The following is a 57,671-nucleotide window of genomic DNA, read 5'->3' on the forward strand; positions in this document are numbered from 1 at the left end:
GGCCGTACCACCCGCAGAATCACCCTCAACAAGAAACACTTCACATTGCGCAGGATCTTGCTCAGAACAATCGGAAAGTTTACCAGGTAAACCACCAATACTCATTACAGTTTTACGCTGTACCATTTCACGAGCTTTAGTAGCTGCGTGACGTGCTTGAGCTGCAAGTATTACTTTTTGTACTATTATCTTAGCATCATCTGGATGCTCTTCTAAATAATTAGATAACATTTCTGAAACAGCCTGCGAAACTGCAGATGAAACTTCACGGTTACCTAACTTAGTTTTTGTTTGACCTTCAAATTGAGGTTCCGCAACTTTAACGGAAACAATAGCAGTAAGACCTTCTCTAAAGTCATCTCCTTGAACCTCAAATTTCAACTTCTCGAGCATTCCCGAAGCATCTGCGTACTTTTTTAAAGTAGTCGTAAGACCTCTTCTAAACCCTGAAAGGTGTGTACCACCTTCATGTGTATTAATGTTATTTACGTACGAGTGTAAATTTTCTGTGTAACTCGTATTATAAATCATAGCAACCTCAACTGGAATATCGTTTTTCTCGCCCTCCATTGAGATTACGTTCTTAATCAACGACTCTCGGTTACTATCAAGGAACTTAACAAATTCTTTTAGTCCTTCATCTGAGTAAAAGACCTCAGAAAGAAATTCTCCTTCTTCATCTTTTTGTCTCTTATCCGTAATGGTAATAGTAACTCCTTTGTTCAAGAACGAAAGCTCACGCATTCTGTTCGACAAAGTTTCATAACTATACTCTATTGTTTGCTGAAAAATTTGGTCATCCGGATGAAAAGTAACCATTGTACCTCTCTCATCTGTCTCACCAACACTTTTTACAGGGTACATTGCTTTACCGCGCTCGTATTCCTGCTCCCAAATTTTACCATCTCTATAAACGGTTGCTTTTAGATTATCAGAAAGTGCGTTCACAACGGATACACCAACACCGTGAAGTCCACCAGAAACCTTATAGGAATCCTTATCAAACTTACCACCGGCACCAATTTTGGTCATTACCACCTCTAAAGCGGATATACCTTCTTTTTTATGTAAATCTACCGGAATACCCCTACCATTATCACGAGTAGTAATGGAGTTGTCTTCGTTTATTACGACACTAATTGTATCACAATGACCACCCATAGCTTCATCTATGGAGTTATCAACCACCTCGTATACCAAGTGATGAAGACCTCTAACGCCCACATCTCCAATATACATGGATGGACGCATACGTACATGTTCCATACCCTCTAGGGCCTGAATACTGTCCGCGGAATATTGATTCTTTTTTTCTTCTTTATTAGCTTCTTCGCTCATAAAATTAACTAGTTTTAGACTTAATTTTTGGCAATCTCACAAATATACGCAAAACCCCATAAAATATGGGGTTCTGAGAGGAGTCATAACCTCTAAGTTATCAACAAAAATTGTGGAAAAATGCGATTATAGCATTCTATCTATATTAGCCTAGGTTTAAAGCTTAAGTTTCTTAAAATCAACCTATAAAAACCGAGTATTCTCTTAAGACTCATCTTTGAGTCTTTTGATCTCCAAATAATCTTGCAATAACCCAGACTACAATTGGTAGTCACAGGTACAAAAGAAAAGACCTGCTGGCTTTTATCACGCAACAGGTCAATTCCTAGCTAATTATATAAATAACCTTCAAAAATGGTTCTAATATGCATCATCGTGTACGTTAGCCACTGCTCTACCGGACGGATCGTTCATGTTCTTGAACGCTTCATCCCAATCCAACGCTATTTGCGTGCTACATGCTACAGATGCTTCTTGAGGCACACATAGTGCTGCTGCATCTGACGGGAAATGAGATTCAAAAATAGAACGGTAATAGAATTCTTCTTTTGAAGTCGGCGTCTGAATAGGGAAACGGAATTTGGCGTTTGCCAATTGCTCATCTGAAACTTCATCGTTAACAACAACCTTCAATGTATCAATCCAGCTGTATCCTACTCCATCAGAGAATTGTTCTTTTTGTCTCCATGCTACGCTTTCTGGCAACATTTCTTCAAAAGCTTTTCTAACAACCCATTTCTCCATGCGCTCGCCATTGATCATCTTATCTTTTGGATTGATGCGCATAGCTACGTCCATAAATTCTTTATCCAAGAACGGCACACGACCTTCAATACCCCAAGCGGCTAAAGACTTGTTGGCACGTAAACAATCGTACATGTGCAACTTGCTCAGTTTACGAACAGTTTCTTCATGAAATTCTTTATCGTTTGGTGCCTTATGAAAATAAAGGTAACCTCCAAAAAGCTCATCTGCGCCTTCTCCCGAAAGAACCATTTTAATACCCATAGACTTAATTACCCTTGCCATAAGATACATGGGCGTTGAAGCTCTAATAGTTGTTATATCATACGTCTCCAAGTTATAAACAACATCTTTGATTGCGTCTAAACCTTCCTGAATAGTAAATTTAATTTCATGGTGTACCGTACCAATATGGTCAGCTACTACTTGCGCAGCCGCTAAATCTGGCGAACCATCAAGACCTACTGAAAAAGAGTGCAACTGAGGCCACCAAGCATCTGTAGTGTCACCAGACTCCACACGTTTTTGTGCGTATTTTTTAGCTATTGCCGATGTAACAGAAGAATCTAGTCCTCCTGAAAGCAATACGCCATAAGGTACATCTGACATTAACTGACGGTGTACGGCAGCTTCCAAAGCTTCTTTAATTTCTTTAATGCTCGTTTCGTTATCCTTAACGGCATCATATTCCATCCAATCTCTTGTATACCATTTTTTGAATTCACCATCTTCACTACTCATGTAGTGTCCTGGAGGAAATAGTTGAATTTTTGAACATGTCCCTTCTAAAGCTTTCAATTCTGAAGCTACATAGAATGTACCGTTTTGATCCCAACCAATATAAAGTGGAATAATACCCATATGGTCACGTGCAACGAAATAAGAATCGTTTTCTACATCATATATTGCAAAACCGAAAATACCGTTCATTTCATCTAAGAAATCAGCTCCTTTTTCTTGGTAAAGAGCTAAGATAACCTCACAATCAGATTCTGTTTGGAAATTATATTTTCCGTCAAACTGCTTACGCAATTCTCTATGATTATAGATTTCGCCGTTAGCGGCCAAAACCAATTTTTTATCTTCACTGAACAACGGCTGTGTACCGGAAGCTGGATCAACAATTGCCAAACGCTCATGCGCTAAGATTGCTTTATCATTGGCATAGATACCACTCCAATCCGGACCACGGTGACGTATTTTTTTAGACATCTCCAATAACTGGGGTCTTAAAACATCTGAACTTTCTTTTAAATCAAATGCACATACAATTCCACACATAACAATTTGTTTATTTCTAATTTGAAGTCAAAAATGCGACTAAACTTCCAATTATAAAACATATATGCAATAAATGATTTCATATTGTAAGTTTAAAATGTTATTCGACATCAATACGTCACTATATCCAATTTTTTAGATTAAAAATCATTCGTTCTGTAAGTAGTATAAAATTTAACGACTTTTTAGTTGAATTTATATTGAATACTAACTAGTTTTATCTCAAAACAAATCCAATTATGAAAAAAGTACTTTTTATTGCTTTAATGGCATTTGCCATGACCGTTTCAACTGATGCATTAGCTCAAAAATTTAGTGGACTAGATAAAAGCCCTATGGATATGGCGGCTTTCCCTACAGATTACAAAGTATCTACAAAAACTGCTCGTATAATTTATAGTCGCCCACAGTTAAAAGGTCGTTCTCTATCAGAACTTGCTCCTGCTGGAAAAGTATGGCGTACCGGCGCTAATGAAGCTGCCGAGGTAACTTTTTACGCTGATGTAAATTTTGGTGGTAAAGAAATTAAAGCTGGAACCTATTCTATCTTTACTATTCCTGGACAAGGCGATTGGACAGTTGTTCTTAACAAAAACTTGAACCAATGGGGTGCATATTCTTATGACGAAAGTGCAGATGTTGCTCGCGTTAACGTACCTAGTTCAGAAGACTCTAACTCTTTAGAAGAATTTTCAATTGCTTTTAAAGAAGACGGAGCTGGTTTTAAAATGATAATGGGATGGGACAAAACAAGAGTTGCAGTTCCTATTACTGTTGCAAAAATGTAAAGTATCCTGAAATCTATAATTAGAAAAACCGAAGCCTTAAGAGCTTCGGTTTTTTTTATGCGTTAACTTCTGCCAACTATCTTGTTTTACCATTTATAAAGGTTTGCTCTGCCATAATCGTAGGAATTTCAGCAACAGGAACAGTCATCATATCTTTATCATAGATTACAAAATCTGCAAACTTTCCAGACTCTATACTTCCTTTCTCCTCTTCTTCAAAATTAGAATAGGCTGCCCAAATTGTCATTCCACGCAATGCTTCTTCCCTTGTAAGCACATCTTGCATTTGGAACCCACCTTCTGGATAACCTTCCACATCCTTTCTAGTTATTGCTGCATAAAAAGTTAGAAACGGACTCACATGCTCTACCGGAAAATCTGTACCTAAAGCAAGTATTCCCGCTTTATCTAAAAGTTTCTTATAGGCATAAGCTCCTTTCATTCGTTCCTCACCTAAACGGTCTTCTGCCCAATACATATCACTCGTAGCATGTGTAGGCTGTACGGAAGGTATTACTCCATTACCAAAATAGTCAAAATCTAATGAGTCAATAATCTGAGCATGCTCTACTCTCCAACGGCGATTGGGTTTATCTTTCAAGACTTCTTGATATGTTCTAAGCACCACTGCATTGGCAGAATCACCAATCGCGTGAGTATTCATCTGATATTCTGAAACTGCTAAACGGCGTGCTAAATCTTCAATTTCATCTACAGGTGTTACCATGGCTCCATAATGACCCCATTTATCGGCATATGGTATTTTTAATGCTGCTCCACGGGAACCGAGTGCCCCATCTCCGTATACTTTTATCGAACGCACATTTAGCCTATCTGTTTTTATGGGTCCTTTATAGATAAAATAGTCTACGTCTTCTGGAATATTGCTAACCATAGCATACACCTTAATCGAAAGCTCTCCTGTTTGTTGCAAACTATCTATAAGTTCAATAGTAGCGCGATTTAATCCTGCGTCATCAACGGTAGTTAATCCGTTATTCAAACAAATCCTTTCAGCATCTTTTAATGCTTTCACTTGAGCATCCAAGTCTGGCATCGGAATTTTAGCATACACCAAATCCATTGGATTATCTACCAGCACCCCGGTAATACCCATTGCCCCTTTTACAATTTCTCCTCCCTCTACTTTGGTTCGCCAATCAATACCGGCCAAATCTAATGCAGCCTTATTTACCAACAAAGCATGGCCATCTACGCGACTTAAAGCCACTGGAGTATCAGGAAAAATTTTATCTAATTCTTTACGGGTTGGATATTCTTTAACTTCCCAATCATTCTGATCCCAACCTTCACCTAGCACAAAATCTTTGGGATTTTCATTTTGAAAAGCTTGAACACGCTCCAGAACCTCTTCAAAACTTTTGGTTCCGACAAGATCAACCACTTGCTGCTTAAGACCTAAACCAAAAAAGTGACAGTGGGCATCTATAAGACCTGGGGTAATGGTACGACCGTCCGCATCTACCAATTGGTCTGAAGTGTATTTATCCCTAATTTCTTCGGTAGTACCTACGGCTATAAATTTTCCGTCATGAACAGCAAAAGCTTCTGCTTTAGAAAACTCTTCATCAACCGTGTATACATTGGCATTCACGATAACCAAGTCCACATTTTCTTTCAGATATTCACAACCTGTAAGGAACAATAATAATAAAGGAAGTATTTTTTTCATAGTAAGAGAATTTGGAGGATACCAAAAATACATAAATAATGTACTACTCTCTCACTACTTACTATTGTGAAAAAAAGTCTTTTTCCACATTATTTAAATTACATGATTTTTACTCTAGCTCCTTTTATTTCAAAAGTACCTTCGGCATAAGTATACGTACCAGAAAGGACTTCTCCTTTTGCAGTTAGTTTTACGTTAAAAACAGTGCCTTCTAACTTTACTTCAAAACTAATAGTATTACCTACTAAATTAACTTTTTTACCAAAAACCTCCTTTTCATCAAGCTGAACAAATACATTATTCTCTCCGTTCTCATGAAAAATAGAAAGCGCCCCTAACCTATATTGCTCGGGTGCATTTTCTGCAGAATATTCCCAACTTCCAAGTAGTTCACTCTCTCTAGCCTTTACTTCTTTACACTCCTTATCACCAGTATTCAAAACATTTGCGCTCAGAGCGCTACCAAAAGTCATGCTAGTTAAAAAAGCGGCCAATACTGCGAGGGAATTTTTCTTAAAAGTTCTCATTTCTTCAACAAATTAATTCGTACTAATTTCAGGCACATTTCTTATTTAAAAACGAAACCATCTATATAAAACGAACATAAGACCCTTATTATTTTGTTGAGCGCGATTTAGGCTTGTCTGCCATTTTAACGTAAACTAGTTTTTTACGTCCTTTTGAATCTTCGCGACGATCTACTTCTATTGATTTAATGGAACTGATGAGCGGTGTAAGTTTTTGAAAACCGTAGTTACGAGAATCAAAATTGGGCTGTTTTTTCTGTAAAAGACTTCCCACATCACCCAAAAAGGCCCATCCGTCATCATCGGCCACATCATCTATTGTAGAGGCTATTAATCTAATATCTTTAGCTGTAATTCTATCTACATTACTCTTGGCCGCCTTTGGCGTCTTAGTACTAACAGAACTATCTTCTTCCTCGTCTTCCTTCTTAAGAATTTCTATATAAATGAATTTATCGCAAGCCACTATAAAAGGGTTGGGCGTTTTCTTTTCACCAATCCCAAATACCTGCATACCGGCTTCACGCAAACGCGTTGCCAAACGGGTAAAATCACTATCACTACTCACAATACAAAATCCGTTGACCTTTCCTGCATAGAGAACATCCATAGCGTCTATGATCATAGCAGAATCCGTTGCATTCTTACCTTGGGTATAACCATATTGCTGTATTGGGGTTATAGCATTCTCTAAAAGAACATTTTTCCATTTCCCAAGACGTGGATTGGTCCAGTCGCCATAAATACGTTTTATGGTAGGATTACCGTATTTGGCAATTTCTTCCATCATTTCCTTTACGTAAGCCGAAGGAATGTTGTCACCATCTATAAGTACCGCAAGATTTAAATCCATCATGATTATATTTTCTTTACTGCAAGTTACGTTGATTCTTCCAAAAAAAAGAAGCGATTTTTACATAAAACGTGACAATCCATCCATTTCTGGCCTCACTGCTTTTTATTAGGTTTTAAGAATGTTCTTCACTAAGTTTGAGTTTCCAAACCCTATATTTTTATGAAAAATTCTATCCAAAGTTCTTTTATAGCTTTCATTTTAATTTTTGCTGTAACCCTTTCTGCAAACGCACAAAATCTAGACAAACAGTTTTATCAATTAAAAACTTATTTACTAAAGGATGGAAATCAAGAAAAGGTTGTAGATACTTATTTAAAAGATGCCTATCTACCAGCTTTAAAGAGAGCGGGAATAGAGAATGTTGGTGTTTTTAAATTAATTCCTTCAGAAGACATAAACGACCTCAAAATTTATGTACTGATACCTTTTAGCTCTCTTGACCAATTTTTGACATTGGATAATATGTTAGCTCAGGATAAAAGCTATATTTCCGCTGGTGATAGCTATATCCATGCAAAACATGATAACGCCCCTTATGAGCGTATCAATTCTACTTTAATGAAAGCTTTTCCAGAAATGCCTATGATGGAAGCATCTAAAATAGAAGGGCCAAGAAAAGAACGTGTGTACGAACTTCGTAGTTATGAATCTGCCACCGAAGCCATTTACCAGAACAAAGTAGATATGTTCAATGCAGGAGGTGAAGTAGCACTCTTTGATTCCTTAGGTTTTAATGCCGTTTTTTATGCTGAAGTATTATCCGGTGACCGTATGCCCAACCTAATGTATATGACCACTTTTGAAAATATGGAATCAAGAGATGCGCATTGGAAAGCCTTTGGAACTGCTGAAAAATGGCTTGAATTAAAGGCTAATCCAAATTATCAGAACAATGTAAGCAAGGCTGATAAAATATTGCTTTACCCTACTGAATATTCGGATTACTAAAAAAATGAAAATTTAGGGTTTTGGTTTACTGATAATAAACTCTACTCTTCTATTTTGCTTTCTACCTTCAGAAGTAGCATTATTAGCTATTGGCTTGTCTCCTCCATGACCTTGCCATACTACGCGATTTTTATTCAGACCCAAATGCACAAGGTATTCGGCGACAGCCTTTGCCCGTTTCTTAGATAAAGAACGATTATACTTATTACTCCCAATAGAATCCGTAAAACCGTTTATTGAAATATGTAATGTCTTATTCTTTAACAAATAGAAATAGATACCACCAAGCTCTTTCTTAGCAGTTTCTAGCAAAGTAGCTTCATCAAAAGCGAAAAGCACGTCTTTAAAGACGTGGATTTTATCTAGTTCAAATGTGCGTGTCCCCACATTTGCAAGAACAACTTCTTGTTTCGTTATATTAGTTTCGGCTTCCGATACCTCAACCATATCTACATAATAGTACGCACCTTGCTTGGCATTGCGCTTGGTCTTAAAAAGCCGGGTTCGGGCATTGCTTTTGAAGTTACCAATCATTAGATATTTTTCCGAGCCTTTAGCTACGAATTCTGTATGCACCAATATCCAATCTTGGGTATCCGAATAGAAATTGGAATAGCCTATTTCTAAATAATTATAAGCGTTTTCTTTCTGCTGATAGAGGAGCTTTTTTGACAGTTCCTTTTTTATAGGAATACGCAGTTTATCCTTAGAAAATAGAACTCCAAATTCTTTAATAGCGAAATCTGAACGTTCAGCTAAACTCACATAAAAAGACACCCTATACTTTACTCCTTCTTTTAAAGGTTCTAGTAATTTAGTTTGAAAATATTCTCTGTAATCATCTGGTGCAAAAAGATAAAGCCCAGCGTAACCCTGACCAAAATTTGCAGGTTGCGATCCATTAAAATTCTTTGGCGTACCCATTTCCGTACTGCATCCATTAAAGTAATCTGTAGAACCGTCCGTAGGAGTTGACCAACCTTTAACATCTGTACTAAAATTACCCAAGCGTTTAGGGCAATTTACGTAAGCTTCAAAACTAGGGTTTTCAACTAAGTTCTGTGAATTCAGCGTTTGCAAAAAGCACATCCCGAATAAAAGAAACATCATATTTCCGAGTGGAAATTTGGTCATCATGAGCGTTTAAGTCGGCTCTAAAATAGACAAATAAAAACATACTCAGATTTACCCTATCTCAGCAGGGTAGTCTTTTTAAGGTATAAAGGACTATTGAATAGGTTAGTTTAAAGAATCAATATAAGCTTGAATCAAGTCTACACCTTCCGTGTGTAATTCTGTAATACCTATGAGCGGCATAGAAGGCCCGTAAGCAGGATCTGTATCAACTCTTGCTCTAATATCTGCTTTAAATTCTTCTACATTGCTATCTGCATACAAAGTTTCGTATCTAAAATCTGGACGAATACCTTCGTTTGAATTATGTAGTCCACCAGGTTGGTGACAATGGGCACAATTCACATCCATATAAGCTTTGGCACGTTCCGCAAGCGTAAAAGAATCATCTAACCAATCAGGAAGTCTTTCGATTTCTGCCGTGGCAGGTGCTCCGGAAAGCAAACCTTTATCAATGAAATTTTGAAGTTGATTTTTACCCTTGTACACAAAGTTTAAGTTTCGTGCTTTAGGACCAATTGGAATAGTTGTATTGTTTACATCATGACACTGAGTACAATTAATTGTAAACGGCACTCTATAACCAACGGATTGATTACTACCCGAACCATCTATCCAGCTTACCTGTACAGTGGGTGCATCATTACTAAAGCTAGCTTCTGTCTGATTTTCGTTCCAAAGATAATTGCCCATACTCCATGTACCATTAGATTTAATCATCACACGGGTTTCTATTAGTTTTTTGCCAAGAGATTCATCTCTTTCATCATTAAAATAGAAGAAGGTTTTACTGATTATGGTATTATCTGGAAACTGCAAAAGTCCCTGATCATTGTAAGTCATCTGAGCACCTTCAGGAAGAGATATCGTTCTAAATTTCTGGGCATAATCACTATACAAAGGCGTGCTTAAACTATACTCATATGATGTGGTATTGGGAACCAAATCGCTTGGGTTTCCTCTAAATATTTTTAAATCGGATAATTTTGGAAGAAACTCAGCAACTGCATAAACAGTATCATCTAAATACGGATTGCTACCGCCTGTTACCTCATCACTATTATTTACACCATCTGCATCACAATCGGCATTTTTCCAAACATTATTTTCCGCGTTGTAACCTGTATAATTTTCATCTTGAATAGGATCGCAAGGATTGTCTTTATCAGTTCCATCCGCATCTTCTTGAAAATCGGGAATACCATCACCATCCGTATCTTTGGCTTCATCTACATATGGATCTGTACCATTAGCAAGTTCTTCCGCATTCGTTACACCATCAATATCACAATCGGCACCTAGCCAAATGGTATTATCCGCATCGTAACCTGTATAACCAGAATTGGGTTTTGGATCGCAAGGATTGGTTTTACTTGTACCATCCAAAATTTCCTTCGAATCAAGAATTCCATCGCCATCTGTATCTACATCAACAGAAACCGGAGCCTCAGAATCATCAGACCCACAAGCAGCAAAAAGAATCATTGATGCTACAAGCACAGTACCAGCGATTTTTCTTCCCGAAAGAAACCTAAAACTTCTATGATTGGCCTGGGCGTTTTTATTATTCTGAAACATGATGTATTTTCTTATTAGCAACTAAAACAAAAATAAGTATTCTACCACAAATCTTACGACAGCATAGATAAGACCCTAAAAAATCAGGTAAACACACTTTACCTATTTTTATAAAGAAACTATAGATCGAATTTATAGGTCAAACCACCCATAACTTGCAATCCCTGAACAGGATAGTTAGAAAAACGTTGGTAATTGTTATTGGCAATATTTGCCATTTTCACGAAGAAAGAAAGCTGATCATTCCAGCGATATCCTACATGGAAATTGGCATCAAAATAACCATCCAACACTACCCGAGTAGCAAAAAATTCTGCAGGAATTCCACTAGCAGAAGCAATGGTTGCTACATCATCTCGTTCACCTACATAAAACAGATTTGCACCTGCATACCATTTCTCTCCTATTTGATAATCCATAAACAATGAACCTTTAAGATCTGGTAAGTTCCAAGCTGGGTTATCGGTTTCGGTATTATAGTTGAAATATTCTACATTCACTCCTAAACTAAAGTTACGGTTCACATCTACATTTAATTCTCCAAAAGCTCCAATAGTCTTCACATCATCATAAAACACCTCAAAAGAATTACCATAGTAATACCCTTTTTCATCAGTTCTAGAATCATTTATAGCATTCAGTTTATAAAGTGCCTTTCTGTCTTCTGTAGTGTAACTTACTTTAACGTTATAACTCAAGTTAGGTAAAATCTGTCCTTTTAAACCCACATAAGCATCATACTTCTTATCCGTAGGAACAATGTCCAAAGTTGGGGAAACGTATGGGTTGTCTTCAACAAAACCATAGTAAGAGTTCTGCATTAAATCACCCTCTACTCCACCGTAGACTATAGCCATATCATCTAACAATCTGTAAGATGCGGTAACCGCAGGGTAGATATAGAAATTACTATCGCTATTTTCAGAATCAAGACCGTACACAAGATTTACACCTAAATTCAACGAAAAATCTTCGTTTAACAAAGCTAAGCTTGGGTTAATACCTACTTGCAGATTGCTATAATTTATTTCTGGTGTATTGGTTGGATTGTTAAGGCTAGAATTTTTGAAACTACCGCTTACATAGTCCACTTTAGCTTTAACCCTAAAATTCTCGTCCGCCACCGGGAATGAAAAACCTGTTTTAAAAACAGCTCTATTCTCTCCAGATTTAACAGCATCCCAAAATCTTCTGTATTCTAGTTTTGCATTTTCAAAATAGGAATCTTCCACATTAATATGTCCAGATGCTTCGGCCATATAATAATTTTGACGCTCGTCAATACCATCTACCTCTTCTTCTGTAAAAGTGGCATCTGGGATACCATACCAGTTATATAACTGGTGCTGCGCACCTACATCTACACCCCAATCAAAATCACTATCTCTTTTGGTGTAGCTAGCATCTAATTTAGAGTTTGAGTAAATATTATCTAACGCAACGCCATCAATATCGCCACGAGAAGAATTATGTTCCAAACCAAGCGTATAACCAGATTCACGGTCAATAGTTCTACTGGTGTAAAACTTACCCATTAAATTGGCAGGATTACCAACTCCTGCAGAAGCATATGAGTTGTACAATACCGGTGGTGGCGTTTTCTTTACGGCAGAAGCCTTGCCCTTGGCCGGTGTAAACGTAGAGGCCACAGGAACAGAAAATATACTGTAGTTTATCTTTTTCTTTTGCAAGACAATAGAATCGTTAAGATTGGGTATGGTCTTGATTTTAAAAGCATCGTTAATCGTTGGCGTATAGGCCTTGGTAACGGTAACGGTTTCCGTACCTATATCGTCTTTTTCTTCTTCTTGCGCTATGGCAAACTGAAAAACACCAGTAAGGAAAATAAGAGTAAGCTTTATATGTTTGTGCATTCTGTGTTCTTTTTTGAATTTACACCTTAAAAGCGAAGCCGGTTCTAAAAAGCCTCGTTCAAATTCAATTTTCAATCTTGTTAAATCTATTTCTAATTTCAATCGGTTCTCACTGATGAATTACTCTGTGCTTCTTTAGCTTTAATAACAGAAAGCTCGCCTTTGGCCTCGGAAACAATTTCTGCAAACTGACTGAAATTACTGATTACACTATCCAAAATATAGGTGGCTTGATAAGCATCTCCCAAAGCATAGAAGTTCTTGGCCATAATAATTAAACCTTTCCCTCCCCATTCTTTATAACCTGAATAGTCTTTTGCCAACTTCTGAACAGATATGTTGGAGTTTTCATAATCCTGTGCCTTACTTTTAAAATAAGCATCATAGTAAAGTGCTTCAGCTGCAGTAGAACCAGACGCAATTTTCAATACATCGCCGTAGGCCGTTTCTGCTTTCGCTTCATCTCCCGTAGCAATTGCAGAACGTGCAATCATTATCTGTGCATCACTTTTAATACGGTTATCTATTGTAGGTGTAGCCAATACTTTTTCTGCATAAGCCAATGTCTTACCATAGTCTTTCTGCTCATAGTATCCTTTCATTAAGTTAGATTGAGCAAAAATTCTGTTTTGCTGAATATCCGCTTGATTTTCCAAACGTTGTAAATAAGGCAAGGCCGAAGCATAATCCTTTTTACCAATGTAGACTTCACAAACTCTAGTCAACGCCTGCTCTGCATATTCGCTTCCCATTTTATCGGCAACGAATTTATAGTTTGGCAATGCCTTTTCCTTTTCGCCTTTAGCAAAATACAGTTGTGCTAAGTTGAAATTGGCTTTAACGGAATTTAATCCTTTAGGGAATTGCTTGATGTAACTCTCATACCCTTTAATGGCGGCATCTTTATTACCTTCCATGTTTTGTTTATCGGCAGATTCAAAAGTGGCGTTGTCCAACTCACTATCCGTTACCTCAACAAAATCTAATTTTGATACCCATTCTCCGTACTCATCAACTCGGCCTAAATCAACATAAATCAATTTTGCCGTAGACACCGCCTGAATCGCCTCTTGTGTATCTGGGAAATTATGAACCACAGCTTTAAACTCTGTTAACGCTTGTTCGTTTCGGTTTGCATTATAGTGAACCAAACCTTGACGCATCATTGCCTGCGGCACTAAAGAACTAGCTTTGTACTCCGTAATTACACGTTGGTACGTCTGCAGACCTTGTTGCTCTTGTCCAGCAGCTATTAAGGTATTTGCCAATTCAAATAGAGCATCATCCTTTAAACTTGACTTTGGATATGCCGAAACAAATGTTCTTAACTCTTCAATTTTAGTATCACGTCTATCTACAAAACCGTAGCTGATCGCTTTTTGATAAGCCGCATAATCCTTTTCTGTTCCAGTAAGTGAAAGTGCTTTATTGTACGTTTCTATAGCTGGCCAATATTTACTGGTCACAAAATAGCTATCTCCTAAACGAAGGTAACCGTCGTACAATTTCTGTGTATCGCTAGAACCCGCATTGGCGAAATTTTCAAAATAAGAAATAGCGTTACTATAATCTCTTAACTTAAAATAGGTGTACGCTAAATTGTAATCTAGCTCTTTATATTCCTCCGTAGATTTAGCCGATGGATTTTGCTGAAACTGAATATAGTCTACCAATGCTTTACTGAAATTATTTAGGGCATATTCCGCTTCGGCTTTCCAATAGTTAGCTTTTGCACGGAACATATTATCCTCGGCACTATCAAGCGACTTTCCTAAATTCTCTGCTGCACCTTGGTAATCAGCATTCATGAACAATTCAATACCACGGTAGTATGCTACTTTCTGGTAGGTAGCCTTACTGGCGTAGTTCTTGTTTTTCTCAAGAAGTTCCATGGCTCCTGCAAAGTTTTTAGAGGTGATATATGAATCTACCAATAACTCTTGCATCTCTTCTTTGTTGGCACTGTCTGGGTATTTTGCCAAGTAATCAGTGATAACCTGAGGAACTGGTTCGTAAGCATTACCAACTTCGTAGCTTAAACGTGCATAATTTAAATACGCATCTTTCTGAATTTCTTGGGAGAAGTCCATTTGAGAAGCATTTCTAAACGCATTCAATGCTTCTTGCTTTTTATCCAACTTCAGATAACATTCCGCTAAATGGTAATATGCATTTTGAGAAACGCTATTGGTACCTCCTATAATTTTATTGAATTGCTGGACAGCATTGGCATAGTCGCCTTGCTTGTAGTACGAATATCCTAAAAGGTAATAATCCGTATTACTCCACTTGCCTTTTTTACCTTGATAATCTTCTAGGTACGGAATGGCGTTGGAATATTCTTTTAAGTTGAAATAGCTCTCGCCAATAATTTTGCTAAGCTCCGACTTCTCTTTACGATCACCCTTTGCCATTTGCTTCTTTGCCAAACCTATGGCTTGATCAAACTTACCAAGCTTAAAGTTCATATCGGCTTGATAATAATCCATCTTCTCTTCAAGAATATCAGGATCTTTTATCTGATCAAAACGCTGGTTGGCCGTTTCGTAATCATCTTGCTGATAAGCAATGTAGCCCATATAATATTTAGCCTGAGAAGCATAAACAGGAGAATTCTCTACTTTTTGAAGATAGCTTTCTGCTTCTTTTTGTTTTCCTGATGAATACAGAGAATACCCGTAATTAAAGTTAAACTTGTCCATCTCTTTACGAGACAGAGCACTTTGCTCAACCTTATTGTACCATTTTAAAGCATACGGATACTTTCCAGTTTCAAAATAATACTCGGCAACATCTACATAAGCAGAGTTCCTTTTGGTAGACGTTGGATAATTGGCTACGAAGTCTTCCATTAACCGATCAGCTCCCAATTGGTTCAACCGAACCGCAGCATTGGCCTCATAATATGCACTATTGGCCTTGGTCTCTAGATTCTTGGTATTATCCTTAACCTTAGCAAATATAGACTGCGCCGCTTGGTACTGCTCATTATTATAGAGCGACAAGGCATCTTGATATTGTTTCTGATCGTGGGTGTAAATTTTAGTTTCTTGAGCGATTCCCATAGAAACCATCCCCAGAAAAACAGGGATAAGCGCGGTGATTTTTTTTAGCATAGTGTTCTAACTAGAAATATGTATTACCGTTAATTAATTTTAATAACGTTGAATATTGCATCTAAGTATATAATAAGGGGTGTTTTCATCTTAATAATTTAACACCACGGGCAATCTTTAAAAAAGCAAAAAGATTTTATCAGTGCCTGCCGTACGTTAATCTTTAACTTATTACTTTTATATTATTATTTAGATTCAAAGTTCGAGATTTGGCGATCACTATACAGAACTACGCCCTACCTTTAACGATTGATTAACAAATTAAACTTATAACCCGGTACCTTAAAGATGTCAGAAACGATTTTAGAGCTAAAGGATGTAGCTATTTTTCAAAAAGATAGTCTTATTTTAAATGAGGTAACACTTGATGTACTTAAAGGCGAATTTGTTTATTTGATAGGAAAAACGGGAAGTGGAAAAAGTAGTTTTATGAAAACACTCTACGGAGACCTTCCTCTTAAACAAGGCACAGGTAGCATTGTAGATTTTGACCTCACCAAATTACGAGAAAAAGACATTCCATTTCTACGCCGTAAAATTGGTATTGTATTTCAGGATTTTAAATTATTACCAGACCGTACCATTAATAAAAACCTACACTTTGTTCTTAAAGCTACCGGCTGGAAAGACAGCCATAAAATGAGCCAAAAGATAGAGGACGTTTTGGATAAGGTAGGTATGAAAACAAAAGGGTTTAAATTTCCGCATCAGCTTTCTGGTGGTGAACAACAACGTGTTGCTATCGCAAGGGCCCTTCTGAATGACCCTGATTTAATCCTAGCAGATGAGCCTACAGGAAACCTAGACCCACAAACCAGTGTAGAGGTCATGAAAGTTCTACAAGAAATACACAAATCTGGTCGTTCTATTTTAATGGCTACTCATGATTACGCACTTATTCTAAAATATCCGTCAAAAACTCTTAAATGCGACGGCAACAAAATCTTTGAAGTCGTACAACGGGCTGTGTAGATTTAAGTGCCAACTACACATAAAACAACCTTATCCTTACAGAAGAGTACTATAGAAGGCTGTTAATTTTCATAACTTTATGGCAAGCCGCTGCTATCTCATTTTTTGATAGCCTTATACTACGGTGGTAACATAAATTCTTAAAACGAGACGTTATGCCCCATATCAATTTTGCTTGGTGGAATCTTCAGAATTTTTTTGATACTGATGACGACCCTATTTCAAATGACTTTAGCTTTACACCCGCAGCAGGCTGGACAGATAGTGTATTCAATAAGAAAAAAGAAAATCTAGCCGAAGGTCTTAATCTTATTTGGCCCAATGAGCAAATTGACTTACTGACCGTTTGTGAAATAGAAAAAGATACGCTTCTTCAAGAATTATTGGAAGAGGCTGGTATGGACCACCTTAGTGTTGTTTTTGATGCTGCCGGCACAAGTGACTTAAGAGGCATTGATGTTGCCATGGCGTACAACCCTAGCAAGCTTACGGTTGTTTCAAGAACCTCACACCTTGTTCATCTCAGGTATCGTACGCGAGATATTTTTGAAGTGGTTTTTAGAATTAATGACACAGGCGAAGAGTTCGTGGTCATTGCATCTCACTGGCCATCACGTAGCAGAGGTCAATATCATTCAGAACCTTTACGTATTGCCGTTGCCGAACACATTGCATTTTTAGTGGAGGCCCACACCAAAGTAGATTCTACTACTTATGAAACGCTTCAAGCAAATGATGACCTGGCAGCTATTCAAGCTAAATGGGAAAGTAAAGTTTTGGTAGTGGGCGATTTTAACGATGAACCTTTTGACCGCAGTATCATACAGCATTTAAAAGCCTCTAGAGACTTAGATAAAGTAAAAGGCGCCACTAATGATTTTGATAAATTCGTACACACCTATAAATACAGGGCCAGAGAAACTTTTCTCTATAATTTAAGTACCACTCTTTTAAATAAATCTGCTTCTGGAAACACAGGAACTTATTTTTTAAGCGGATTATTTGACGGCACAGTCTTTACTAACCGTTACCAAATGTTAGATCAGCTAGTGGTAACGCGTGGATTTTTATCCGGTAGCGGCATTACTGCTGAAATAGACACTTTTGACATTGTGGATGACGGCACATTGGCTACCTCTAGCGGAAGGCCACGATCGTTTAAATACAAATCTTCAAAACCTAATTTTGTACCCAGTGGGTATTCAGATCACCTACCCTTAAAGTTGAAACTTAATTACTGAGAATAGACCATAAAATGTGTTCTAATAAACTGAAACGGGTATCTTTAAAATGAAATTATAGATTTGCCGCTTAGGCAACCTCAACCCGTTATCATGATCTTAAAAAAGCAAACCTACAGACCGGACAAGCCCACAAACCCTTTTATTGGGGCACTCCTTTTTTTAATCTCCATTATCCTATTAGTAATAACCGGGCCACTTGGCTTTGTTTACGGTATTTTCCACAGTCTATTTACCCGAGGGATTAAAGGTGTTGGTGAGTATTTTTTAAAAATTGCTATTTCCATAGATCAATTGGGAAATGTAATGATGCAGCATTTAATGAATATACTTTGGACAGATAAGAACGGTTATAAATTTGGCAATAGGGATGAGACTATTTCAAGCGCATTAGGGCGTAACAAAAAACTTGGGACACTTACCGCAGCAGGAAGACTTATAGACAGGATTTTAGATATTATTGACCCCAATCATTCGCTCAACTCCATTGATTATTATGTGGAACCTTCCGAGAATATTATAGACCATTTAGCATGGATACATATTGAAGAAGAACAAATTCTCTGTCTAAAAAAAATAAACGAAGATTTCTATTTTATTCCCAAAGGGATGCGCACTATTGGCGATACCGATTCTCAAACCCTAGTAAAAAGCACCAAGAAAATTTTTAATGTAGATATTGATGTGTCATCAATGGAATTCGTTGGTATTTTTGAGGCTCAAGCTAACGGGAAGAAACCTGGTATTCTTTCTCGTATGACCTGCTATACGGCTACACATAAAGGCGAGCTACAATCGGACTCTAAAACCAACGAAATAGCCTGGCTAACCTATGAAGACAAAGCTAACATGAGCGAAGTAGATCAGTTAATTTTTGATGTTTTATATCAAAACGGTGAGCTTACCTAAAATCTGTATCTTTAGTTTCCATTCACCAAACCCGCTTAAAATGCTTAAATATTTTGCCGCTTTATTTTTCCTAATAGGCCTTACGGACCACAACCATTTATCCGCTCAAAATAAAGAAAAACCTAATGTGCTATTTATCTGCGTAGACGACCTTCGTACGGAATTGGGAGCTTACGGAAAACACTACGTGAAATCTCCAAATATGGATGCCCTCGCCAAAAGTGGCGCATTATTCACCAATCATTACGTTCAAGTCCCTACTTGTGGTGCTTCAAGGCATGCTATACTTACTGGTATGCGACCTTCAAAACCTATTCATATAGCCAATAACGCTATTGTAGAGGAAATATCAGGTCAGCCTGAAAAATCTATTCCAGAAACATTTATTCATCGCTTTAAACAAGATGGATATCATACGGTAGGGATAGGAAAAATAAGTCATTCAGCGGATGGACTTGTTTACGGTTACGAAGAACAACCCACAGAAAAAAGAGAGCTCCCCTATAGTTGGAGTGAACTGCTCTTTGACCCGGGCAAATGGGAAACCGGCTGGAATGCCTTTTTTGCTTATGCGAATGGTGAAAACAGACAAAGCCTTAAAAAACAAGTAAAGCCTTACGAAGCTGGTGAAACTGATGATCAAGGATATCCGGATGGACTAACTACCAACCTTGCTATTTCAAAATTAAAAGAATTGAAAAAGAATGGAGAACCCTTTTTTATGGGCGTAGGATTTTTTAAACCTCACCTTCCTTTTAATGCTCCAAAGAAATATTGGGACCTTTATGATGAAGCTAAAATTCCGTTGTCTTCAAATCCCGAAATTCCAGAAAACATCAACTTAAAAAGCCTGCATACCAGTGGTGAATTCAACCAATATGCTTTAGGTGAAGAAAAGGCCGGTCTTAACAAACAGGTTTCAGATGCCTATGCCAGAAAACTGAGACATGGGTACCTTGCCTCTATAAGCTATATTGACGCGCAAATTGGCAAGCTCTATCAAGAATTAAAAGACTTAGAATTAGACCAAAATACCATCATCGTAATCTGGGGAGATCATGGTTGGCATTTGGGAGACCAGCGTGTCTGGGGAAAACATACCCTTTTTGAAAATGCATTAAAAAGCACGCTAATAATAAATTCGCCTTATTCCCAGCACAAAGCAAAAAAAGTACGCGCTATTGTTGAGAGTATAGACATCTACCCTACCCTTTTAGATATGTGCGACATTAAACAAACGAAATCTACGGATGGCGAAAGTTTTGAAAAACACATAAAATATAATATTCCAGATACCGAAGAAGTTGCATACAGTTATTTCAGGAACGGAATTTCTATGCGAACCAAAAATTACAGGTTAACAAAATACTTTAGAAAGGACCAACCCGTTATTGAACTTTACGACCATCACGCGGGCAATGCCAAAGAGGATAAAAACATTGCGGAAGTAAACCCAGAGGTTGTAAATGAATTGATGCCACTTTTAGAAAAAGGTGACACGGGTATTTTCACTATTACCAAATAAAATGGAAGCAAGTGCGTATCGTTCGATTACTCTGAAAAGTTTTTGTTACTTTGGCGCTATAAATATTAAAATAAAATAATGGAAGTTTTAGGTATTGATGTAGGAGGTTCTGGTATAAAAGGTGCCATTGTAAATATCGAAACCGGAAAATTAGTTACGAAACGCCATCGTATACCTACCCCTGAGTCGCGCAAGCCTGAAGATATGGCCAAGGTAGTTGCTCAAATTGTAAAGCATTTTGATTACAAAGGAAAAGTAGGCTGTGGTTTTCCGACCGTTATAAAAAGAGGAGTCTGTAAATCTCCTGGAAACCTTCACAAAAGCTGGCTGAATACAAACGTAGAAGAGCTTTTCAAGAAAAAAACCGGTCTTGATTTTACCGTAGTTAACGATGCTGATATAGCTGGTTATGCCTCTATGAACTATGGCACCGGCAAAGACATGGAAGGCCTTGTTATAATGCTTACAATTGGCACTGGACTAGGTAGCGGTGCTTTTCTAGATGGAAAATTGATTCCTAATTTTGAACTAGGACAAATTCCATATAAAAAATACAAGAAAATAGAACTTTGGGCTGCAGGTTCTGCTAAAGACCGTGAAGGGTTGACCTATAAGAAATGGGGTAAACGTTTTAACAAGTTTTTGAAATTGGTAGATTTAATTGTTTCTCCAGACACCATTCTTTTAGGTGGTGGTGCTTCAAAAGATTTTGACGAATTCAAAGATTGCATCACTATTGACACACCGGTAATACCTGCTGGGTTACAAAACCATGCCGGAATCATAGGTGCGGCTGCCGCAGCTTTTCACAATATATCATACCATTAAAGAACGCCCTCTATAAAACAAAAAAGGCCTTAATTCTCAATTAAGGCCTTTTTTGTTTATTCAATCTTTGCATTCTCTGGAACTGCAAAAAAGTCTTGGTCAATATCTTTTACAAAATGAATATCTGAGATATCTATTTGAGTGACATATTCACCTTGCTTACCTTCTTTAGTACTCCAATGAGTTTTTAGTTCTTTTGGCAACAATACTCCACTCACGTTTACCAATTCACCAACTTCCATGAACTTTTCAGGATTGTGACCTCCATCTTTAAAATACTCAGGATATGAAACTATATATCTGGTGGCAGTCAATAAATGTGATTCTTTATCAAACTGAAGGATATAATAATCATCCGGAGCATCTCCTGTTCCAGCAGCAAAAGTAACTTTAACCACATCGTTAGTTTTATTCTTATAGGTTGTTTCTGGCAACAACTCTAGATTTACACCTTCACCATCTAACACAAATGGGTGTGCAAAAAGATAAAGAGGTGTCAATGCCCAAAATTTAGTATCATATGCAAAGGCCGTAGAATCCTTAGCCTGTACCCAAGCAGTTTCACCATCCCAACCAAATGTTGCTGTACTGTCCGTAACACTTGTATGTACGGCTTTATTACGCCATGCATCTACTACTTCATAACTATCACGTACCGTGCTACCATCTAAAGGCTGGTAGTTAAAACGAAAAGACAATGCTCCGTTACCATACCAGTTTTTAAGTCCACCGTGAGCTTCCATTCCTGCCCAAACAATTTTACCTGCGTCTGATTTTTCCAGCTTACTTTTAGCCTTCTCTACACGCTTGTTAACCCAAGCTTCAGGTATTACATAATCTTCTGTAACTGCTTCCGTAACAACTTCAGTTGCTTCTTTCTTTTCCTTTGGTTGCTCGTTACATGATGATAACAATGTACCGATTATTAAAAAACCGGCTACTTGAATATTAAATTTCATAGGTATTCTTTTTGGGTTAAAACTTTAAGTCGAATCAATACGCTATACCTTTCAAAAAAAGGTAAAAAAAAAGCCCTGAATTAAAATTCAGGGCTTTTTAAATTATGCTATTTTATATCTCTTTCGATCTACTTCCTTTAGATACACTTTTCTAATTCGCAGAAAGTGCGGTGTTACCTCTACATATTCATCTTTCTGAATATATTCTAACGCTTCCTCTAATGAGAATTTGATAGCAGGAACAATCTTAGCTTTATCATCAGCACCTGATGAACGTACGTTAGACATCTTTTTAGTCTTAGTGATATTCACCGTCATATCATCACCACGAGAATTCTCACCAATTACTTGACCTTCGTAAATATCTTCACCTGGTTCAACAAAAAACTTACCACGATCCTGAAGTTTATCAATAGAATAAGGAATTGCTTTTCCATTCTCCATAGAAACCAATGAACCATTCTGACGCTGTGGAATAACACCTTTCATAGGTTGGTACTCCAAGAAACGGTGTGACATAATTGCCTCTCCAGCTGTAGCAGTCAATAATTGGTTACGAAGACCAATGATACCTCTAGAAGGAATCAAGAATTCACAAACCATACGGTTGCCTTTAGCTTCCATACTAGTCATTTCACCTTTTCTAATAGAAACCATTTCTACTGCCTTTCCAGAAACATTTTCTGGTAAATCAATAGTCAGTGCCTCTATTGGCTCACATTTAACGCCATCAATTTCTTTTATGATAACCTGTGGTTGACCAATTTGAAGTTCGTAACCTTCACGACGCATGGTCTCAATTAATACAGAAAGGTGCAATACACCACGACCGAAAACCAAAAACTTATCTGCACTATCTGTTTCGTTAACACGAAGCGCTAAGTTCTTTTCTAGTTCACGCTCTAAACGCTCCTTAATATGTCTTGAAGTAACAAATTTACCATCTTGACCAAAAAATGGACTATCGTTAATAGTAAACAACATGCTCATTGTTGGCTCATCAATAGCAATGGTCTTTAAACCTTCAGGTTCTTCAATATCAGCAACAGTGTCACCAATTTCAAAACCTTCAATACCTGTTATAGCACAAATATCTCCTGTAACTACTTCTTTTACTTTAAGCCTTCCTAGACCTTCAAAAATAAAGAGTTCTTTTATTTTTGATTTTACGATAGACCCATCTCTTTTTACCAAAGAAATTTGTTGTCCTTCTTTTAAACCACCTCTTATTAATCTTCCAATAGCAATACGTCCTGTAAAAGAAGAGAAATCTAAAGATGTAATTAACATTTGAGTGTTACCCTCTTTTGGTTCAAAAGTTGGGATATGCTCAATAACCATATCTAACAATGGCTCTATATTGTCTGTTTCGTTTTTCCAATCATCACTCATCCAGTTGTTCTTTGCCGAACCGTAAACGGTAGGGAAATCTAACTGCCATTCTTCTGCACCTAATTCATACATAAGATCAAAGACCTTTTCATGAACTTCTTCTGGAGTACAGTTTTCTTTATCAACCTTATTAACAACCACACAAGGTTTCAAACCTAAGTCAATTGCTTTTTGAAGTACAAAACGCGTCTGAGGCATAGGACCTTCAAAAGCATCTACTAATAACAAAACACCATCTGCCATGTTCAAAACACGTTCTACTTCACCACCAAAATCGGCGTGACCAGGAGTATCAATGATATTTATTTTTGTTCCTTTATATACAACAGATACGTTCTTTGAGGTAATGGTGATACCACGTTCACGTTCCAAGTCGTTGTTATCCAAAATTAAATCTCCTGTGTTTTGATTCTCACGAAACAATTGACAGTGATACATAATTTTATCTACCAAGGTTGTCTTACCGTGGTCTACGTGTGCGATAATCGCAATGTTTTTAGTTATTGGCATATGTAATTATTTAATAGCAGTCAGCCGCTATTTTAAGCGTGCAAAGATACTGCTATTTTCCATGCAGTAACACAAACTTATGTTATTTTTATGTTGTTGATTTCTAGTCAGTTCGCTCTAATTAAGACAAGCGACTATAGGTGATGCTCTTTTTCGCACAAAAAGTGTCCATAAAAAACCCAATTAATAGCTTAACGCCGTTTTCCTAATACCCAACCTACACGTGCTGATAGAATGGGGCCCAAACCATTGTCGGATTGCGTACTAAAATACCCTACTCCACCCTCTAAGCGATAGAAAAACCCACGCTTATAGGTTCGTTGTAAGCCGTATACCGGACCAACACCAATAATACTTTCAGCCAATTCTAAATCTCCGAATATTGGATTTGCATCTTGATAGACCATTACCGCAGCTATATAATTCCCTGAATTACCAGAGATATTTTTCCCTTTGTCCAATCTTCTCTCCATATTGTAATAATAACGGAACTGCCCCCTTAGCGTAGGATAAATACCAAAATCTGTTTCACAACCGCTACACCCTCTTAAGCCAAAACCAACAACAAGCTCTAAACTAGCCGTTGTATTTTTTCCTAATCCTTTTTCATAGAGAATTGCAGGCACAGGCAATCCTAACTGAACTTGATGATTCTCAACATTTTTTTGTGTTTGAGCATTTACGTAAACCGTGCAGACGAAAAAAATAAATAAAAAATTGAAGTTTTTCATAAGAGTGTTCTAGTGTTTATTAAGCTTTAGAAGTTATCAAATATCAAGCCAAAAACACATTTTTCCTAACGTATCTGTAAGAAAAAAGAACCTCATTAAGTCTATCTATAACAAATACTCAGAGACATCATTTTTTTGCTTTTCGAATATTATGTATGCTCCCTTCTAATCAAGAACATCTATCTACCCACGCACCATCGTTTTTCGCTTATAATCCACCCGATACTTAAATTAGCTACAGGGTAAACTCCACCTTTAAACTGACCAGCATAATAAGCAGCACCAACATCAACGGAGAAATTGAATCCCGAATCATAACTACGCTGCACACCGGTTACCAAACCTGCATAACCAAAAGCACCCTTTACCTCCTTACTTTCTATAGTTCTTGCGCCAGGGAAAAATACTGCAGCAGCAGGCGCCACATAATTTGCCGAATTGCCATAAATCTGTCTCCTATTCCGTTGCCTTTTTTCAAAATTATAATAATACCTATACTGCCCAGCTATGGCAGGAAAAAAACCTAACTCTTCATAAATATTAGATACTAAAGGGTCTAGTGCGACTTGCATTCCTGCTTTGACATCAAAGGTAGTATTGGTGCCAATTGCCATTTCATATTCAAACCCAGGATTTACAAGGTTAATTTTCATCTGTCTTAATTCGCAATTTTTACCGAATTGAGCATTGACTTGACTCGCAAGCAACAGCAGTAAGAAAAAGGGTAGGCTTTGTTTGAAATACATTTTGATTTGGGTTTACGACAATCTTATCCAAATACAACCGTAAGCTGCTTAAAATAGTATCTTTGTTTAAAATATTCGACGAATGGACTTATCCTTAATACCTCAAATAAAACATACAGATAGCAACAACTTTTTTCTACTTTCTGGTCCTTGCGCTATTGAAGGCGAAGATATGGCGATGCGGATTGCAGAGCATATTGTTACGATTACTAGCGACTTAAAAATACCTTACGTATTTAAGGGTAGTTTTAAAAAAGCAAACAGGAGCAGGCTAGATTCTTTTACTGGTATTGGGGATGAGAAGGCATTAAAAATATTACGGAAAGTTTCTGAGACCTTTAAAGTACCCACCGTAACCGATATTCATACGGAACAAGATGCTGTTATGGCTGCAGAATATGTAGATGTATTACAAATCCCAGCTTTTTTGGCGCGTCAAACAGATTTAGTGGTTGCAGCTGCTGAAACAGGAAAAACCGTAAACATCAAAAAAGGACAGTTCATGAGTCCAGAAAGCATGAAACATGCGGTTAATAAAGTTACGGAAACAGGTAACCAACAAGCTATGATTACGGATCGTGGTACCATGTTTGGTTATCATGATATGGTAGTTGATTTTAGAGGCGTGCCTACCATGAAACAATTTGCCCCCGTTGTTTTAGATGTTACCCATTCATTACAACAACCAAACCAATCTTCGGGTGTTACAGGCGGCAGGCCCTCATTAATTGGCACAATGGCGCGAGCAGGAATGGCTGCAGGTGTTGACGGTCTTTTTATAGAAACTCATTTTGATTGTGCCAACGCAAAAAGTGATGGCGCCAATATGCTTGACTTAGGCTTGATGAGAAAATTATTGACCGATTTGACTGCTATTAGAAACACCATAAATGGGCTTGTTTAATTCTTATCTTTTTTTAATTAAATGAAATTATACCGACACACCTTTCTAGTACTATTAATAGCTGTCTACTCTTGTCAAACCGAACCAGATGTACCTGTCAAAAAACGCCCTAACATTGTTTTCATCATGTCTGATGATCACGCTTATCAAGCTATTAGTGCTTACGATGATCGGTTAATCAACACACCAAATATTGACCGTATTGCCAAAGAGGGAATGCTTTTTACAAATGCCTCGGTAACCAACTCAATCTGCGCTCCTTCAAGAGCAGTAATATTGACTGGTAAACATTCGCACATCAACGGAAAGATTGATAACATCTCCCCTTTTGACACGACCAATGTTACTTTCCCGCAACTACTAAGAAAAGCGGGATACCAAACGGCCATGTTCGGGAAATTACATTTTGGAAACAATCCCAAAGGCTTTGACGAGTTTAAAATCTTACCAGGACAGGGCGATTATTACAACCCAAAATTCATCACTGCTACTGGCGACACTACGATTACAGGATATGTCACCGATATTATTACCGACCTAGCGATCGACTGGTTTGAAAACCGAAGAGATAGTGAAAAACCTTTTATGTTGATGTATCTGCACAAGGCACCACATAGAACTTGGATGCCCGCGGAACGTCATTACAAAGATTTTACCCAAAAGACTTCCCCCCTTCCTGAAACACTTTTTGATGATTATGTGAGCCGAGAAACTACTGCTGGTCCGGCTGAAATGAACATCTTAAAACATATGCAGCTTTCATACGATTTAAAGGTCACCGACAGTGTAGCCAAACAACTTGATATTAAAAACTGGAATACCATTGGAAACAGAATAGGCCGTCTCAACCCAGAACAAAAAAAATCTTGGGATGCTGTTTACGACCCTATCAACGAAGATTTTGCTAAGCGTTTTCCTAATATGAACGATAGCACTTTAATGGTGTGGAAATATCAACGTTATATGCAAGACTACTTAGGCACCATTGCTGGAGTGGATGAAAATGTTGGTCGTTTGTTAGATTATTTGGACGAAAACAACCTGAGTGAAAATACTCTTGTGGTTTATACCTCCGATCAAGGATTTTACTTGGGGGAACACGGTTGGTTCGATAAACGTTTTATGTACAATGAATCTTTTAAAACACCTTTATTGATTAAATGGCCCCATGTCATTACTCCTGGAACAACAGAGGATGAAATGGTTCAAAACCTCGATTTCGCCCAGACCTTTTTAGAAGTTGCAGGTGTTGTCCCACCGGAAGACATGCAAGGTGAAAGCCTAGTGCCCCTATTAACGGGAGAAAAAGAAAAATGGAACAGAGACGGCGTATACTACCATTTTTACGAATACCCTGCTGAACATGCTGTGAAAAGACATTATGGTATTGCTACAAAAGAATACAAACTCATTCATTTTTATTATGATGTGGATGTATGGGAGCTTTATGACCAATCAAAAGACCCCAATGAAATTAACAATGTATACGAAGACCCAGAATATGCCGATGTAGTTACCGATATGAAAGAAAAACTTGAGGAGTTACGGAAAAAATATAAAGATTCCGATGAACTTAATACCCAATTCATTGAGCATTACAAAAGCGAAGGGTTAATCACTGAATAATTAAACCTCATCTTTTTTACTCTAATATAGTGTTGAATTTAGGTTTCACTTATAAAACTTAGCATCCCTAACTGCATATGCCTCTTTAAGAACCGCTAAGAGAACAGAATCATTTATGCTTTCTAAGGAAGTATAGCGCAAAGACCTAATCACCTTACGACCTTCGGTAACCATATGTTCTTGATGTACCGTAAAGTGTGCACCCTTCCAAAAACCTAAATCTATATAATCTTTGGTTTGGTTCAAATAACAGAATGGCGTTCCATTAATATAATAAAAGGGAACTCTATATTTGAACTTTAAATTAACCTATGGAACCGTTCGCTCAATTACCGATTGCAAATGCATTAGCATACTCCTAAAAGGCTCAGGCTTATCGAGTATGTAATTTTCTGCAGGGTTCATGGGTTAAAATCAGGTTAAATAACAACAAATATAACTACCGCCCGTTGTACTTTATAGACTAAATTTTTATTTTTTTCATGATTATCAGCGCATTAAAAAACAATTTGTTCCACAAAAGATTACTGTTGCTCACCGCACTGGGCACAGTACTTTTAGCCTTAAGGGTGTATTTGACGCAGTCCATAGACTTCACCTTTTTATTGTGGAATCTTTTTTTAGCGCTAATTCCACTTTTTCTATCCAAACAGTTTTTATTTAATGTTCAGGTTGGAAAATCAAAAACATTACGCGTTATAATACTTTTGCTATGGGTTCTATTTTTACCTAATAGCCCTTATATCATTACAGATTTTGTTCATTTAGATAGCGCTAGACCTACCTTTTGGTTAGACCTTTTATTATTTTTTGTCTTTTCCTTAAACGGATTGATTTTAGGGGTCCTCTCTATGATGGATGTCTTTAGTTACCTCAGAAAAAGAAACCATCCCGTTTTAGCCAACGCAATATTACTTTTCGTGAGCTTACTTAGTGGCTATGGTGTCTTCTTAGGCCGTTTTTTACGTTTTAACTCTTGGGACATTGTAACCAAGCCTTTAGTTCTAGCCCAGAGTCTATTCAACTCATTATTTTTAGTAGATGCCTGGTTGTGGATTTTTGGTTTCGGAAGTTTTATCTGGGTTTCATTTTGGGCCCTCAAACCTTTCTTACGTGGCCACGGAACAATGGCTATTAACAACCAAAAAGTTTAATTTCACCTCATACAAGTTGTAAAAGGTTTTGATTTCAGATTTCAGCAACTCAAAATATGTTTTTCAATAGGTAACTCATATTTAAGCTACCAACAACAAAGAAATTATTGATAATTCTTGGGTGCTATTACCGAAATAATCTCTGAATTAGCTTCCCACGTAGTCAGACAAATACTGATAACGTGGCGTGAGTTTCCCGTTTTGGGTCATTCTTGCACGTTCTAAAACCCCATCTTTATCCCCGTTAAAAAATGCAGGAATTACATTTTTAACAAAAGCCTGTCCAAAGCCCTCACTTGCATCTTGTGGAATCTCGCAAGGTAAATTGTCCACTGCCATAACAGCTATAGCAGATTCGTTTTTAAAATCGGTTTCAGATTCTGTTTTAGGGTCATACCCATAAATAGGGTCTGCAATGGTAGAAGGTCGTATTGTAGTAGCCACAGGGCCATCTATATCACAACTAACATCGGCAACCACTTTTATTTTGAAATCTTCCTGTTTAGCATCTTCCCGTGTGAAAAGATAAGGTGCTCCTTGACCATAAAAATGACCTGCAATGAAAAAATCAGAAACTTGGGTAAAGCGAAAAAAGTTGCTTTTATATTCTTCGGGATTAGCAAAAAAATCGGCTTTATTTCCTCTTACTCCATCTTTACGTTTGTTGTAATCTGAAGCATCTATTTGGCAATAAACGGGCTCATCAAAAGTCTCCTCAAGGTATGGCGTAACGTTTACCTTTCTAATATTCATAGCATCGAGCATTTCTTTTGCTCCATTACCGACTCTACCCCTACCTGTCAAAATAATTTTGATATTCGGCAGTTTTATCTTTTTCAACTCTTGAATCAATTCTTGTTGATTGGCTAGATTTTCAGCCTTTGGTAATTGGTATAAGTCGTATTTCAGTCCGTACGTACGTAGTCCATTATACGCGCCAACTATACCGGCATAACGTCCAAAAGCAACCAAACGCTGTTCTTTTTGATTGGTTATAACTTCATGATCATATAATTCAATGTTCTTTTCTAACACCGCTCTCAATAATTTTTTATTGTACGGTTGTTCTTTTATGGTATGTGAAAAGAAAAAGTATTTTTTATTGGGGATCAAACTTTTTATAGGCACTTCCTTTACACCCAAAAGCACATCGCACTCCTCCATTTTAGAAGCTACTACAAAGCCTTTAGCCTTATACTCTTCATCAGAGAAAACGCGAATTGGAGAAGGCTCTACAATAATTTCTGCCTTTGACTGATGGGCTACAACTTTTTGACAGGCCTCCGGTGATAATACAACACGGCGGTCTGGTGGACTTTTACGCTCTCGAATGATTCCGAACTTCATGATAATGGACTTTTACAACTTATGAGTGGACTATGGTTTCAAATGTAACTTATGATTGGAGCCTATCAAAACTTTTTTTGGAATACTTTTTGGGGTATCTTTGCCGACCGCAGTAGTTTTTACTGTTGTGGATTTTTTTTACGGGGCCGACTGGTTTTGACAGCGAGACCAATGGTATTGTAAGCATGTCGAGCGCTGAGAAACAGCTCGTTAATATCATTTTTCACACTTTTAATTGGCGATAATAACTACGCTCTTGCCGCTTAATCTGAATTATAGTAAGATTAGCCTCGTCTCTACTAGGTAGAGAAGCGAGATGTTCCTGAATAGCCTCTGTCGACGGCGATTCAATCCGGAGCACCATAAATGTCGATATAAGGCCATTATTGCTTTGGTAGTGGCACCAAAACTTTAAGAAGCTAAGCGTATATTGGGCCGTTTCCGGTCAGGTATGCGTCGAAAACTAATCGGAAACTAAACATGTAGAAAGCTTTGTTATTGCTTGTTTGGACGAGGGTTCGAATCCCTCCGGCTCCACAAACAAAAAACCACCCAAAGGGTGGTTTTTACATTTTATCTCAGTTAGAAATCTCTAACCCCTAAGCAACGGCTGTAAAGTCTCCCATACCGTATTTGCTACAATTTTATGCCCCTTAATAGTTGGGTGGATACCATCAGCTTGATTTAATGCCGCTATTCCACCCACGTCTTTCAAAATAAATGGAATAAATTCTATGTCATTTTTTTCGGCTAAGTCTATGAACAGCTGTCTAAATTCTGTAGTATATTTTTCTCCCATATTTGGGGGTAGCTGCATACCGGCAAGAATGATTGTGATAGCTGGGCTTTTTTCTCTTACCACGTCTATTATTCCTTGCAAATTTGACCGTGTTTCAGATAAATCCACTCCACGTAGGCCGTCATTGGCACCAAGTTCCAATACGAAAATATCAAGATCTTGTTTTATCACCCAATCAATTCGGCTTCTACCTCCAGCGCTTGTTTCGCCACTTACTCCGGAATTGATTACAGTATAATCTAGGTTTAAAGAATCAATCTTTTGTTGCACTACCGCTGGATACGCATCATCGCTATCATCAAGACCATAACCTGCTGTGATACTATCACCAAAAAATAAAATACTTTTTGTTGCAGTATCTGTTACGACTGTATCTTCAACCTGTTCTGAATCATTTTTAACCTCAGCAGTTTTTTCCTTTTTTGCATCACCACAAGAAAGAAAAAATAAGGCTATAAAAAAATAACTAAACTTTATGAGTTTCTGCCCTAATGGCACTGGTAATTTAGAGTGGAAATCTTTATTATGCGGCTTGAACATAAATGGTATTTAAATTAAGATAATGTCAAAGATATTAAAGATTACCGGTTTGGAGAGAACATACACCAGCGGTAACAAGCAATTAACAGTTTTGCACGACATCTCTTTTGATGTTGAGAAAGGCCAGACTTTTTCAATCGTAGGACCATCGGGAAGTGGGAAGACAACTTTATTGGGCTTATGTGCTGGTTTGGATGCGCCAAATGCGGGTTCGGTAGAATTATGTGGACAGGATTTAAACACCTTAAATGAAGACCAACGTGCCCAATTACGAAATAAGGAGGTTGGTTTTATATTTCAGAATTTTCAGTTGTTACCTACACTTACAGCACTAGAAAATGTGAGCGTTCCTTTAGAACTTCAAGGTGCCAAAGACGCTACTCAAAAAGGTACCGAATTATTGGAAAAAGTAGGTTTAAAAGACCGCTTACATCATTATCCTTCTCAGTTATCCGGTGGCGAGCAGCAACGTGTGGCATTGGCAAGAGCTTTTGCGAATGCACCTTCTATCTTATTTGCAGATGAACCTACGGGAAACCTAGATACTGAAACCGGGGAAAAGGTAATTCAGTTGTTGTTAGACCTGAACAAGGAAAACGGAACAACATTGGTTATTATAACCCACGATTTAGAATTAGCCAACCGTACGCAGCAAATATTGCGACTTAAAGGAGGAAAAATAGTAACCAATCAACCTACTGCTTCAATTTGATGAATTCTAAATCTAACGAAAGTTTACGGACACCTTGGCTTTTTAAAATGGCGTGGCGCGATGCCAAAGCTAGCAAAGTGCGCTTACTGCTATTTATGGCCTCGATTATTTTGGGCATTGCAGCAGTAGTTTCCATTCAATTATTCAGCACGAATTTAAAGGACAATATACAGCGTCAATCAAAAGCATTGATGGGTGCCGATTTCAAAATCGACTCTAAGCAAATACCCACAGAACGGGCACAGGCTATTATCGATTCGCTAAAGCCAGATGCATATGAAGTCAACTTTGTATCCATGGCCGTTTTCCCAAAGAATGGTGGCACCAAATTGGTGAAAATACAAGGCCTGGACGGTGATTTTCCGTTTTATGGGGACATAGAAACGCAACCATCCGCTGTAGCTAACACCTATCAAGAATCAGGTGGTGCGTTGGTAGATGCTACGCTAATGCTTCAATTTGATATTAACCCAGGTGATTCTATAAAAATAGGCGAACTAACCATCCCCATTGCTGGTGCATTAAAAGCAATTCCGGGAAGCACTGCCATCTCAACTTCTGTGGCTCCTCCTGTAATCATTCCGTACCGATATATAAAGGCCACGAATCTCTTGCAATTCGGAAGCCGAAAGGAATACCAATATTATTATAAGACACAAGATACGGTCAATCTAAAACGACTACAAGATAAACTAGAACCTGAACTGGAGCTAGAAAATGCAGATTTAGACACACATACCAGCACCACAAAACGCTTGGGCAGCCGTTATGACAATGTTGGGAAATTCTTGAACCTAGCTGCCTTTATAGCCTTGCTTTTAGGATGTATTGGTATTGCCAGTTCCGTACATATTTACATCAAAGAAAAGCTAAAAGCCATTGCTATTTTAAAATGCATGGGTGCTTCCAGACTACAAAGTTTTCTGATTTTCTTGATACAGATTGCTGGGATAGGCATCGTTGGAGGTCTTATCGGTTCACTCATAGGCATTGGTATTCAAGAGCTATTTCCATATTTACTTAAAGAATTTTTGCCCTTTGACCTTGAAATCACCATCACTGCACAACCTTTGATAATCGGTGTGTTGCTTGGGCTATTTATGTCCGTTTTATTCGCGCTTCTTCCCTTATTGAGAACTTGGTATGTATCGCCTTTAGACGTATTACGGGTCGATGAAAATTCGTCGCAAGAGCCGCAATCCATACGATTGTTGGTGTTCGGAGTTATTCTGGTATTCTTGTTTTTATTTTCCTTTTGGCTGATAAAAGATGCCATGTACGCCTTAGCATTTGTTGCTGGTACGCTTATCACTTTTGCAATTCTAGCGGTTGTAGCTTCGCTTTTCACAAGGATGGTTAAACGCTTTTTTCCAAAACATTGGAGCTTTACGGCACGCCAAAGTTTACTCAACCTGTTTAGGCCAAACAACCAAACAGTTGTATTGGTAGTTGCCATAGGTTTGGGAACCTTCTTGATTAGCACTTTATATTTCACCAAAGATATTCTATTGGCAAAAGCAGAAATTGGACAGACTTCCGAAAACGCCAATATTATTATCTTGGATATTCAGCCTAAACAGCGCGATTCGGTTGCAAAAAGTATAAAGGACCAAGGTTTTCCTGTTCTTAAAAACATTCCTTTGGTCACCATGCGCATGCATAACATTAATGGTAAATCAGTCAACGAGCTCCGAAAAGACACCACACACCAAATTCGCCGTTGGATTTTGAACCATGAGTTCAGAACCACATACCGCGATTCCCTCGCTCCTTCTGAAAAATTGTTGGAAGGCACATGGACTCCTGAGATAAAAGAGGGCGAACCTGTGTACATTTCTATTTCCGATAATCTTTCCAGAGATGCTAAAATAGGCGTGGACGACCCTGTTGTTTTTAATGTTCAGGGTGTATTAATGGAAACTACAGTCGGTAGCATCCGTGAAGTGGATTGGGCACAAATGCAACTTAATTTTTCCGTGGTGTTTCCTAAAGGAGTTTTGGAAAAAGCACCTCAATTCAATGTTTTTACCAGCAATATTCCGGATGAAAAAGGCTCAGCGTTAATGCAACGGGATTTAGTCGCTAAATTTCCGAATGTGACCATTATAGATTTACGACAGGTTTCTTCTTTAATAGAAGGTATACTAGACCAAGTATCTTGGATTATCAATTTCATGGCCTTCTTTAGCATTTTCACGGGTATTATTGTCCTTATCGGTTCCGTTAGAACAAGTAAATACCAACGTATTAAAGAGAGTGTTTTGCTTCGTACGTTGGGCGCCAAGAACAACCAGATTTTAAAAATATCTGCCTTAGAGTATATCTTTTTAGGTCTACTGGGTAGTTTAGTGGGGATCATACTTGCTTTGGTAAGTAGCCTTTGCTTGGCGGTGTTTATTTTCAAGGAACCGTTTGTACCTTCCTTGATTCCATTTTTGGTGTTTTTACCTGGAATTACATTGCTGGTTTTGGCAATTGGCTTAAGCAACATACAAACTGTATTGCGCAGTTCGCCTTTGGAAGTTTTAAGGAGGGAATCCTGATATTGCCCCCTCCTCTATTCTAAGGTTTCAAATAGAGTTAAAGAAAAAGCAGTACTTTAGAAAGACCATAACATTTATGCCGTTGGGGTAAAACTCGCGTTCAAAAAGCAAATATGAAACAAGCAATTCATTCCAAAATACTGCTTCTTGTTTTCTTTCTACTAACCTGTGGTTCCTTTGCTCAGCAGCAAAAAAACAGTCAGGAAAGCATAGTATCACAGAACCAAAATGAAGTTTTGTTTACCGCTGTTCTTACCAAGCATTTAAACGCTGTTACCACTAAAAACTTAGAGGCCTTAAAAGCTACACTGTCTCCCAATGGAGCTATGGAACTGATCCAACCTAGTTCAGAAATTGTGTATTCTGTTGATGGATTTATAAAGTTTCACGAAGATTGGTTTAAGATGCCTAACTGGACGGTAAGCACGAAAATACTGAGTACCGATGTTGGTGATACTATTGGCGTAGCTACAACGGAATTTATGTACAAAGAGCCTGAGAGAAATGGCAAACCCTATTTTAATAGATTGATTGTAAGCTATACTTTGGAGAAAACAAACGGCAATTGGTATGTGATTAAAGACCATGCTAGTTCCGTTGAAAAAACTGAAAATTAAATAGCCTACGGACGTATTTCAAAAGCATCCCTATTACCCAGAAAAAATGGGAATTGAGCCAAATAAATTCACGAGTAAAAGAATAGAAGTCCCTGAAACTTTTCAGGATATTTTTACGCATTTCTATAGAGCTGAAAACCGTTCAGATTACCCCATTACCAAAACGCTCGTTCCCAGCTTTCAAATTATTATGGTTTTTAGTTTTGGTGCGCCTGTTCAATTTAAAACAGAGCGCAATACTCAAATGATAATTGAAAAATGCCTTGTCCTTGGCCCCATAAAAAAAGCTTTTGATTATACTTTACCTGCTGGTTCGGATATGCTGGTCGCCAATTTTAAAGACGATGCCTTTTATCGCTTTTTTGGTAAAGTGATTTTATCCGATTACCTACCTACAAATCCAGATTCGCTTTTAACCGAGAATTGCTTTACTAATCTCTGGCAGCTTATTAAAAAAGTAACCCCAAAAGAGCGTGTAAACCTGATTCTAGATTTCTGCAAACCCTATTTAAAACAAAGTGAAACAGCTTTTCAAAAATTAGCTGATTATACAGGCGACTATACAGTCTTTAACCCCATTAAAATTATAGCTCAGGAAACCCAACAGAGCGAAAGAACTATTCAGCTCAACCATAAAAAATACTTTGGTTATACCGCCAAAGAAAAGAGCCGGTACGAGAAATTTATAAAAGCAATCGGGTTGCTACAAAACCAATCCTCCAAAGTAAATTGGTTCGCTATTATTGAGGCTTGCGGTTATTATGACCAAAGTCAATTGATACACGACTTCAAACACTTCTCGGGCCACACGCCTACTCAATACCTCAAATTCTCACAGGATATTTGCCAAACGGAATAGCATTTCGTTTTCTTACAATTACAGCCCAAAGGACAGAGCTAAATTTGCTTCATCAATCTAAAATCCATAGAAAATGAAGCATCTTATTATCTACGCGCATCCCAATGCAGCCAGTCTAAACTTCCATTTAAAACAGACGGTTGCAGAAACCCTAAAACAGCAAAATCACGAAGTGGTCATTAGAAATCTGTACGACCTCAACTTTAACCCTATTCTTTCTTTGGAAGACATGTCCGGGCAGCACATGGGTGAGGTTTCAAAAGATGTCAAAAAAGAACAAGAATACATTTCTTGGGCGGAGCACATCACCCTTATCTACCCTATTTGGTGGACCGGAATGCCCGCCATAATGAAAGGGTATATAGATCGTGTTTTTAGTTATGGCTTTGCTTACCGCTATGATGCTGGTATTCAAAAAGGACTCCTCAAAAAAAAGCAAACGACTATAATCAATACCCATGGAAAATCGCAAGCAGAATACGAAAGCATTGGCATGGACAAAGCCCTTTCCCTAACATCTGACACAGGTATTTTTAAGTATTGTGGACTGGAAGTAGCACAACATTTCTTTTTTGACCAAGCGGATAGACCATCGCCTGAACGCATACAAGAATGGATGGAAATGCTCATAGCTGCATATCAAATATAGTCTTGACATTAAAGGAGTTCAAAATTGGTATATTTATACTTCCGGTTTTAGTTTTATAGAAGTTACAACCGGAGACCACAACCCATACCTATACCAACATGAAACTACCAATTACCTTAGTATTGCTTACTCTCGGGCTTTTTTCTGGCGCTGCCCAAAACGAAGCGAATGTCTATTTTACCACCGGATTCAAAATTGGAGAAGTAACGGATTCTTCCGCTATTATTCTGACTAGACTTTGTAAAACGGAACAACCCGTGGCGGTATACCACAAGCAAGTGGATAAAGTGTTCCGACCTCCCATCGATTTTGATAACAACATGCCTATTTCTGAGATGGAAGGTGCGGTTGACGGTTCCTCGGGACAAGTGAAAATCAACCTGAAATCAAAAGACACGCTGATCAGTACGGAATGGGAATATGTTTCCGGTTACAGAGATTTTACACTGAAACAGAAGTTTGAAGGCTTACGCCCCAACACCCATTATGACATACAAATACAAGGGAGAAAAAGTGAAGACGCCCCAGTAGCTGAAATAAAAGGGTCATTTTCTACCGCGCCGTCTGCAGACCAAGTGGTACCGGTGTTTTTCACCTCATCTACTTGTCAATTTTATTGGTCTCATGATGATGCGGTTCGTGGTTTTAAAATCTATGACAGCATGCTTAAAATGAATCCGCTGTTCCATTGCCAAACGGGAGATTACGTGTATTATGACAAACCCGGCCCTATGGCCTACACCGTAGAATTGGCAAGGCACAAATGGCACGCCATGAATTCTTGGCCTGCCCTATTCGACTTTTATAAAAACACGCCAGCTTACTTACAAAAGGACGATCACGATTTATTGAAAGACGACGCGACTTCGTATTCCACACCTTTTGGCGAATTAAGCTATGAGGACGGTCTTGATATTTGGCGCGAGCAAGTACCCATTATTGACAGGCCTTACCGAACATTTAGATGGGGTAAAGATGTACAAATATGGAACGTAGAGGTACGCGAATACCGCAGTGACAATAAATCTCCGGACGGAAAGGAAAAAACCATTTGGGGAAAAGAACAGATTGCTTGGTTTAAGGAAACCGTAGAAGCATCAGATGCTACATTTAAAATTCTAGTTTCGCCCACTCCTATAGTTGGGCCTGACCGCTCAAAAGGGAAATATGACAACCACTCCAATACCTCATTTGCAACAGAAGGAAAATGGCTGCGCCAGTATTTGGCCGACCAAAATGTACTGGTCATTAATGGTGATAGGCATTGGCAATATGTTTCCGTAGATCCTGTAACAGGGCTACGCGAATTCAGTCAAGGGCCGGTGAGTGATTTTCATGCCCAAGGTTGGAATCAGGAAGACAAACGTCCCGAACATAAATTCTTAAGAGTACAAGGTGGATTTTTAGCGGTAAAGGTGTACCGCGAGAAAAAAGAAGCAGTAATTGAATTTACCCATTATGATGTGGATGGGAACGAAGTAAATAAAGAGGTCATAAAAGTAGCTGTATAACCTCCCATATGCTAATAAATAGCGGCTATAAGGGTATTTCCCTATTCAACACTTTCATAATAAAGAATACGGTCAGGGAAATGGAGAAACAGACAATCATTGCCAAGGTGTCCTCCCCTTCTATACGGGTTTTAAGCTTTGTATAAATTGCTTTCATAACAAGTAATTTGCTACAAAGTTCTCTCTTATTTCATGTCAGCGAGCAGAAACCCGTCCAACCGAAACTATTGAGGACAAGCGGTATACGATATTTACATGGTCGTAAAACCTATACCGCATAGCGAATTTATTCTCTTGCTTAAAAAGTGAAGCTCTTAAATTCTACTACAAATTCTTAGGATTCACCCCAATAGAATTAAACAACTTGGCTTTTGCGGAGAAAAACTTGTTCTGAACTGCATTTCTTTTCAGTTCTGCATCTATGAGTTTACTTTCCCTAGAATTCACCAAAAACAAAGAACTCTCCCCAAAACCGAACTTCCGTTCTTCAGCGGCGACCATGGTGTTGTAATTAAAAACCACATCGTCTATTAAAACATTTTGCTTTTCAAAAGATTCCAATTCCCGGTACAGTCCCACTATTTTGTTCTTGATCCGTATTTCAGCATCGTCCATTTCAAACTCGGCATTTTGTAATTTCAGTTTCGCCAGTTTTAAATCGCCGCGTTCTTTCCTTAGAAAAAGGGGCACGCTAAAAGCTACACCACCTTTGTAAGCTTCTGTGGTAAAACTGGAAATGTATTCCGGTTTCTGCGTCAAAAAATTATACTGCAATTCAATTTTAGGCAAAAGCTTGTTGGCTTTCAATCGCTTTTCTACGGTGAGCCCATCAATCTTATACCCCAAAGATTTTAACTTCGGGTGGTTCTCTATAGAAAAGCTATCCAAGGGCATGCCCATAATTTCTAGTGTCGTATCAATATCACCTGCCAAATTGGTCTCCGGTGTTACATTGGCCTGTAGCTCCACCGGCATATTATCGCCCATCCAAAGAAAATTAGAAAGCTCCAATGCACTTTTCATAAAGCGGACTTTTGCCTGCTCCAAATTCAGCTCACGGTCTTGCATGGCTATTTTAGCTTCCACCGTATCAATTGCGGCAACCTCCCCAACTTGGGCACTCTTTTTCACTCCTTCAAAACGCATTTCGGCATTCGCCAAAAAATCAGCATATACTTGCGCATCTTGGTAAGCATGCAACCAATCAAAATACGCCAAAGAAGCCTCAAAAAGCACCTCGTTCACCTGTAAATCGCGCTCTACTAATGAACGCTCTTTAAAAATCTTGGCCTGTTTTAAAGTAGCCATACGTTGGTTTATCCAAAGTCCCTGCCCTACGGACATAGAAATTCCGGCACTATACAACCCATCTTCTGGAACCGTATTCTCTGGGTTTAAATACACTCCTTCATTCTGCTCAAAGTTTCCTTTCAGCTCCACACCGTACCAAGTAGGTATTTTAAAAGTAGCGTTCAGGCGGTCATAATATTCCGTGCCCTTAAATTCCTTGCGGTCATAATCTACCTCTATCTTAGGATCAAAACCACCACGCGAACTCATGAGTTGCGCCTGCCCCATTCCTATATTCAGTTGGGCCTGTTTGGCTATGGGATGGTACTTTTTTACGTATCCCAGATATTCGTTAAAACCTAAAACCACCTCTCCGGGCTGTTGGGCCTGCGCACCAAAACAGCATACAACAAAGAGATAAAACAGTAATTTCTTCATCATTTTTCCTTTTTAGCAGTCGTTTCTTTTGGCTGATAATAGTTAGGTGGGAATCCGTTTATCTGGCGCCATAACTCAAACCAAATAGGTACATCGTCTAAAAGTGATATGGTATTGGCACCGGAACCAACACGAATATCCTTTGGCCAAGGTTCTGCCTCCGGGTCATCGTCCGGAGCAACCAATACGCGGTATTTTCCACTGGTATCTATAAAAGTTTCCACGGCTACAATTTTCCCTGCAAAAGTTCCATAGGAAGCATTGGGCCAACCGCTGAAAACAATTGCCGGCCAACCATCAAACTGAATCCGTACTTTTTCGCCTACGTGTACCAAAGGCAAGTCTATAGGGGCCACAAAAGTTTCTACTGCCTTTTCAAACTCGGATGGCATAATACCCACCAAACGGTCTCCCTCTTTAAAATTCTGACCTATGCCGCCTTGCACCGCTTTATTGATATAACCGCTCTGTGGTGCCTTTATATAATACATACCTGTACGTATCTCATAATTGGCAAATTGGTTCTCTAGCTTGCTCACCTGCGCCTCAGAATCAAACTGATTGGATTGTGCCGTGTACATATCACTCTGTGCTTTAGAAATCTTGTCCGTGTAGGATACTCGTACCCGGTTAATTTCCATGGTGGCATTGAGGACTTCGTTTTTAGCGGCCAAGACTTTATTTTCCTGAGAAATGAGCTTGGCTTGCGTTTCTTGAAGCTTCAATCTTTTCTCCTCCACATCGGTCATGGCTTTTAGGCCTTCTTGTTGCAATTGCTCTATACGGCCGTATTGGCGCTCGGCAATCTCAAGATTTGTACGTGCGGCCTCCAAGTCTATACTATCGCTCTTTACCTTCAGTTTGGATTGCAACAGTTTGTTTCTGGATTGCTCCAATTTTAGGTTCCGCTCGTTACCCAATGCAGCAATCTGATTGTTTAATGCACCCACTTTACCCTGATACGATTCTACGGACATATTCTTTGCCGCTATCTGCTGCCCTGTTCTTTCCACTAAACGTGGGTCAAAATACTCGTTCTTTACTTCGGAAATATGTAAAATGGTATCCCCTTTTTTTACATAATCACCCTCTTGCACGTACCATTTTTCTATACGTCCGGGAATGGGCGATTGTATGCTCTGCGGCCGGTGTTCCGGACTTAGCGTAGTTAGACTTCCCGTACCCCGCACGCTCTGCGTCCACGGTAGGAACAAAAGAATAAATCCAAAAAGTGCGGACCCCAACAAGAACCGGTTAAAGTGCTTGTAGTGCCTTTGGTGAAAAACCTTATCGGTAGATTTGTATCCCGTTAGGTGCACCGTTTTATTTATAGGATTAGTAGATATATTTAGCATAGCTTCTTAGGTTATGGAAACAAGTTGCCCCTGGTTCAACGTAATTATTTTTTGGCATGCTTTTAACCATCTCAGGTCATTGCTTACAACTATTAATGCCCATGGGTTTGACTTGTTGGTCAGAAACTTCATGATTCGCTCCGCTTCTACCTCATCAAACTGGTCCAAAGGATCATCTAATAAGAGTAGTTTTGGCATGTGCACAATACTTCTTGCCAAGACTATTTTACGAGATATGGTATAGGGTATGTGTTGCCCTTCCGGATAAATCATAGAGTTGAGTCCGTTGGGCTGTTCTTTTATGAACTGTAGCAAACCAACATTCTCCAATACCCAATGCAGGTCTACATGCGGAATTCGTTTATCGCCAAAAGTGATGTTCTCCAAAATAGTCCCTTCAAACGGACTCTCTTCTGGAATACTCTGCCCTAGGAAAGACCTATAATGGTTAGGATTAATACCCTTTAGCGAAAAATCGTTCGCATAGATATTACCCTCGGTAGGCTCTATAATACCCGCAATCAAGCGCAGTAAAGTAGATTTACCGGAACCGTTCTCGCCAATGATCAGCTGTCTGCTTCCCGGCTCTATTTTAAATGAAATATCATGTAAGATGTTTTTCCTATTGCCCGTACTAAAAGAAACCTTATCCAGTTCTACCGTTAAATTATCATCATCTCGCAAGGGCATTTCACCACCTTGGTTCTCTAATTCGCGATCAACCACCTGACCAATTTTTTCAAGAGAGGTCAACAAATCATAGAAGGTTTCAAAACCACGTATAAGCTTTTCAACAGAAGTAATAACCAATAGAATAATAATTTCCGCCGCTACAAATTGCCCAATGTTCATTTCTTGGTTGAGTACCAGCAAGCCACCAATAACAAGCAGCCCAGCGGTAACCAGAACCTTAAACCCGATCATTTGTATAAATTGCATCAACAATACCCTAAAGTGGCTTTCCCTAGACTTTAAGTATTCCGTAACCAGGTTATCGTTCTTATCTACGGCAAGACTTGTCCGGCCAGATAGTTTAAAACTTACTTGCGAACGGGCCACTTCCTGTATCCAATGGGCTACTTTGTATTTCAATTTTGACTCCTCTAAGCTGGTATCCATCCCTTTTTGTACCGTAAAACGGAAAACGAGGTAGACCAATAACAGCAATAGAATTCCGTAGATAATAAAAAACGGATGATAGAAAGACAGCAGCAACAACCCAAATATAATTTGTAAGATGGCTGCAGGCACATCTAGCAAAAGCTTGGAAAGGCCCTTTTGTACGGTTATGGTATCAAAAAAACGGTTGGCCAGTTCTGGCGGATAATAATCCCGTATTTCGCTCATCTTAATTTTTGGAAACCGGTAGGTAAACTCAAAAGAAGCCCGTGTAAATATTTTCTGTTGCATATTCTCCACAATGCGTATTTGCATGATCTGGAGAATACCGGCAAAGGCCACACCACCCGTAACCAGGACTACCAAAAGAATCCACGAAGTACTAATTTCCGCACCCTGTATAAGGTTTATAATAGATTGTATACCCAGCGGAAGCGAGAGGTTTACCAAACCCGCAAAAATGGCATAATAAAAAGTTTGTAGTACGTCTCTTTTATCTAGTTTAAGCAAGCCCATAAGGCGTTGCCAAGAGGTAAGTATTTTTTTAGCCATTCAGTTTATTATTTAAAGAATTAAATACCAGTTCTGTAAAGTAGTTGGTTGGGTCTCCTTTTTCATGACAGTCCGTTAAGGAGGCAAAATGGTCTTTTAGAAAATGTTGGTGCAGCGAGCCTTCCAATACCGTACTGGCCAAACTGCTAGGATATGTATAAGCTGCATCTACCGCATAAATCATAGTGCTTAAGCGGTTTACCAATCTTTTGTAGATCACAAAATACCCCTCTTTATTATCTGCATCTACCTCTTTGGTCAAATAAGATTTAGAATACTCGTTGATAACAATATTGTTCAAAAGCACCTCATTAATATGCGAGAAGTTAGAATCTATCTCCGTGGGTTTGGTAACGATCTCCAAGGCCTTTTTTAATTTTTCCTGTGGGTCCTGTATGCTATTGGTAGAGAAAACCAATTTGTATTCTAACCAACCCCAATACCAAGAAGCTAGGTACAATAACAATTTATGCTTGTTCTCAAAATAACGGTAGATAGAACTTTCATTGCTCTTTATTCTAACGCCCAACTTTTTAAAAGTGAAGGTCTCAAAACCCATTTCTTGGATCAGTAAAATGCTCTGCTCCACAATGCGTTTTCCCAAAGCGGTAGACTCTGGGTCTTTAATATATATCTTCTCGTTAATTCCTATTTTAATAGATTGTAATAGCCGATCCATATGCTTCAAATAATAGTTACAGGGGCAAATATAATAGTATTACTATTATAACTCAATAGTTTAACTTTTATTTTTGATACAAATACTATCTTTATTAACTCATTTACTACTGTTTGTAGGTTTCAATTCTTCTTTTTATAGGCCGATGAAATAGGGATTATAGCCCAATACTAGCACACCCTAGACCATTGGGAGTACTGTAAAATAAAAGAAGTACGAGAAGAAGACCATACATACAATTGAAAAACGAACCCCACCGAAGCAGCACAAAAACCACCAAAATGCCGATGCTCTTATATTTTTGTAAAAAGTGTGCTGGAATCTTAAAAAAAACTCTTCTACGTCGATAAATTCGTACGTTTTGTCGAATAACTGTCAGAAAGAAGCAATTGTAAAACGGACACTTGCCGTATCTCAACTTAAATATTGATATTTAAAGTTCTGTACGAAAAAGGCTCTGAGTTTTGAGAGTGGAGTAAGTTCAATTAAGGGTGTAAATACTTTGTTTTAGTAATAAATAGATTCTGTATGGATTCATTTAACGTCTAACGTCAAAAAAACAAGTGGCAAGTAACTTCAAAAATAAATCACAAAATCAAAATGGAACAAAAAACGTTAAAACAATTACGACTATTACTTCCAGGAATATTTGCAGTAATAATTGGTACGTATTATTATTTTATAATTGCAAATAAAGAATTTTCTGAAATTGAATTTAAAGAGTTTTCTATTCCTTTTCTAATTGCTATAGCTTTTGGCGCATTATTTTATTTGACAGATATTAGATTTCTAGTAACCAATTATTCTCATAAGAAAATTGATTTAAATATTAAAAATCATATACTTAAACTCTACACAAAGCCCTTAAGTGACAAGCAAAAACAGTTTTTATATCAAAAAAATAGGCTAAAGAATGTATTTTATAACATTATTGATAACGATGAATCATTAAAGAAAAAACAAACAAATGTTTTCCTTAATGGATTAATCTGGACTTCTACCGCTGATTTACTCATAATCTGCTTCCTTTTTTCAATATTATTTTTAATTTCAATATTCATTTTCAATAAATCATCTAACCTATTACTTATGGGTGGATTTATAATGATTTTAATTGCTTTAATATCTCTATTCGCCCACATATTAGCCTTTCTTAAACACGTAAAATTATCCAATGAACAAATCGAATATATAGAAACTCATCACATCAATAGAGTTGACGAAATAATTGATGGATTGATTAGTAATATTTGATTTAATGATTAAAGGAGATACAAATGCAATTGAGGTTATAATTCAAGAATATCAAAAAAATGATATTCCTTGGTTCATAGGATATAGTGGAGGAAAAGATTCTTCTTCTATGCTTTCCTTAGTATTTAGGGCCTTTATGAAAATTAATAAATTTCATAAAGATGTAACAGTCATGTATTGTGATACTGGTGTTGAAAATCCAATTGTAACAGATTACGTATACGAAACGTTTGAAAAACTTAAAAAAGAATGTTTAATACATAAAATACCTCTAAAATTTAAAATCCTTAAACCAAAATTAAATGACAGATTCTTTGTCAAAGTAATTGGTCGTGGGTATCCAACACCGACAAATATTTTTAGGTGGTGTACTGATAAATTAAGAATAAACCCAGTAAAACAATTGATTGAAAAAGATGATAAGGCCATTATTCTACTTGGAATCAGAAATACCGAAAGCGAACAAAGAGATAGAACAATTGAAAAACATAAAACTTCTAACGAATATTATTTAAAGCAAAACGGATCTTCAAATAAGTTAATTTTCAGCCCAATTATTAATCACACTCTTGAAGATGTTTGGCTTACTTTACGTTATGCAGATTTACCTAAAAGTATAGACTTTGCAACTATTAGAGATATATACCAAGATGCAGAATCTGAATGTCCTGTTTACAGAGAAACGAAAGGTTCTTCTTGCGGGAATTCTCGCTTTGGATGTTGGACTTGCACTGTAGTTAGAAAAGATAAGTCTATGGGAAATTTAATAGAGAACGGCTATTCTGAGTTAAAAGAATTATACGAATTCCGTAACTGGATTTCAGAATTTAGAGATAATGAAAAGTATCGTTGTGATTATCGCCGTAATGGTATAAAAGGTTTAGGACCAATAACTTTAGAAGGGAGAGAAATTATCTTAATGAAGTTATTGACCGCCGAAAGAATCAGCGGACTAAATCTAATTAGTGATGAAGAGATTAAAAGAATATATGAACTCTGGGAAATTGATAAATGCAACGAAAAATATGTGGAAAAAACATCCTTTAAGATTAATTGATGGAACAAGTCCTACTTAATTATACTCTAGCGAATTTTCTGTTTAGTCAGTATTTGTAAGGTTATATTCTAAACAAAACAACAAACCATACACAAATACGTTAGCACAAAGTTCGAAAACAGAATTATTAAACATGAAATTTAGCACAAAAAATTGGTTTGGTTTATTTCGGTATCTTATCGTAATGTGGACAGGATCATGCATTTTTGCTTTAATAGTAATATTTTTTATCTCTCCAGCTGATTTCATTAATTATACTTTTAGTTCTTCGCATGACCCGAAAGATGTAAAAAAGGCAGTTAATATGTGCATCGTCTCAATAATTATAGGGTTACCCATATCAATCAAAATATTAAACGAAATTCTAGAAGAATAGTGAAATTAAGTTAAAACAGAGGATGGGAGAAAAACTTAAAAGAATATTGTCTTTGATTCAATTGCAACCCTCGTAGTGATTTTTTATATTTTTATAATTTCCCTAATAATAGTCTATTTTTTTTTAGATAATTGATCTTAGAAAAACCTGCAAAATTAACTCAAGAACTTTAGGCTTACCAAGAATATATAACCACACTTACTAAATGAAAATTAAAAGCACCATATTTTTATTTTTGTTTATAGTTTCCTGTTCAATTAATAAAAAGAACTCCGAAAAAAGCGAATCGGAATCAAATTTTATCGACTCAACTGATTTTAAATACTTTGGACTCAAAAAATTTGATATTCAAGATTGGTACGATGGAAAAATTGAATTAAAAACTTTATCAAAAGAAGATGCTAGCAAATATTATCAGCACCGTTTGAGACCTAATACTTCTGATAATAAAACTTATTATCAATTCTATTCAATTCAAAAAAATACCGATGAATTAAAAATAATTACCATAATTGACGGTGCAACTGGTAAATTTCCGGATTTAAGAATGCTTATTTATAATAAGAAAGATAGCTTAATCGGATTTTATCCCGTTGCTGGAATTGGAAATGAGCCTGACTGGAATTTAAAATACCGAGTGACTTCAAACAGAATTAATGACACAACATACCTTAGTACCAGAATAGAAGAATACGTTGGGGAATTTGATTTAGAAAAATTAAGGCGAGATTCAACTATAACCAAGTTCGCAATTGGATTAGGATATAAGATGGAAGCTAAAGTTCTTGAAAAACAGAAATACGAACTGGAATGAAAATCCCTGCTATCGCAAGCGTCACACTCGTGCCAGCTTGCTCCACCAACAAATTTGTAACGACCAGATATATCAACTACTTTTTATAACTAGACCTTAGGCTGTAATTTGAAAAAACACAAATGGCAAGAATATACGGGACAATAGAATCATTAAAATCCTTAAAGTCCAAATTAGAGAATAAAGGAATTTCAAGGTTTAGTTCTGTAAAAGAAATTAAAGGTTTTTTATCAAATTATAAGTCAGAAAAACAATTAATTCTCGATGCCACTTCAGCGCAGTTGGATGCAGAATATTTTAAAACTTGCAAAAGCCTAGAACTTAAAATCAAGAAAAAAACTGAAATAATCAATTTCCAAGAACAAACAGTAAAGAATAAAACCAACGAAATACAGCGAAAAATTGATTTAATTCAAAATAAGAACGGAGAGAACTTTTTAAAAAAGATGCTTTCGAGTATCAATCTCGTCTTTTTAAAAAAAGAATCGAACCGTTATCTCAAAAAGACAACTGAACTGACAAATTCATCTCTTAACAATATATCTAGAGGTATTGAAAATGATCAAGCTTTTATAAGAGAATATGAAACGGAAAAGCAATACTTAATTGAAAAAAGAGCAAAACCTAAAACCGAAAAATTAGAATATACCCTGAGTGTAATAGAAAACTCAAAGAATCTAATTTCAGGGGCAATTGGGGAAAATTTGGTCGTTAAGGAAATAAAAAAACTATCTGATGATTATGTTTTAATTAATGACTTTAACTTAAATTTTGCTCGTCCCATTTTTTACAAAAAACATAATCAAAGAATCTATTCCATACAAATTGACCATCTTTTAATATCCAAAGCAGGAATTTTTATAATTGAAACAAAAAACTGGAGTACATCATCAGTAGAGTCAATCAGTTTAAGGTCACCAATAGAACAAATCGAAAGGGCAAATTTTGCGCTTTACATCTATATTTCTGAAAACATAACTTTAAATGGTCATCATTGGGGTGAACAACAAATTCCAATACGAAATCTTATTGTTATGATAAATAACAAACCAAAAGGTAAGTTCAAATATGTAAAAGTTAAACTCTTAAATGAAATGAACGATTACATAAAATATTTTGAACCTGTTTTAACGGAAAACCAAGTAAACAGAATAACTAATATTTTAAATTGATGAGAAATTAGTGCTAGCAATGTATAACCGCAATTACGGCAGATTCGACTACCCAACAACCAATTAGGTTTGGAGTAAACTAAGCAGTGCGAAACTCTATATCTAAATTGAAATACTTTAAAACGTATGATAACTGAATTAGTCTTAACAGATTACAAAGTCCAACAGACTGGAGCTGATGGTGGTCATCATTACATTTCCACAGAAATTGAGCATAAAGGAGAAATAAGAAAGTTGGTTGTTTTATTCGCTAATAAATCCGACGAAAGTGAGCTAAAAGACAACAAGCAAATTCGCATAAAAGGACAGCTCGTTGATGAAGGAAATAATGTTGATTTAATGATGACCGATACAACTCTGGAAAAGTAGAAAATTGTAACCTTGTAATTAGTCAATCTAAACTTAAAACTTACCAAGAAGGTACTGCAATAGCTATACTAAATAAAAATAAGAAGACCATTACATATTTAAAACCTGTTTCGCTTTAATTGTTTTAGGTGTCCTTTCTTCGGTAGTCATGTATCGTATTGGAAAAAAGAAATAAAACAACCAATTGGTTACGGCGCAATTTTTGAAGCTACAATCAACATGAAAAAAGCCCTACTTCTTTCTTTACTTTTTCTTTTTACTGGTTGGTTCGCTAACGCGCAAGATGCTCCTATCCCAGAATTTAATTTATATGGCACGTGGGTGTTTGAATGGAATGACCGTGAAGACCCGCCAGAAAGGTTGTATTACTCCAAAAGAATTGATTCTGAACCCATTTTGAGTGAAAATTGGATGAGCATAACACTTTTGGCCCATAATGCATGTAAAACCGGAGAAAGCTACAGTGTTAATGGATGGTGCGCAACCGGTACAAGTGCTTCCTCAGCAACCCCACAGTATTGGCTCTACACTCCCGAAAATGAAACTGTACTCATTTTTTCTAACAATGAACCTGAAAAGAAAATGAGCAAAACGGAGCTTAAGAAAAATGCCGTTTCCAACCCAGAGCTATGGACGGAATACCAAATTGTAAGACTACCCAACAACCAATTAGGTTTGGAGTGAGCTACTTTTTATTAAAACTAAAAAGTAATAGCTCAAAGATTTTCGAGAAGAGTAACCCAAAGCTTTTTATAAATTAGTCAATATTTTCTTACATTAGAGAAACGAATCATTTCCTGTAAGTACAATGAAATACGAAATAAAAATACCAAAACCCTGTAATTCTAAATGGAGCGAAATGACGCCTACAGAAAAAGGTATGTTTTGTTCCTCCTGTGAAAAAGAGGTTATAGATTTTACGAATACATCTAACTATCAATTAGCCCAACTTTTAGATAGCAACCAAAAGATATGTGGCAAATTTAAAGCCAAACAACTAAATCGGGAAATTTTATCTACAGAGCATAATCAGTTTTCAAAAGCGGGGCTTCTCGTCGGCATATCAACTTTACTATCCATTGCAACGCCAGCATTTGGCCAAAATAAAGTAACTGAAATCAGTATTATTGAGCAACTAAATCAAAAAGGAGAACAATCGGTTTTACCTAAAAAAGAATCAGATTCAATTCAGATTAAAGGGAACGCGTTTGATACTAGCGGTGGTTTAGCCAGTATAAATATTATGATAAAAGGTTCTTCTTACGGTACGCAAACAGATACTGACGGGAATTTTTCAATACCTATTGCCACTAAAGAATTCGGTAATAACCCCACTCTTGTCTTCTCTTTTATTGGTTTTAAAATGCAAGAGATAGAAGTCACTGCCCAAACTGGGTTTCTAAAGGTAAAAATGGTAGAAGATGATACCGTACTTGGAGACGTTGAATTTATTAAAAAACAAAGTTTCTTTAGAAAAGTTGGCAACTTGTTCAGAAAAAAGGAGGATAAAAATTGTCACTAAAAAACTAAAGGCTTCCATATTCATTGTTTTCTTAAAGGGTAACTATTCAACTGGATGTATTGAAAAAATAACCTGTTCAAAACAGTAACTATTCTTTTTTTAATTTCTTCACTTACGTAAGAATATACTTTCTTTTTATTCGTTCTGTTCTAATCACAGTCGGTTTTTAGTAATCTAAAAACAACGGTCTGGGACTAGATAAAAGACTTACGGGTTAGACCAAAAAGGATTCAGATTTATGGAATATCATATTTCAAATTAAACCTTTGCCCCACCCTTTTGTCTTACTGAACATAAAATATAAAAGAAATGAATTTTATAAGACCTACTGCATTCCTTTCGCTATTGCTAGCATTACACAGTTGTAGCGATGACAACACCACTTCTGACGAGACCGCGGTTATAGACCCTACGGAAGAAGCCTGTACTACAGACCAAGTTTTGGACAGCAGTAGAGGTCCTTGTGATGTAACCTTGCCTTACGCTTCTGAATATGAGGAATCTACTTCAGAAACTACGCGCACCATAGCCTCCAATTCTATACCGGAACATCTGGTGGGACTCTTTGGTGGTGGTTCCGGTTCTTTGAACCCCAATGCCATTTCCGAACAATCTGAAACTTACGAGTTACCCTTGAACCCTACTGAAGCGACTGATTTTACATCGCTTTTAAATCAAAATACAGGCCCACAATATTCTTTTGGTGTGCTTTTAAACGGGGTGGAGTTAGATCCCGTTGCTGCAGAGCCCTTTCCGCATGAGGGTGCTTTGAGCGCCAATGTAAATTGGGAATGGAACTTAGAGGCCTTGAACGTAAACTTGGGCTTGGATTGCAATAATGCACACGTACAACCTACGGGAAAATACCATTATCACGGTTCGCCTATACTTTTTCTAGAAAACCTGGATATTCCTGACAATGAAATGACCATGATCGGCTATGCTGCGGATGGTTTTCCTATTTATTACAAATATGCGTACGAGGATGCTACCGATGCTTCTTCCGCCGTAATTACAATGACACCTAGCTACGAATTAAAATCAGGAAACAGACCCGGAGATGGTGTTACGGCTCCTTGCGATGTGTACAACGGAATTTATTCTAACGATTATGAATTTATTGAAACTGCAGGCATTTTAGATAGGGCCAATGGAAGAAACGGTGTAACGCCAGAGTATCCTGATGGCACGTATTATTATGTGATTACAGATGCTTTTCCAAGTGTGCCAAGGTATTTTAGAGGTACGCCTTCCAACGATTTTAAATTAGGGCGATAAATGAAATATGTTATTCTCCTGCTTCTATGGAGTATGCCCTTTTCTAATGCATGGGCACATGAAGCCAATGAGGCTTTTTTTAAATTCACCCAAACGGAAAATACCATTGTGGTAGAAGCCGAATTTCCGTGGACATTAAGAAACGCGCTCCTTGCTTACAAACCTTCCTTAAAAGAGGCGGTGAACAACCGTGATTTTGAAACTACCTTTTTAGAATACCTGAGGGAAAATCTTATCCTGAAAGATGAAAACGGCGTGGTTCTGGAGTTGCAGAGTTTTGAAGAATTGGATAATAACCAGCATGCCCATCAAAACACCTACAACATCACTTTTAAGGGAACCAGTCTATCTGAGGTAACGAATACCACTTTATGCAACCTTAACGGAAATCAGGTAAACTATAACACTCTTGCTCTAGGTGAAGAAAATGAAACGTTCCAAACGGGAAGCCAGAAAGGTACTTTTCAATTGAAAAAAGAGAATAATACTCCGTACCTATTGCTATTATTGATTCCTGTGTTTTATTTCCTTTATAAGAAATTCGGTAAAAAATCGGTTTCTCACTAAAACTAATGGACGCCACGGCTATGTTATTTGGGTTGTTTTTGGTGTAAATCGGTTTACTTCTACCCTCTTCTAGTATCTATAGAAAATGGAAAAATAGAGATGAAATTTCTTGAAAAAATTCTCTTTGTTCACCTAAAAATATCCTCTTCTTTTTTTCGTTCTATTGTAATCAAAATCAGCTTTTAGTAATTAAAAAACAACCGCATGGGATTAGACATGCGTCCTATGGGCAAGCCCCAAAAAGGATTCGAAAAAAGGTTTAAAGAAATTTTTGAAATGGTGAGTTCCGATACTATCCCTAAACCTAGTTTTATGGATAAACTCAGGGGAATTAAACAACCTACAAAAGAAGAATTGATTCAAGAATGGTTTGACAACCAAATATCGACCTACGAAACCATAAAAGCGCCCATGGTAGGAAAAGACCAAGAGGCCGAAAGTTGGATCAAAGAACGGTATGAGGAAATGGAACCAAAACCACCTTTGGAAGATTTTCTAAAAGAACACCACGGGTACTATGTTATTCCGCTTGCCAAAGAACAAGATGGCGTTCCTTGCTATAAAGCTCTTGGGCAGGACGAAAATGTTTTTAGGGGGCAGTTTTTAAAAGATTGCGTTGACCTGATCGGAGAAGATTTGGTAAGTGAGGCTTGGAGTACAAAACAAGCGGATGAAACACTAGATTATGGCAATCGGTTAATGAGTGCTGCCAATACTATTGCAAAAGAGCATAACCTGGAGCATTTAAAAGACCAGCAAACTGCTCCCAATACGGACGAAAACCAAATAGAATCTAAACTTCATATTGTATATTCCGCTGCCAAATGGCTCACTTTCTACGGAAAAAATGGGCATGGGTATGAGGCGGATTTTTAGTGGGAGGTAGTTACATAGAATATGATTTAACCAATTATTTTACCCAATTTCTTAATTATGGAAAACTATAACCGAGCCTTAACCATCAAAAATTATTTCAATGAAATAACTTCTGGGAAACTGGAATTTTCAGATTTAAGACAAAAGCTTGAAAACCTAGGCATAGAACAAGAAGAAATTACTGTAGTCATAAGGCAGGTTGACAAAAAAGTACAAAGAAATATAGGCAATAAATGCAACTGGTAAAAATTTATTTTATGGAGGTTTGATTGTAGCCCTTTTCGGATTGGTTTTAACTATTGGAACTCTAACAGGCTTAGTAAACTTAAAAGGAATTGGAATTATGGCATATGGCCCTATTGCAGGAGGACTTATAACAGCCATGACCGGAAAATCTCAAATGAACCCCAATTAAACAAAATTTCATCCTCTTTTAACCCAACACCTAAATACTATTTGGATACATCTAATGGACCTAGCTATTCTTGAAGCCCAGGAACCAAAACAAAAGTGGTTGGATTGAAAAGGAGAGATGAAATTTAAAAAACCGCTATATTTCTTAAGAAATATAATGTATTTTGCAAGCTAAATCATTACTAATTAGTCTAGATTATTAAAACGAGAATGAAATTTTTAAAACCAATTGCATTAATCATTTTTGTTTTTCTAATAACCGTCAGCTGTTCTGAAAATGAGACCACTACAGTGGAGCCTCCTGTAAACAAGGGAGAACAAGAAGAGCCAGCTGAACCAGTTTCAGTAATTTATTTTACGCTGACCGTGGATGCATCGACAAATACCAAAGAAACTGAAGATTGGATTATCATTCACAATGATACCGGAGAAATATTAGACTTCAAATCCTACGAAGCTGGAGATGTACTTACTTTTGAATCTTTGGAAACAGAAGTAACGAATAAGATTACAGTTAGCCATTTAAGAAGGATATTAAATTTAACAGAAGATGGTTATTTCATACAGACTTATACCGATATTGATAACGGCAGTAATTGGAAATTTACCGAAGGTACTGCTATTAATCTAACGCCTAGTATTGGCACCTTTGATATCAACATAACTAATATCCCAAGTAGATCAACTAAAATACCGCATGCAGTTTCCAGCTTAGAACATATTCCATACCAATTTGTTTATGCTGGGTCGCTTATAAATTCTAGCTATGTAGATTTTCGCATAAATAATATTGACTTAAGAACTGAAACAGACATTATTGTATCTATTATGGACGATAATTTTGATATGAAATATCGTTTTGTAAATGATGTCAAAGTAGGTGATGCGTACAACTTTGATTATTCTGAATTTATGGCTTTTGACAGTAGTTTAATTATAGACTTACCGGCAACTACAAAAACACTAGTCTATGACGTATTCACAATTAATGAAAACACACTACGAAAAGGTTATCATTTGAACTCATACGGTTATTGGTCGTACGGTATACCTGATAAAATAAAACTAGGCTATCTAAATAAGTTTAATAATTATCTATCAGATATTATACTTACGTTTGATAAAACACAATACCGATACATATCAATCGGTCCAAAACCCGAAAGTTTAATTATTAGAGAGGACTTATTCTTTACCCCTGAAAATTCATCTATTTTCGAATTTACTTTTACTACTAACGTAGATACCATAATTAGGAAAAATAACAGTTGGTATACCTCTACAGGTAAACATAACATAGATTTTGCATATTTACGATGGTCAATTACTTCTCCTGGACACGATTACCCTGTAATTGGAGAGATACCTGATGAGTTAAAAAAAATGTATCCCGCTATGAAAATTAATGATCTCAAATATGATTATTCAACTATACAGATTAAATCAATTCCATATCAGGAGTGGATTACCAAATGGTACGTTGATTATGATTCATCGTTTACAAAAACTGAAAGGGAAGAATATGTATTCCTTGAATAAATGACTTCAGCACGTACTTATGGCACGCCAAAAAAAGGAACATTTCGGTAAAACGGAATGTTCCTTTTTCGGTTTATAAATGAAAATACAAGGTTTTGGTAAAGGCTCTATTAGAAAGTTCCTTACTTTTATCTTTCGCACAAACCCGCACTCAAACTACTTGTTTAATTTCATTCTTTTGGGTCATGATGTGTTTTTTCCGCAATTAGCACATAAGAAACACATCACTTTAAAAACTGAAGAACAGCTACACATGAAACACATTAAAACCCTCCTATTTGTATTCCTCTTAACGCTAAGCACAACTATAAAGGCACAGGAGGCTCCGTTTTCCGATTTATTACAGAACATAGATTCTAGAGAGAAAACCAGTTTAAATGGCCTATGGGACATGATTGTTGACCCGCTAGAAAACGGATATTACAACCACAGGTTACAACCCAAAGAAGACGGCTATTTTATGAATGCCCAAATGCAATCTCCGTCTGACTTAATAGAATACAATTTTGATACCAGCAAGCAACTTATGGTTCCTGGGGATTGGAATACGCAAATGGACAAATTGTATTACTACGAGGGCACTGTTTGGTCCAAAAAAGACTTTACCTATACCGCCAAGAATGACGAGGCCGCTTTTTTATATTTTGAGGCCGTAAATTATGAGGCCATAGTTTACCTGAACGGCGAACGTATTGGTAGGCATGTGGGTGGATATACCCCGTTTCAGTTTGAGGTTACGGACAAGCTAAAAGAAGGCAACAACTTTGTGGTCGTAAAAGTGGATAACAAACGAAAAAGAGAAAACGTACCAACGGTAAACCAAGATTGGTGGAACTACGGCGGCATTACCAGATCGGTTCATTTAATTACTGTGCCAAAATCTCATATTAATGATTACTCGGTTCAATTACCAAAAGGCGTAACCAATGCCATTAAAGGTTGGGTTTCGGTTGCCAACGGTAAAGATGGTGATGCCGTGAGCATAGCTATTCCTGAACTAAAGAAAACAGTAAACACCGTTCTTAAAAATGGAAAAGCTGAATTTTCTATTAAAGCGAAACCAAAACTTTGGAGTCCAACTAGCCCCAAGACCTATGAAGTTGTTTTAAAAACGGCAACCGATGAAATTACGGATCAGATCGGTTTTAGAACCATAGCTACGGAAGGGTCTAAAATCTTATTGAACGGAAAACAGATATTCTTAAAAGGGATAAGCATTCACGAAGAAGCCCCCTTTAAAACGGGACGTGTAGTTTCTGTAGAGGAATGTAAAATATTGTTGGAATGGGCCAAAGAATTGGGCTGTAATTTTATCCGTCTGGCGCACTACCCTCATAGCGAAGCTATGGTACGTGAGGCAGAGAAAATGGGCTTTTTAATATGGTCCGAAATACCGGTGTATTGGACTATTCAGTTTGACAATGAAGATACTTATGCCAATGCAAAAAACCAGCTTACGGAAATGATTTCTAGGGATAAAAACCGTGCAGCCGTGGTACTATGGTCTATGGCGAATGAAACTCCTGAAGGCGAATCTAGATTGAATTTTATAGGAAACCTTGCCGAACAAGCCCGAAAGCTAGATGATACCCGTCTTATTACAGCTGCACTAGATACACAAGCACAAGGGGATGATGGCAACTTAATTGAAGACCCACTGGGCGAAGTGGTAGATGTTATAGGTATTAATGCCTATTGTGGTTGGTACGCCGGCGCAACCGATACTTGTGCGCAATTAAAATGGGCAAGTGCGTACAACAAGCCTATGATTATGAGTGAAGTTGGTGGAGGTGCTCTTTATGGTCATCATGGTGAAAAAAATGAACGATGGACGGAAGAATACCAAGCAGAGGTTTTTAAAACCAATATTGAAATGATGCGTAACATTGATTTCCTATCTGGTTTATCTCCGTGGATTTTGATGGATTTCCGCTCTTCTAGACGTCCGTTAAGAAGAATCCAAGACGACTTTAATAGAAAAGGATTGATCTCTGAACAGGGAATGAAGAAACAAGCTTTTTTTATCCTTCAAGAGTATTACGAGAAAGA

49 protein-coding genes, 1 other RNA gene and 1 pseudogene (2 of these 51 running past the window's edge) are annotated in these 57,671 nt (G+C 37.4%); 31 read left to right on the forward strand and 20 right to left on the reverse strand.

The window, feature by feature from the left end; genetic code table 11:
* Together gyrB and asnB are read right to left on the reverse strand one after the other, a co-directional pair.
* Positions 1-1,338 carry the 5' portion of a DNA topoisomerase (ATP-hydrolyzing) subunit B gene (gyrB, locus tag HW347_RS13190; protein WP_214612290.1) on the reverse strand. Its footprint begins 615 nt before the window's first position, so only the first 1,338 of its 1,953 coding nucleotides appear in the window; it begins with the start codon at positions 1,336-1,338; its stop codon lies beyond the left edge, outside the window.
* Between the two features lie 360 nt (positions 1,339-1,698).
* Complete coding sequence (asnB, locus tag HW347_RS13195) at positions 1,699-3,363, reverse strand: asparagine synthase B (RefSeq protein ID WP_214612291.1); 1,665 nt, start codon at positions 3,361-3,363, stop codon at positions 1,699-1,701.
* A 239-nt stretch (positions 3,364-3,602) separates the two neighbouring features.
* Here asnB and HW347_RS13200 point away from each other — a divergent pair, with 239 nt between their 5' ends.
* A complete protein-coding gene (locus HW347_RS13200) occupies positions 3,603-4,151 on the forward strand; it encodes a DUF2911 domain-containing protein (protein WP_214612292.1) in 549 nt (182 codons plus the stop codon).
* Positions 4,152-4,227: 76 nt separating this feature from the next.
* On the opposite strand, the gene HW347_RS13205 is transcribed toward HW347_RS13200, so the two are convergent.
* The 3 genes from HW347_RS13205 to HW347_RS13215 all read right to left on the reverse strand — a co-directional run bounded on the left by HW347_RS13205 (position 4,228) and on the right by HW347_RS13215 (position 7,224).
* Entirely contained in the window at positions 4,228-5,844 is a 1,617-nt protein-coding gene (locus tag HW347_RS13205) for an amidohydrolase (protein WP_214612293.1), read from the reverse strand.
* A gap of 98 nt (positions 5,845-5,942) precedes the next feature.
* Positions 5,943-6,371 (reverse strand): hypothetical protein, encoded by a 429-nt coding sequence (locus HW347_RS13210; protein WP_214612294.1) that lies wholly within the window; start codon positions 6,369-6,371, stop codon positions 5,943-5,945.
* An 88-nt stretch (positions 6,372-6,459) separates the two neighbouring features.
* The gene (locus HW347_RS13215; RefSeq protein ID WP_214612767.1) at positions 6,460-7,224 is read right to left on the reverse strand and encodes an NYN domain-containing protein; all 765 of its coding nucleotides are present in this window, start codon (positions 7,222-7,224) and stop codon (positions 6,460-6,462) included.
* A 162-nt stretch (positions 7,225-7,386) separates the two neighbouring features.
* Here HW347_RS13215 and HW347_RS13220 point away from each other — a divergent pair, with 162 nt between their 5' ends.
* The gene (locus HW347_RS13220; protein ID WP_214612295.1) at positions 7,387-8,175 is read left to right on the forward strand and encodes an NIPSNAP family protein; all 789 of its coding nucleotides are present in this window, start codon (positions 7,387-7,389) and stop codon (positions 8,173-8,175) included.
* 12 nt (positions 8,176-8,187) lie between these two features.
* On the opposite strand, the gene HW347_RS13225 is transcribed toward HW347_RS13220, so the two are convergent.
* The 4 genes from HW347_RS13225 to HW347_RS13240 form a co-directional block, all read right to left on the reverse strand.
* A complete protein-coding gene (locus HW347_RS13225) occupies positions 8,188-9,285 on the reverse strand; it encodes an OmpA family protein (RefSeq protein ID WP_225901929.1) in 1,098 nt (365 codons plus the stop codon).
* 129 nt (positions 9,286-9,414) lie between these two features.
* On the reverse strand, positions 9,415-10,887 hold the full coding sequence (locus HW347_RS13230; protein ID WP_214612296.1) for a hypothetical protein: 1,473 nt from the start codon (positions 10,885-10,887) through the stop codon (positions 9,415-9,417).
* Positions 10,888-11,006: 119 nt separating this feature from the next.
* Positions 11,007-12,761, reverse strand: coding sequence for a TonB-dependent receptor (locus HW347_RS13235; protein ID WP_214612297.1), 1,755 nt, complete (start codon positions 12,759-12,761; stop codon positions 11,007-11,009).
* Positions 12,762-12,859: 98 nt separating this feature from the next.
* The gene (locus HW347_RS13240) at positions 12,860-15,877 is read right to left on the reverse strand and encodes a tetratricopeptide repeat protein (RefSeq protein WP_214612298.1); all 3,018 of its coding nucleotides are present in this window, start codon (positions 15,875-15,877) and stop codon (positions 12,860-12,862) included.
* A gap of 288 nt (positions 15,878-16,165) precedes the next feature.
* Between HW347_RS13240 and HW347_RS13245 the strand changes: the two genes are divergently transcribed.
* The 5 genes from HW347_RS13245 to ppgK all read left to right on the forward strand — a co-directional run bounded on the left by HW347_RS13245 (position 16,166) and on the right by ppgK (position 21,352).
* Entirely contained in the window at positions 16,166-16,849 is a 684-nt protein-coding gene (locus tag HW347_RS13245; RefSeq protein ID WP_155594520.1) for a cell division ATP-binding protein FtsE, read from the forward strand.
* A 155-nt stretch (positions 16,850-17,004) separates the two neighbouring features.
* Positions 17,005-18,090: an endonuclease/exonuclease/phosphatase family protein gene (locus tag HW347_RS13250; RefSeq protein WP_214612299.1), complete on the forward strand. Its 1,086-nt coding sequence runs from the start codon at positions 17,005-17,007 to the stop codon at positions 18,088-18,090.
* A 93-nt stretch (positions 18,091-18,183) separates the two neighbouring features.
* Complete coding sequence (locus tag HW347_RS13255) at positions 18,184-18,999, forward strand: NUDIX hydrolase (protein WP_214612300.1); 816 nt, start codon at positions 18,184-18,186, stop codon at positions 18,997-18,999.
* 40 nt (positions 19,000-19,039) lie between these two features.
* A complete protein-coding gene (locus HW347_RS13260; RefSeq protein ID WP_214612301.1) occupies positions 19,040-20,524 on the forward strand; it encodes a sulfatase in 1,485 nt (494 codons plus the stop codon).
* Positions 20,525-20,602: 78 nt separating this feature from the next.
* Positions 20,603-21,352 (forward strand): polyphosphate--glucose phosphotransferase, encoded by a 750-nt coding sequence (ppgK, locus tag HW347_RS13265; protein ID WP_214612302.1) that lies wholly within the window; start codon positions 20,603-20,605, stop codon positions 21,350-21,352.
* A 56-nt stretch (positions 21,353-21,408) separates the two neighbouring features.
* On the opposite strand, the gene HW347_RS13270 is transcribed toward ppgK, so the two are convergent.
* The 4 genes from HW347_RS13270 to HW347_RS13285 form a co-directional block, all read right to left on the reverse strand.
* Positions 21,409-22,311, reverse strand: a complete 903-nt coding sequence (locus HW347_RS13270; protein ID WP_214612303.1) for a hypothetical protein — start codon at positions 22,309-22,311, stop codon at positions 21,409-21,411.
* 102 nt (positions 22,312-22,413) lie between these two features.
* A complete protein-coding gene (typA, locus tag HW347_RS13275; RefSeq protein WP_214612304.1) occupies positions 22,414-24,213 on the reverse strand; it encodes a translational GTPase TypA in 1,800 nt (599 codons plus the stop codon).
* 191 nt (positions 24,214-24,404) lie between these two features.
* Positions 24,405-24,944, reverse strand: coding sequence for a hypothetical protein (locus tag HW347_RS13280; RefSeq protein ID WP_155594527.1), 540 nt, complete (start codon positions 24,942-24,944; stop codon positions 24,405-24,407).
* Between the two features lie 179 nt (positions 24,945-25,123).
* Positions 25,124-25,597: a hypothetical protein gene (locus tag HW347_RS13285; RefSeq protein WP_214612305.1), complete on the reverse strand. Its 474-nt coding sequence runs from the start codon at positions 25,595-25,597 to the stop codon at positions 25,124-25,126.
* A 175-nt stretch (positions 25,598-25,772) separates the two neighbouring features.
* Here HW347_RS13285 and kdsA point away from each other — a divergent pair, with 175 nt between their 5' ends.
* Both kdsA and HW347_RS13295 read left to right on the forward strand, forming a co-directional pair.
* On the forward strand, positions 25,773-26,594 hold the full coding sequence (gene kdsA, locus HW347_RS13290; RefSeq protein WP_214612306.1) for a 3-deoxy-8-phosphooctulonate synthase: 822 nt from the start codon (positions 25,773-25,775) through the stop codon (positions 26,592-26,594).
* 21 nt (positions 26,595-26,615) lie between these two features.
* Entirely contained in the window at positions 26,616-28,220 is a 1,605-nt protein-coding gene (locus HW347_RS13295; RefSeq protein ID WP_214612307.1) for a sulfatase family protein, read from the forward strand.
* Positions 28,221-28,265: 45 nt separating this feature from the next.
* Here the strand turns inward: HW347_RS13295 and HW347_RS13300 are convergent.
* Positions 28,266-28,508: pseudogene (locus HW347_RS13300) on the reverse strand (DUF1801 domain-containing protein); the annotation flags it as partial.
* A 194-nt stretch (positions 28,509-28,702) separates the two neighbouring features.
* Here HW347_RS13300 and HW347_RS13305 point away from each other — a divergent pair.
* Complete coding sequence (locus HW347_RS13305; RefSeq protein ID WP_214612308.1) at positions 28,703-29,374, forward strand: DUF1361 domain-containing protein; 672 nt, start codon at positions 28,703-28,705, stop codon at positions 29,372-29,374.
* Positions 29,375-29,521: 147 nt separating this feature from the next.
* Here HW347_RS13305 and HW347_RS13310 read toward each other — a convergent pair whose 3' ends face one another.
* Complete coding sequence (locus HW347_RS13310) at positions 29,522-30,721, reverse strand: NAD(P)-dependent oxidoreductase (protein ID WP_214612309.1); 1,200 nt, start codon at positions 30,719-30,721, stop codon at positions 29,522-29,524.
* A gap of 142 nt (positions 30,722-30,863) precedes the next feature.
* On the opposite strand from HW347_RS13310, the gene ssrA reads away from it, so the two are divergent.
* Positions 30,864-31,261, forward strand: a transfer-messenger RNA (tmRNA) gene (gene ssrA, locus HW347_RS13315).
* A 52-nt stretch (positions 31,262-31,313) separates the two neighbouring features.
* Here ssrA and HW347_RS13320 read toward each other — a convergent pair.
* Positions 31,314-32,060, reverse strand: a complete 747-nt coding sequence (locus tag HW347_RS13320) for an arylesterase (protein ID WP_214612310.1) — start codon at positions 32,058-32,060, stop codon at positions 31,314-31,316.
* 22 nt (positions 32,061-32,082) lie between these two features.
* On the opposite strand from HW347_RS13320, the gene HW347_RS13325 reads away from it, so the two are divergent.
* The 6 genes from HW347_RS13325 (at position 32,083) to HW347_RS13350 (ending at position 38,951) form a co-directional block, all read left to right on the forward strand.
* A complete protein-coding gene (locus HW347_RS13325) occupies positions 32,083-32,772 on the forward strand; it encodes an ABC transporter ATP-binding protein (RefSeq protein ID WP_214612311.1) in 690 nt (229 codons plus the stop codon).
* Between the two features lie 47 nt (positions 32,773-32,819).
* A complete protein-coding gene (locus HW347_RS13330; RefSeq protein WP_214612769.1) occupies positions 32,820-35,315 on the forward strand; it encodes an ABC transporter permease in 2,496 nt (831 codons plus the stop codon).
* A 113-nt stretch (positions 35,316-35,428) separates the two neighbouring features.
* Complete coding sequence (locus HW347_RS13335) at positions 35,429-35,932, forward strand: YybH family protein (protein ID WP_214612312.1); 504 nt, start codon at positions 35,429-35,431, stop codon at positions 35,930-35,932.
* A 46-nt stretch (positions 35,933-35,978) separates the two neighbouring features.
* Positions 35,979-36,791: a helix-turn-helix domain-containing protein gene (locus tag HW347_RS13340; RefSeq protein ID WP_214612313.1), complete on the forward strand. Its 813-nt coding sequence runs from the start codon at positions 35,979-35,981 to the stop codon at positions 36,789-36,791.
* Between the two features lie 73 nt (positions 36,792-36,864).
* Positions 36,865-37,440 carry an NAD(P)H-dependent oxidoreductase gene (locus HW347_RS13345; RefSeq protein WP_214612314.1) on the forward strand — a complete coding sequence of 192 codons (576 nt, stop codon included), beginning with the start codon at positions 36,865-36,867 and terminating at the stop codon, positions 37,438-37,440.
* Positions 37,441-37,538: 98 nt separating this feature from the next.
* A complete protein-coding gene (locus HW347_RS13350) occupies positions 37,539-38,951 on the forward strand; it encodes an alkaline phosphatase D family protein (RefSeq protein ID WP_214612315.1) in 1,413 nt (470 codons plus the stop codon).
* 324 nt (positions 38,952-39,275) lie between these two features.
* Here HW347_RS13350 and HW347_RS13355 read toward each other — a convergent pair whose 3' ends face one another.
* The 4 genes from HW347_RS13355 to HW347_RS13370 are packed head-to-tail and all read right to left on the reverse strand — an operon-like array spanning position 39,276 to position 44,384.
* Positions 39,276-40,682: a TolC family protein gene (locus HW347_RS13355; RefSeq protein WP_317195321.1), complete on the reverse strand. Its 1,407-nt coding sequence runs from the start codon at positions 40,680-40,682 to the stop codon at positions 39,276-39,278.
* On the reverse strand, positions 40,679-42,034 hold the full coding sequence (locus HW347_RS13360) for an HlyD family secretion protein (protein WP_214612316.1): 1,356 nt from the start codon (positions 42,032-42,034) through the stop codon (positions 40,679-40,681). Before HW347_RS13360 ends, HW347_RS13355 begins: the two co-directional genes overlap by 4 nt.
* Before the next feature lie 6 nt (positions 42,035-42,040).
* Positions 42,041-43,705: a peptidase domain-containing ABC transporter gene (locus HW347_RS13365; protein ID WP_214612317.1), complete on the reverse strand. Its 1,665-nt coding sequence runs from the start codon at positions 43,703-43,705 to the stop codon at positions 42,041-42,043.
* Positions 43,698-44,384: a TetR/AcrR family transcriptional regulator gene (locus HW347_RS13370; protein ID WP_214612318.1), complete on the reverse strand. Its 687-nt coding sequence runs from the start codon at positions 44,382-44,384 to the stop codon at positions 43,698-43,700. The genes HW347_RS13365 and HW347_RS13370 overlap by 8 nt, the downstream gene beginning before the upstream one ends.
* A gap of 600 nt (positions 44,385-44,984) precedes the next feature.
* Here HW347_RS13370 and HW347_RS13375 point away from each other — a divergent pair.
* From HW347_RS13375 to HW347_RS13440, 14 genes are all read left to right on the forward strand, one after another.
* On the forward strand, positions 44,985-45,638 hold the full coding sequence (locus HW347_RS13375) for a hypothetical protein (RefSeq protein ID WP_214612319.1): 654 nt from the start codon (positions 44,985-44,987) through the stop codon (positions 45,636-45,638).
* 4 nt (positions 45,639-45,642) lie between these two features.
* Entirely contained in the window at positions 45,643-46,695 is a 1,053-nt protein-coding gene (locus HW347_RS13380; protein ID WP_214612320.1) for a phosphoadenosine phosphosulfate reductase domain-containing protein, read from the forward strand.
* Between the two features lie 581 nt (positions 46,696-47,276).
* Entirely contained in the window at positions 47,277-47,885 is a 609-nt protein-coding gene (locus tag HW347_RS13385; RefSeq protein ID WP_214612321.1) for a hypothetical protein, read from the forward strand.
* A 122-nt stretch (positions 47,886-48,007) separates the two neighbouring features.
* On the forward strand, positions 48,008-49,057 hold the full coding sequence (locus tag HW347_RS13390) for a nuclease-related domain-containing protein (RefSeq protein WP_214612322.1): 1,050 nt from the start codon (positions 48,008-48,010) through the stop codon (positions 49,055-49,057).
* A 126-nt stretch (positions 49,058-49,183) separates the two neighbouring features.
* Complete coding sequence (locus tag HW347_RS13395) at positions 49,184-49,426, forward strand: hypothetical protein (RefSeq protein ID WP_214612323.1); 243 nt, start codon at positions 49,184-49,186, stop codon at positions 49,424-49,426.
* Positions 49,427-49,645: 219 nt separating this feature from the next.
* Positions 49,646-50,110, forward strand: coding sequence for a hypothetical protein (locus tag HW347_RS13400; protein WP_214612324.1), 465 nt, complete (start codon positions 49,646-49,648; stop codon positions 50,108-50,110).
* A 175-nt stretch (positions 50,111-50,285) separates the two neighbouring features.
* Positions 50,286-50,948, forward strand: a complete 663-nt coding sequence (locus tag HW347_RS13405) for a carboxypeptidase-like regulatory domain-containing protein (protein WP_214612325.1) — start codon at positions 50,286-50,288, stop codon at positions 50,946-50,948.
* A gap of 309 nt (positions 50,949-51,257) precedes the next feature.
* Positions 51,258-52,226, forward strand: coding sequence for a YHYH protein (locus tag HW347_RS13410; RefSeq protein WP_214612326.1), 969 nt, complete (start codon positions 51,258-51,260; stop codon positions 52,224-52,226).
* A complete protein-coding gene (locus HW347_RS13415) occupies positions 52,227-52,793 on the forward strand; it encodes a hypothetical protein (protein ID WP_214612327.1) in 567 nt (188 codons plus the stop codon). It abuts the gene before it with no gap.
* Positions 52,794-52,997: 204 nt separating this feature from the next.
* Positions 52,998-53,669: a hypothetical protein gene (locus tag HW347_RS13420; RefSeq protein WP_214612328.1), complete on the forward strand. Its 672-nt coding sequence runs from the start codon at positions 52,998-53,000 to the stop codon at positions 53,667-53,669.
* Between the two features lie 57 nt (positions 53,670-53,726).
* Positions 53,727-53,915, forward strand: coding sequence for a hypothetical protein (locus HW347_RS13425; RefSeq protein WP_214612329.1), 189 nt, complete (start codon positions 53,727-53,729; stop codon positions 53,913-53,915).
* A 19-nt stretch (positions 53,916-53,934) separates the two neighbouring features.
* Positions 53,935-54,084 (forward strand): hypothetical protein, encoded by a 150-nt coding sequence (locus HW347_RS13430; RefSeq protein WP_214612330.1) that lies wholly within the window; start codon positions 53,935-53,937, stop codon positions 54,082-54,084.
* A gap of 209 nt (positions 54,085-54,293) precedes the next feature.
* The gene (locus HW347_RS13435; RefSeq protein WP_214612331.1) at positions 54,294-55,622 is read left to right on the forward strand and encodes a hypothetical protein; all 1,329 of its coding nucleotides are present in this window, start codon (positions 54,294-54,296) and stop codon (positions 55,620-55,622) included.
* A gap of 253 nt (positions 55,623-55,875) precedes the next feature.
* Positions 55,876-57,671 carry the 5' portion of a glycoside hydrolase family 2 protein gene (locus tag HW347_RS13440; RefSeq protein ID WP_214612332.1) on the forward strand. 10 nt of this gene lie beyond the right edge of the window, so only the first 1,796 of its 1,806 coding nucleotides appear in the window; it begins with the start codon at positions 55,876-55,878; its stop codon lies beyond the right edge, outside the window.

It is taken from the genome of Zobellia barbeyronii (assembly GCF_018603515.1).
GTDB classification, from domain to species: Bacteria; Bacteroidota; Bacteroidia; order Flavobacteriales; family Flavobacteriaceae; genus Zobellia; species Zobellia barbeyronii.

Coding starts and splice junctions, on each gene's coding strand:
- HW347_RS13390 (WP_214612322.1), top strand. CDS start 48,008: ATGGCAAGAATATACGGGACAATAGAATCATTAAAATCCTTAAAGTCC.
- HW347_RS13380 (WP_214612320.1), top strand. CDS start 45,643: ATGATTAAAGGAGATACAAATGCAATTGAGGTTATAATTCAAGAATAT.
- typA (WP_214612304.1), bottom strand. CDS start 24,213: ATGCCAATAACTAAAAACATTGCGATTATCGCACACGTAGACCACGGT.
- HW347_RS13415 (WP_214612327.1), top strand. CDS start 52,227: ATGAAATATGTTATTCTCCTGCTTCTATGGAGTATGCCCTTTTCTAAT.
- HW347_RS13245 (WP_155594520.1), top strand. CDS start 16,166: ATGTCAGAAACGATTTTAGAGCTAAAGGATGTAGCTATTTTTCAAAAA.
- ppgK (WP_214612302.1), top strand. CDS start 20,603: ATGGAAGTTTTAGGTATTGATGTAGGAGGTTCTGGTATAAAAGGTGCC.
- HW347_RS13310 (WP_214612309.1), bottom strand. CDS start 30,721: ATGAAGTTCGGAATCATTCGAGAGCGTAAAAGTCCACCAGACCGCCGT.
- HW347_RS13345 (WP_214612314.1), top strand. CDS start 36,865: ATGAAGCATCTTATTATCTACGCGCATCCCAATGCAGCCAGTCTAAAC.
- HW347_RS13235 (WP_214612297.1), bottom strand. CDS start 12,761: ATGCACAAACATATAAAGCTTACTCTTATTTTCCTTACTGGTGTTTTT.
- HW347_RS13255 (WP_214612300.1), top strand. CDS start 18,184: ATGATCTTAAAAAAGCAAACCTACAGACCGGACAAGCCCACAAACCCT.
- HW347_RS13385 (WP_214612321.1), top strand. CDS start 47,277: ATGAAAATTAAAAGCACCATATTTTTATTTTTGTTTATAGTTTCCTGT.
- HW347_RS13340 (WP_214612313.1), top strand. CDS start 35,979: ATGGGAATTGAGCCAAATAAATTCACGAGTAAAAGAATAGAAGTCCCT.
- HW347_RS13240 (WP_214612298.1), bottom strand. CDS start 15,877: ATGCTAAAAAAAATCACCGCGCTTATCCCTGTTTTTCTGGGGATGGTT.
- HW347_RS13360 (WP_214612316.1), bottom strand. CDS start 42,034: ATGCTAAATATATCTACTAATCCTATAAATAAAACGGTGCACCTAACG.
- HW347_RS13350 (WP_214612315.1), top strand. CDS start 37,539: ATGAAACTACCAATTACCTTAGTATTGCTTACTCTCGGGCTTTTTTCT.
- HW347_RS13280 (WP_155594527.1), bottom strand. CDS start 24,944: ATGAAAAACTTCAATTTTTTATTTATTTTTTTCGTCTGCACGGTTTAC.
- HW347_RS13425 (WP_214612329.1), top strand. CDS start 53,727: ATGGAAAACTATAACCGAGCCTTAACCATCAAAAATTATTTCAATGAA.
- HW347_RS13305 (WP_214612308.1), top strand. CDS start 28,703: ATGATTATCAGCGCATTAAAAAACAATTTGTTCCACAAAAGATTACTG.
- HW347_RS13410 (WP_214612326.1), top strand. CDS start 51,258: ATGAATTTTATAAGACCTACTGCATTCCTTTCGCTATTGCTAGCATTA.
- HW347_RS13220 (WP_214612295.1), top strand. CDS start 7,387: ATGAAAAATTCTATCCAAAGTTCTTTTATAGCTTTCATTTTAATTTTT.
- HW347_RS13365 (WP_214612317.1), bottom strand. CDS start 43,705: ATGGCTAAAAAAATACTTACCTCTTGGCAACGCCTTATGGGCTTGCTT.
- HW347_RS13420 (WP_214612328.1), top strand. CDS start 52,998: ATGGGATTAGACATGCGTCCTATGGGCAAGCCCCAAAAAGGATTCGAA.
- HW347_RS13250 (WP_214612299.1), top strand. CDS start 17,005: ATGCCCCATATCAATTTTGCTTGGTGGAATCTTCAGAATTTTTTTGAT.
- HW347_RS13325 (WP_214612311.1), top strand. CDS start 32,083: ATGTCAAAGATATTAAAGATTACCGGTTTGGAGAGAACATACACCAGC.
- HW347_RS13320 (WP_214612310.1), bottom strand. CDS start 32,060: ATGTTCAAGCCGCATAATAAAGATTTCCACTCTAAATTACCAGTGCCA.
- HW347_RS13210 (WP_214612294.1), bottom strand. CDS start 6,371: ATGAGAACTTTTAAGAAAAATTCCCTCGCAGTATTGGCCGCTTTTTTA.
- asnB (WP_214612291.1), bottom strand. CDS start 3,363: ATGTGTGGAATTGTATGTGCATTTGATTTAAAAGAAAGTTCAGATGTT.
- HW347_RS13205 (WP_214612293.1), bottom strand. CDS start 5,844: ATGAAAAAAATACTTCCTTTATTATTATTGTTCCTTACAGGTTGTGAA.
- HW347_RS13285 (WP_214612305.1), bottom strand. CDS start 25,597: ATGAAAATTAACCTTGTAAATCCTGGGTTTGAATATGAAATGGCAATT.
- HW347_RS13435 (WP_214612331.1), top strand. CDS start 54,294: ATGAAATTTTTAAAACCAATTGCATTAATCATTTTTGTTTTTCTAATA.
- HW347_RS13215 (WP_214612767.1), bottom strand. CDS start 7,224: ATGGATTTAAATCTTGCGGTACTTATAGATGGTGACAACATTCCTTCG.
- HW347_RS13225 (WP_225901929.1), bottom strand. CDS start 9,285: ATGATGTTTCTTTTATTCGGGATGTGCTTTTTGCAAACGCTGAATTCA.
- HW347_RS13295 (WP_214612307.1), top strand. CDS start 26,616: ATGAAATTATACCGACACACCTTTCTAGTACTATTAATAGCTGTCTAC.
- HW347_RS13330 (WP_214612769.1), top strand. CDS start 32,820: ATGGCGTGGCGCGATGCCAAAGCTAGCAAAGTGCGCTTACTGCTATTT.
- HW347_RS13395 (WP_214612323.1), top strand. CDS start 49,184: ATGATAACTGAATTAGTCTTAACAGATTACAAAGTCCAACAGACTGGA.
- HW347_RS13375 (WP_214612319.1), top strand. CDS start 44,985: ATGGAACAAAAAACGTTAAAACAATTACGACTATTACTTCCAGGAATA.
- HW347_RS13400 (WP_214612324.1), top strand. CDS start 49,646: ATGAAAAAAGCCCTACTTCTTTCTTTACTTTTTCTTTTTACTGGTTGG.
- HW347_RS13405 (WP_214612325.1), top strand. CDS start 50,286: ATGACGCCTACAGAAAAAGGTATGTTTTGTTCCTCCTGTGAAAAAGAG.
- HW347_RS13260 (WP_214612301.1), top strand. CDS start 19,040: ATGCTTAAATATTTTGCCGCTTTATTTTTCCTAATAGGCCTTACGGAC.
- HW347_RS13355 (WP_317195321.1), bottom strand. CDS start 40,682: ATGATGAAGAAATTACTGTTTTATCTCTTTGTTGTATGCTGTTTTGGT.
- HW347_RS13270 (WP_214612303.1), bottom strand. CDS start 22,311: ATGAAATTTAATATTCAAGTAGCCGGTTTTTTAATAATCGGTACATTG.
- HW347_RS13335 (WP_214612312.1), top strand. CDS start 35,429: ATGAAACAAGCAATTCATTCCAAAATACTGCTTCTTGTTTTCTTTCTA.
- HW347_RS13370 (WP_214612318.1), bottom strand. CDS start 44,384: ATGGATCGGCTATTACAATCTATTAAAATAGGAATTAACGAGAAGATA.
- HW347_RS13230 (WP_214612296.1), bottom strand. CDS start 10,887: ATGTTTCAGAATAATAAAAACGCCCAGGCCAATCATAGAAGTTTTAGG.
- HW347_RS13200 (WP_214612292.1), top strand. CDS start 3,603: ATGAAAAAAGTACTTTTTATTGCTTTAATGGCATTTGCCATGACCGTT.
- kdsA (WP_214612306.1), top strand. CDS start 25,773: ATGGACTTATCCTTAATACCTCAAATAAAACATACAGATAGCAACAAC.